Below are 57,671 nucleotides of genomic sequence, written 5' to 3'. Positions count from 1 at the left end.
TTGGCAACGTATCGTGCTGTGGCTTGGCAGCTTTTCGGGCGGTGGCACCATTTTTCTCGTCGGCCTTTTGCTTGAGCGAATGCTGTTTACCCCGCTGCGTCATTTGCAGGTGCAACTTGCACGCTTAGTATCCAACCCCGATGCCCGCGATGAGCATCCGCCCGAAGGCTGGTTAAAAGGCTTAGGCCCGGACCTTCGCCGCGTGCATGAAAGTTGGCGCGATGACCGCGCGCGGCTTGCCACCGCGCATGCAGAAGGTGCCCGCAGCGCGGCACGTATCCGCCAGGAGCTGGAAACCCTGCTGCAAGTGCTTGAAACGCCCCTGCTGCTATGCGACCACCACCGTCGCGTGATGCTCTTCAACCAAGCGGCAGAAGACTTTTTTTCCGGCCATGATGGCCTAGGCCTCGGCAAGCGCCTAGAAACGCTGCTACCCAGCCCCAGTTTGCAGCACGCTCTTTCGCAACTCCCCCACGATGGCACTCCCCGTGAGCTGCTCGCCCCGTGCGACGAACGCTGGCTAAAAGTCATCCTGCGCCGTGTACCGGGCAGCGACGGCGAAGCCTTGTTAACGTTTACCGATGCGACCGCCTCTTGGTCGAGTGAGATGGGCGTGCGCGCGGAACTTGCCGCCATGTTAACGCCACTGCGCCAGCACACGGCTAGCCTCACCAGCGCCGCCGATGCGCTCATTCAACTACGCCAGCGTGATGATGCGACCGACTCGCTACGCGAGCGTCTCGAACGGGTTATCGAAGAAGAAGGCGCCACCCTAGGTGACAGCGTTGCCCGCATTGGCACGCTTTTGGATGACATGCAGCACCAGGGCGAGCGCTTAACCCCGATGTGGTCAAACGATTTCTGGCAGGCGTTAGATGAGCGCCTAGACCCTGAACATCGCCTGATCACGCCGATTGGCATGCCCGCCTGGTTCAAAGGCGATGCACCGGCCCTGATCGCACTGTTGGCGTCGCTGGTTCAACACCTCAACGCTTACCTGCCGGATAACGGCTTCGAGGGTGAAGTCTGCCTAGGCAACAAGCGCGTTTATCTCGACTTCATCTGGCGCGGCCAGCCACTGCCAGAACGTGAACTGGCACAGTGGCAGCAAAAAACGCTAGAGAGCTTACCCCTTTCGCCGACCGTCGCCGACGTACTGCGCCAGCATGCCAGCGACATCTGGAGCCTGGCTGACGAAACCAGCGGCTATGCGCGAATCCGTTTGCCGCTGCCGGCCACCGAGCGCGTTGGCGCCCCCCGTGAAACGACCCCACCGCGCCCGGAGTTTCACGACTTCGGCATTGCCGACTTACCCCCGCCGGACGATGCGCTCGCGAATCGTTCCTTGCGAAGCCTTGAAGTCGTTGCCTTTGATACCGAAACCACCGGGTTGGAACTTCGCCGGGGGGATACCGTGATTAGCTTAGGCGCTTGCCGCGTGGTCAATGCACGCTTGTTGGCAAGCGAAGTCTTTGACCAAAAAGTCGACCCCAAGCGCCCGATTCCGCCGGCAAGCACGGCGATTCATGGGCTGACGGATGCCGACGTTGAAGGCGCCCCGCCGCTTGATATTGTGCTTACGCGCTTTCGCCAATACGTCAGCGACGCAGTGCTGCTCGCGCACAATGCCTCGTTTGATATGTTGGCCATTAGTCATCACGGCGTGGATTTCGATATCCCCGTGCTGGATACGCTGCTGATTTCCCGCGCGCTGGACGAAGCCATCGACGGCCACGATTTAGACAGCCTGGCTAAACGTTACGATCTTGCCTTCCCGCCTGGCACGCGGCATACCGCACTCGGCGATGCCCGAGTAACGGCGGAGCTTTGGCTTGCACTGCTCCCGCGGCTGGAAGCGCGGGGTATCGACACCTTGGAAAAGTTATTAGCCCTGCAGAACAATGCGTTTGACAAGGAGGACGCCAGCGCATGAGCTCTCATCACGACTTACCGCATGACTCACGCCAAGATCCACATCGCGACTCCCGTCAACATGCGCGCCTTATCGCGTTGATACTGCTCGCGGTGTTGCTGTTTTGCCCGCCGCTACTGGTGGTCATCGACGGCTTGCCCGGCATGGCAAGCTTGGCGCTGTATCTCTTTGGCGCCTGGGCGCTGGTGATTGGGCTAGGTGCTTGGTTAATGGAACGCTCCGCAACGCACTGAACCCCCAGGAGCACTGACCATATCGCCTAGGAGGAGTCGCGCCGATGCGCACAGACCCGATAATCCTCACCGCTGCCTTTGGCTATTTAGCCCTGCTTTTTTTGGTGGCGGCGTGGGGTGATCGACGCGCCGAAGCAGGGCGCACGGTTATCGGCTCGCCGACGGTCTATGCGCTATCGATTGCGGTTTATTGCACGGCGTGGACGTTTTACGGCAGCGTTGGGCGCGCGGCGGAACACGGGCCCAGCTTTCTGCTGATTTACCTCGGCCCAACACTGGCCATGCTCACTGCCCCCTTTCTACTGCGCAAAATGGTGCGCATCGCAGCGCGTGAGCGGATCACCTCTATCGCCGATTTCATTAGTGCGCGTTATGGCAAAAGCACAGGGCTTGGCGCACTTGTGGCATTAATGGCGCTCATCACCATCACGCCGTATATCGCCTTACAGTTAAAAGCGATTACTGTCAGCCACGCGATACTGATTAACTACCCCGATAGCGCTGACACCACCCTGACCAACGAAAGCTTCTGGATGGATAAATCCTTTTGGGTTGCGCTCGTGCTCGCGGTGTTCATTATTCTCTTTGGCACCCGCCACCTTGATGCCAGCGAGCGCCATGAGGGGATGGTCGCCGCAATCGCGTTGGAGTCCTTGGTCAAGCTCGCCGCGTTTTTGGCCGTGGGGCTTTTTGTCGTTTTCGGGCTATTCGCCGGGCCGGGTGACCTGTTTCGGCAAGTCGCCCTAACGCCCGAGCTTAGCGATTTAATGAGCCTCGAAAGCGTGCCAGGCGGTGTAACCGGCTGGGTGGGCATGTTGGTACTGGCATTTTTGGCCTTTATTACCCTGCCCCGCCAATTTCAGGTGTTAGTGGTTGAGAACGTCGATGAACGCCACCTCAAGCGCGCCAGCTGGCTTTTCCCGCTTTACATGCTGCTGATCAACCTCTTTGTCATCCCGATTGCGCTGGCGGGCTTATTACTCGGCGAGGCCGCCGGCAACCCGGACAGTTTTGTCCTCACGCTGCCTTTGCTTGCCGGAACCGAGGCACTGCCCGTCTTCGTCTTTATTGGCGGACTCTCAGCGGCCACCGGGATGGTGATCGTCGAAACCATCGCGCTTTCTACCATGGTGAGTAACCAGCTCGTCATGCCACTACTGCTCCGCCTCAAACATTTACATGTCAGTTACCAAGGGCGGTTGGCAGGATGGCTTCTGGGTATCCGCCGCATCTCTATCTTACTGATTTTGCTGTTGGGCTATCTCTACCACGCGCTAATCGGCGACTCTTATAGCCTTGTCACCATTGGGCTTGTCTCTTTTGCTGGCGCGGCACAGCTAGCCCCTGCCCTACTGCTGGGGCTGTATTGGCGCGGCGCTACCCGCCAAGGCGCAACGCTTGGGCTCATTGCTGGCTTTGCCGTCTGGGGTTACACCCTGCTACTTCCGGGGTTTGCCCAATCCGGTTGGTTAAGCGCCACTCTACTTAGCGACGGCCCTTGGGGCATTGGCTGGCTAACGCCCTATGCGCTATTTGGCTTAAACGGCTGGGATATTTACACGCATTCCCTGTTGTGGAGCATGCTGGCTAACGTGGGCTTGTTAGTGGGTGTCTCACTTTTCACCCGGCCAACACCGTTGGAGCAAACGCAAGCGGCACTTTTCACCCAAGCCTTGCACCCCAACCTGCAAACCACGTCTCTCTGGCGTGGCCAAACCACGCAAGGGGAACTGAGCGAGCTGCTCAAGCGCTACCTAGGGGCGGCTGCTACGAAGCGCGTTTTCGCTAACGCGCCTCACCACGATGATGCCACGGACGAGCCAGCGTCCACCGAGCTTATTACTCGAGCCGAACAAGCGCTTGCAGGCTCATTGGGTAGCGCGTCTGCGCGGGTGCTTATCAACTCGGTGGTTCGCGGTGAGGCGCTCGACCTTGAATCCATCTTGAGCATCCTCGACACCACCTCACAAACCCTTGAGTACAACCGAGAACTAGAACAGAAATCTCAGGAACTCGCCCGCATCGGCGAAGAGTTGCGCGCGGCCAATGAGCGCCTACGCGAACTCGACCGATTAAAAGATGAGTTTGTGGCCATGGTGAGCCACGAGCTGCGGACCCCGCTCACCTCCATCCGCGCATTCGCCGAAATTTTGCGCGATGGCAATGAGATGCCCGACGAGAAACGCCAGCATTTCTTGGGCGTTATTGTGCATGAAAGCCAACGCCTCTCGCGTTTAATCGAGGAGATTTTAGACCTGGCACGCTTGGAAAGTGGGCGTTTAACGCTCAACCCAGAAACGCTTGACCTCGCTGAGCTTGCCCGCCATAGCGTCGATGCGATCTCACGTTTGCAAGAAAACCGCGGCGTGGCGCTGGAAGTGACGCTAGACGCGGAACCCGCCATGATTGTGGGCGACAGCGACCGCTTAGAGCAGGTCATCATTAACCTGTTAGATAACGCGGGTAAATTTGCCGACCGAGACAACCCGCAGGTGTTGCTGCGCCTTTATAAGCACAAAAAACACTTCCGCCTTAGCGTGGAGGACAACGGGCCAGGGATTAGCGCGGAGGAGCGTGAGCGTGTGTTCGAGAAGTTTCACCAAATTGAGCAGTCTAGTGATAGCGCTACCCGCGGTCGCCCCAAAGGCAGCGGGCTTGGGCTACCCATTAGCCGCGGGATTGTCGCCCACTTAGGTGGGCGCTTATGGGCGGACGAAGGCACCACGCTCGGCGGTGCCTGCTTGATCATGGAGCTCCCGAACGCACCTGAGACTGAACGTGATTGACAAATTTACGAATCTGCTGGAGATCGTATTTGAGTATGTACGTTTGGTCATCGCGCAGCCTTGCACTATCCACCCAACCGTCGGCCACTTGGCCAAGCGACAGGTTATGGCGTTGCTGATCAAGCGTTAGCTGCTGTAAGCGCTCAAGCGTTGCCACTAGGCTCGTTGCCTGATCGCGTGCTACACCACTGGCGCTATGCTCCCCAAATGCGTGTAGCCGCTTGCGGGTACTTACCTCACGCAAACCGGCGTGAAGGCTTAAAAGTCGCGCCGCACTCACAAGCGGCATCAGTCCTTGGCGTTTAAGGTTGATGGCCTCAGAAAACGGCGCTTCCTTTATGCTACCTTTCAAACGGCCGAAGCGGTCTAACGCCACAGGCAACTCATCGAGTAGTGCCGCCATTTCATCCATAAACAGCGCACGCTTTGGCACGATATCCGCCACACTCTGTAAAAGTGCCCGAGCCAGGCGCGTCTCGCCTACGACAGGCGTGAAATCCAATAAAATATTGGTTTGCTGTACGCGCTTAACGCGTCGCTCTTGCGTCCACAGCTCCAGCTGGGTGCGCCACTCGCCGAGGCGTTTACGCCACATGGGCCAACGCGCCATCACATGCCCTTGGCAAAGCGGAATCCCCGCCTCGGCCAATCGCTCGGTAAAGCGCTCACCCAGCGCCTGAAAATAGCCGTCGATTTCCCGGTGGCGGCTGTCGGGGTAATCGTCAATAATCAGCGCATTATCTTGATCTGGCCCGAGCAGGCTTTCATCGCGAGCACCTGAGCCTAGGATAAGTACGCAATAATCCACCGGTGGCGCCCCCCAACCTTGGCTTTGCATTTCATCCAAGGAGAACATAATGGCTTGGCGGTAGAGCCAGGCGTTATGATCGCTAATCAATTGGCTAACACGCCAGGCCGGAACGTCGTAACGCACTAGCGTTTCCACCAAGTGCTGCTGCCATCGATAGGCGTTATGGAGGGGGCTTTCGTGTGGCGGTGCAGCGTCCAATACATCTTTTAATGGCGCGAAAAGTCCGCCTGGGGCACTAGGCTGCGCATGTTCAAACAGGCTACGCCATGGCGATGAACGATGAACCCAGTGCACGGTGATAGCCTACGCGCTGGATGAATCAGAATCAGTAGGCTTTTGACGTGGGTCGGGCTCAAACATCGCCTCGCCAACCTCGTCGATATAGCGCTTGGCTTTCGTCACCATCATCTCATCGCAGCCATCCCGGCTTGGCAGCATATCGGAGCGCTCAAAGCGGTGATCGCGCACGTCACCATCGTCTAAGCGCTGACGAATAATCCCGCTCACGCGGTATTGCCCACTTTGGTCATCCGGCTCGGAAATGATCACGTAGCCGTTATACTCGACGGCATCTGCCGCTTGAGGGCGGCTACCTTGCTGCGTTTTGTTGCCACCTAGCAGGCCGGTAATTAGCTTTTTCAGCATAAAGGCTCCTTATACGCAATGCGGCAGCCCTTAGGCTGCCGCGCGTCTTGCGAGTTAGCTTTGCTTGCGGCCTTTGCCTGCGGCAATACGCAAACGCAGCGCGTTGAGCTTAATAAAGCCTTCCGCGTCTTTCTGATCATAAGCACCGGCATCGTCTTCGAACGTGGCAATCGACTCGTCAAAGAGTGACGCATCTGATTTGCGCCCGACGACCGTTGCGCTGCCTTTATACAGTTTCATGCGCACCACGCCGCTGACGTTTTTCTGCGTTTCGTCGATGGCGGCTTGCAGCATGCGGCGCTCAGGACTCCACCAGTAGCCGTTGTAGATGACTTCAGCGTACTTCGGCATCAGCTCGTCTTTCAGGTGGGCTTCTTCGCGGTCAAGCGTCAACGACTCAATGGCACGATGGGCGCGCAGCATAATCGAGCCACCCGGTGTTTCGTAACAGCCGCGCGATTTCATGCCTACGTAGCGGTTTTCGACGATATCCAAACGACCGATGCCGTTGTCGCCGCCGAGCTTATTGAGCTTTTCCACCACTTCGTGGGGCTGCATCGCCTGACCATCGATAGCAGTGATGTCGCCCTGATCATAGGTCAGCTCAACGTAGGTCGGCTGATCCGGTGCGGCTTCAGGGGAGACGCTCCAACGCCACATATCTTCTTCGGCTTCGGCCCATGGATCTTCCAGAATGCCGCCCTCGTAGGAGATATGCAGCAGGTTGGCATCCATGGAGTACGGGGATTTTTTCTTCTTGCTGGAAAAATCCACCGGAATATCGTGCTGCTCGCAGTAAGCCATCAGCTTTTCGCGCGAGGTAAGGTCCCACTCACGCCACGGGGCGATCACTTTCACGCCGGGCTTAAGCGCATAGGCGCCAAGCTCAAAGCGTACTTGGTCGTTGCCCTTACCGGTGGCGCCGTGGGAAATAGCATCGGCACCGGTCTCGTTGGCGATCTCGATTAAGCGCTTGGCGATCAATGGGCGAGCAATGGAGGTACCCAGCAAATATTCGCCTTCATAAATCGTATTGGCACGAAACATCGGATAAACGTAATCGCGCGCAAACTCTTCGCGGAGGTCTTCAATGTAGATCTCTTTCACGCCTAACGTTTGTGCCTTAGTGCGTGCAGGCTCGACTTCTTCCCCTTGACCGATGTCGGCAGTAAACGTCACCACTTCGCAGTTGTAGGTCTCTTGCAACCACTTGACGATAACGGATGTATCCAGGCCACCGGAGTAGGCCAGCACAACCTTTTTAACATCGGACATTCTACGCTCCTCGTTGATCTCAAACGGCGCGACTTGCGTATGCGCCTAATAGTGAAACGTTGAGTATAGCGTTCTGACACGTCAACGAATACCTTCTACGGCGTGTCGACCCCAAAGCTGATAGAATGACTCGCTATTACCTGCGCGCTATTGACTATTTGCTTTAAGGAGAGCTGCATGAGCGAGGCAATTGCCCGCGATTTAATGGCCCAGCGGTTTCGCAGTTACCTTCCCGTCGTGGTGGACTTAGAGACAGGCGGTTTTAACGCGAAGGGGGATGCCCTGCTAGAAATCGCGGCCGTAACGCTCACCATGGACCCGGAAGGCAACCTGCTACCCGATGCCACTTACGCTTATCACCTGAAACCGTTCGAAGGCGCCAACATTGAGCAATCGGCGCTAGATTTTACCGGTATCAAGCTTGATGACCCATTGCGCCAGCAGGTCGCGGTGAGCGAAGCCGAAGCGCTGGGAGAGCTGTTTCGCCCCGTGCGTAAAGCGATCAAAGCCCACGGCTGCACCCGCGCGATTTTGGTGGGCCACAATGCCGCTTTCGATCATGGTTTTTTAAATGCTGCCGCCGAACGCTGCGGCATCAAGCGTAACCCTTTCCATCCCTTTTCCAGCTTTGATACAGCATCACTTGCCGGGTTGGTCTACGGCCAGACGGTGCTCGCGAGGGCTTGTCGCGCCGCAGGTATCGAGTTTGACAATAAGTCTGCCCACTCAGCGCGTTACGACACAGAACGCACCGCTGAGCTTTTTTGCGCCATGGTCAACCGCTACAAAGATTTGGGTGGCTGGCGTCTCGCCCAGCGCGAACAAGAAATGGATCGCGCCGACGATTAAGGCCGCAGATGCAGGGAAAACGCCTTTACGTTAACATGCATTTTTAAACCGATGCTTTCACACGCCCGCCCTTCTAATAAGCGCCAGCGCTTTCCGAGGGAGTAGGCTTCATCTTGTTAGCCCCGTTTCCAGGAGATAAAACGTTTCCATGGCTCAGCACAATGCCTTTTATGCCCAGTCCGGGGGCGTCACCGCCGTCATCAACGCCAGCGCCTGTGGCGTTATTGAAGCCTGCCGTGAAGCAACCGATCAGATAGGCCACGTATACGCCGGCCATAACGGCATTATTGGGGCGTTAACCGAAGACCTTATTGACGTTTCCCAAGAGAGCGACGAGTCGATTGCCGCGCTACGCCATACCCCCGGCGGTGCTTTTGGCTCTTGCCGCTACAAGCTCAAAGATATCGATACCCATCGCACCCAGTACGAGCGCTTGATTGAAGTATTCAAAGCGCACGACATTCGCTACTTTTTTTACAACGGTGGCGGTGACAGCGCGGATACGTGCCTGAAAGTCTCACAGCTTTCGGAAAAAATGGGGTACCCGTTGACCGCCATCCATGTGCCCAAAACCGTGGATAACGACCTGCCGGTGACCGACAACAGCCCCGGTTTTGGCAGCGTGGCCAAATACATCGCCACTTCGACCCAAGAAGCGTCGCTGGATATCGCTTCCATGTGTGCCACTTCCACCAAAGTGTTCGTACTGGAAGTCATGGGCCGCCACGCCGGTTGGATAGCCGCCTCGGGTGGCTTGGCCGGCGAAGGCGAAGGCGAGCCTCCGCATTTGATTATCTTCCCGGAAATTGCTTTCGACCGCGAAGCGGTCATGGCGCGGGTCGATAAATGCGTTAAAGAGTACGGCTACTGTGTGATCGTCGTTTCCGAAGGCGCACGTTATGGGGATGGTACTTTCTTAGCCGACGCGGGCAATACCGATGCGTTTGGCCATCGCCAGCTCGGCGGCGTCGCCCCCACACTCGCCGGCATGATCAAGCAGGATTTGGGGTATAAATACCACTGGGCCGTGGCTGACTATTTGCAGCGTGCCGCGCGCCATTTGGCCTCAAAAACCGATGTCGAGCACGCTTACGCCGTAGGCCGCGAAGCGGTTGCCCTGGCGCTGGCCGGCAAAAACGCGATGATGCCCGCCATTCGCCGTGTGTCTGAGGCGCCCTATCAGTGGGATGTCATCTCAGTGCCTTTGAAAGAAGTCGCCAACCAAGAAAAATTCATGCCGCGCGACTTCATCAGTGACGAAGGTTTCTCGATCACGCCAACATGTCGACGTTACCTATCGCCGCTGATTCAGGGAGAAGACTTTCCGCCGTTTGAAAACGGCCTACCCATGGTGGCTAAGCTGAAACTCGCCAAGGTGGAACAGCGCCTGCCACCTTTTACGCTTTAAGTTGACTTGTTAAGTACTAGCACGTTTTAACCCCAAGCTGCCTTCGTACTAACGCAAAAGCCAAGAAAGCACTAACAGCAGCAATAAGATTCCCGCCACCCCCTGCCAAAAACGGCGGGAATCGCTGCGCGCCTCTTGCCAATCTCGCTCACGCGGACGCCCTAGCGGCACGCGTAGTGCATGCAAAAACTCTGACATACGCCGAAAGCGTAGCCCTCGCTGCGGGTCTAACGCCCGACGCAAGGCGTCATCTAACGCAGGTGAAACTTCTGGGTTAGCGACCCGCGCGCTGCGGTAGCTCAACGCTTCCAGGTCAGTATGACCACGTAGCCGATCAGGTGTCAGTACATACGGCATTTGCCCGGTGATCAGCCAATAAGTGGTGGAGGCAAACGAATATTGATCGCTACGCCGACCAACGCTATCGCCTAGGGCATATTCCGGCGCGGTATGCTCACTTAAGCCCACTTGGCGCAGCAACTCACCCGAATGGCGGTGTCCATCCACTTCGCGCACGTGGCAGGCGCTAAAATCGGTGAGTACGAGCTTACCGTGGACATCTATCAGCACGTTATCCGGGGACACTTGTTGGTGAAGCACTTCACGGTGGTGGAGTGCTTGCACCGCTTTGCCCAGCTGGTTGGCGATTTCTAAGCGCTGGATCAGCGTTGCCTGAGGGTGGCGCGTCGCCCACTGGCGCAGCGTCTCGCCCTCCACGTTTTCCATCAGGTAATAAAGATAACGCCGCGGCCGTGACGGCTCTACCACGCGAACGACAAAGGGCGAGTTAACCCGTTCGACCACCCACTGTTGCATCAAGAAATGCTCTAAGTAGGCGTTGCGTAGCGACAGTTCCGGGCTTGGGGCTTTCATCACCATGGTACGCTGGGTGTGGGTATCGCGAACCCGGTACACCCGCGATTGCGCCGTGCGCGATAGCACCTGAATGACTTCAAAGCCGTCCAAACGCTCACCGGACGCCAGCTCTGGTGGGATAGGTAAATCGCCATACACCTGGCCGGGATGATCGCTCGCTTCTTCAGGTAGTTCGTCAATACGCACCAGCTGAAAGCAGAACTGATCGCCCCCGTAGCCACGTTCTTGGGCGCGGGTTTTCGCCTCATTTGCCAAACGCTCGCACGCGGCATCCAAGTCACTGGCATCTTGGCGGATCAATCGCACGTAGTCAGAAGGCAACAACGTGCCGCGCACGGCCTGGGTGGTGAAGAGAAAAATATCGCCTTGCTTGAGCGGTAGCTGGGTATAGTCAATATCGATGCTGCCATCTAACCCCAGGGCCCGAGAGGGGTAGCGATAACCGCCGATATCCGTCACGTGATCCCGCGACATTTGCTCAAACTCGGCACCCCGCAAGCGAAATACCAAGGTATCGCCCATGTGAAACAGGTGCGCTTGGCGGTGGCGAAATATCAATGCCGAGACCGAAGAAACAAAACTGCCCTCATGCACATTCTGGCTCTGGCTATAGCACCAGCTATTGAGCGCACTTAGCACACGGGTAGCCGAAGTTTTAACATCCCAATGATCCGGGGTGGAGAAATAGTCGGCCAAAAACCCCCTTACGCTGAGATCTCCCGCCTGCTTCGCCATGGTATTGCGTGTAACCGAATCGCTAATAACCGCGCAGCCACCTTTCGCCTGCAGCAGCGGCGCGTCGGGAATTTGCACTGACATCGAACTGCGGTGCTGGCGCCGTTCAGGCGCAACAAAGCCTTGACCATAACTGACAAGCAATTGGGCATGCGCCAAGTTTTCCTCCTGGGAAGCGTGAGAACCGAGAGCGAGGATCGAAAGTGACCCGTGCTCTGCCAATTCATGACGTGAGCGTTATGATACACATGCGACATAATAAACATAATGGCGGGCAAGTACCTACGAATCCGCCACCGACCTGAATCCGCCACCGACCTATGTTTTAGAAACGTAGGTCGCATTGGTAATTCACTTATCATGTTCGTATAATCCTTCGCCATAAATGTTGGCTTATTCCGTTCAGCCACTTGCACGCTTTTCAGTACGTTTTTTAAGTACGCTCAAGGAAATCACGATGAACTTTGACAACATCCCCGCCGGCAAAGATCTACCCAACGATATTTATGTGGTGATTGAGATCCCGGCTCACCATGCGCCGATCAAGTATGAAATTGACAAGGACATGGGTTCCTTGTTGGTTGATCGTTTCATGGCAACGCCGATGTTTTACCCAGCCAACTATGGCTTCATTCCACACACCCTGGCTGACGATGGCGACCCGCTTGACGCACTGGTGGTAACCCCCCATCCGGTTCAGCCGGGCTGCATTATCCGTGCCCGCCCGGTAGGTGTGCTCAACATGACCGATGAAGCCGGTGAAGACGCCAAACTGGTGTGTGTGCCCCACGCCAAGCTTTCCGCCCTTTACGACGACGTTCAAGAAGTTACCGATCTACCGGAACTGCTGCGTCAACAAATTGCTCACTTCTTCGAGAACTACAAAGATCTCGAAAAAGGCAAATGGGTAAAAGTGGAATCTTGGGAAGGCGCCGATGCCGCGCGCAAAGCCATTGAAAAATCGATTGCCGCGTACCAAAAAGCATAACTCGCTGACGCCTTATGCGTGATCAAACGGGCTGCCCTTGTATGGGCGGCCCGTTTACATTTAGTAGCAACATTAAGCCACCATGAAATCCTGCGTCATGTCAGCGCAGCTATCCGTGCGAGATTGCTGACTGAGTTACGCTATCACGCGCTTTTATGCTCACCTCATGGCGCAGTTGCGTATTTCATACTTCCTGACGCTGATGACTTAAGGAGATTCCGTGTTGCCGCTTCGACGTCCACTGCTCACGCTTGGCCTCTTATTGGCTTTATTGCTTACCCCGCTGCTTGCCAGTGCTCAGTGGTTCTCCTCGTCTGACGCACAAGGCGATTTCCTTCCTGTGATGGAAGCCTTTCAGCCTAGTGCTTGGCACGATGGCGAGACGCTTTTTATCGGCATGGAAGTCGCCGACGATTACTATCTCTACCGTCACCAGTTTGCCGTTGAAAGCCAAACCGAAAGCGTTAAGCTTCAAGCCCCCAACCTGCCAGAAGGCACTTTCACCACCGATGAGTTTCTTGGCGATGTGTACATATTTCGCCAACGCGTGGTATTCGAGGCGCCTTTCGAATCAGCGCATAGCGGGCCACTTCCCATTGAACTGACGTTCCAGGGTTGCGCGGATGCTGGGCTTTGTTACCCGCCCGAGCGCACAACCTTACAGGCAATGCAGTCCGAGGCGCCGCCCGCCTTTTCCGACTGGGAGAATAATGACACGGCGTCCGAACCCAGGGACACAAGCGATGCGGCAAACTCAAGCCCAATAGAAAACGGCGCAAGCAGCTTTGACGGCCCGCAAAGTGATGATCGCCGTTTTACCACGCTTTTAAACGAAGCGAGTCTCCCGCTGGCATTGGGGCTGTTTTTTATCGCCGGGCTCGGGCTCACTTTCACTCCGTGCGTGCTGCCGATGATCCCCATTTTGTCGTCGATTGTGGTGGGCCAAAACCCAACGAAGCCGCGCGCTTTTGCTCTCTCGGCGAGCTATGTTCTGGGGATGTCGGCGACGTACGCGCTTGTCGGCATTCTCATGGGGCTATTCGGTGCTGGTTTAAACTTGCAGGCACATTTACAGTCGGCCCCGGTACTGCTGGTATTCGCCCTGCTCTTTACCCTCTTTGCGCTGGCCATGTTTGGCGCTTTTGACATGCGCCTATCTCCTCGTCTTGCAGGCCGAGTGGACGCGTGGCAAGCGCGCGCACAGCACAGTGGCCCATTAGGTTTAGCGGTTGCCGGTGCGCTCTCGGTTCTGGTGGTATCGCCTTGCGTGACCGCACCACTCGCCGGGACACTCGTTTTCATCTCTTCCACGGGCGATGCCGCGTTAGGCGGGGCCGTACTCTTTGCATTAGGCCTTGGCATGGGCGTGCCACTGCTGCTCGTCGGCACCTTTGGGGCGACATTGCTGCCCCGTTCAGGCGGGTGGATGAACGGGGTTAAAATCACTTTTGGCATACTGCTATTAGGGGTCTCTATCTGGATGATTGAGCGCCTAGTCCCCGCCACGGTGGCGCTACTGCTGTGGGCGGCGCTGGCTATCGGCACTGCGCTAACACTCGGCGCCCTGCAGCTGAATCAGCCGCAAGGCTGGGCGCGCGCGCGCCAAACGCTAGGGATTTTGCTACTGGCGTGGGGGCTCGCTCTGGTCATTGGCGCGGCTCAAGGGGGCACCAACCCACTGCGCCCGCTACAGTTCACCTCATCGAATACCGGCACAGGCAACGAACAAACATTGGCGTTTCAGGAAGTCGACCGGCTGAGCGATTTGGATGCCGCCTTAAACGCCGCCGCCGACCAGGGCCAACCCGCTTTTGTTCACTTCACCGCCGACTGGTGTATCTCCTGCAAGCAAATGGAGCGGGAAGTCTACCCTAGCCCGGGGGTTGCCCGTGCGCTGAAGGAGTACACGCTAATCAAAGCTGACGTTACCCAAACGGATGAGCAAAGCCGCACCCTGCTCGAGCACTACGGTCTATTTGGTCCACCGAGTCTGCTCTTTTTCCACCAGGGAGAAGAGATTCTCGATGCCCGTATTCAAGGGGAAGTCAACGCGGCCGAGCTTGAGAAACATCTGCAAACGCTAAGTGGCTGGCTTACCGGCTGATGAAAGCGGGGTAAGGTGGGAGCCCACCTTAACCAACTACTCGCTTTATGCCGCGAACGTCGTCAAACATCTGTTTAAACATCCCTTCCGTGGCATGCTAAGTGCCATCACTGGACAAGCTCATCCTTTTTCGGCAAACTCGATCACATATTGGTCAAAATTTAGCACTTAAAATGGCTAGCAAAGGGGTATCGTTCACTAACGTGTCGCGTTCTCTTATATTTTGATCCAGGTTTACTGCGGCAGCAATATGCTTCATGTCCCTGTTATTTGCTGTCTTTTATCCACACATTTCTTGCTCTTTTATTTACCACTTTTCAACAAAGGCCACGTCATGGATATTCGCAAAGTCAAAAAACTTATTGAGCTGCTGGAAGAGTCAAACATCAGCGAAATCGAAATCCAAGAAGGCGAAGAATCCGTTCGCATCAGCCGCCATCCCAATGGTAGCGACCAGCCAACGCAAGCAATGCCGCAATATGCTCCACAAGCTGTCAGCGCCCCGCAACCCGCCACCGTACCGGTAGCCAGCGAAGAACCTGCAGACCCTGGTGTAAGCTACCGTGGTGAAGCCGTTAACTCACCCATGGTGGGTACCTTTTATCGTAGCCCGGCACCGGGGGCAAAATCCTTCATCGAAGTCGGCGACACTGTGAAGCAAGGTGACACTGTCTGCATCGTGGAAGCGATGAAGATGATGAACCAGATTGAAGCCGACTGCGACGGCGTTATTGAGGCGATCCTAGTTGAAGACGGCGAACCGGTCGAATTTGATCAACCCATGATCGTGATTGCTTGATCTTCTCTTTCTGACACGGGTGGACTCACCATGCTGGACAAGGTACTTATCGCCAACCGCGGCGAGATTGCCCTACGCATTCTGCGCGCTTGCAAAGAATTGGGCATTAAAACCGTGGCGGTACATTCCAAAGCCGACCGCGAACTCATGCACGTGCGCCTCGCAGATGAAGCCGTTTGCATAGGCCCGGCCTCTTCTGCGCAGTCATATCTTAATATTCCGGCGCTGATTAGTGCGGCCGAAGTCACCGACTCAAGCGCTATACATCCCGGTTACGGTTTTCTTTCCGAAAACGCCAATTTTGCCGAACAGGTAGAGCGCTCGGGCTTCACCTTCATCGGCCCGCGGGCTGACACCATTCGCCTGATGGGCGACAAAGTCAGCGCGATTGAAGCGATGAAAAAAGCCGGCGTTCCCACCGTTCCCGGCTCCGATGGCCCGCTGGGTGATGACGATGAGACTAACCTCGCCACGGCCCGTCGCGTTGGTTATCCCGTGATCATCAAAGCCGCTGCTGGCGGTGGTGGACGTGGCATGCGCGTGGTTCACACCGAAGGCCACCTGCTCTCGGCGATCAACGTCACGCGCACCGAAGCGCACTCGTCGTTTGGCGATGGCACGGTATACATGGAAAAATTCCTCGAAAAGCCGCGCCACGTGGAAGTTCAAGTACTGGCCGACGGCCAGGGCAACGCGATTCACCTGTATGACCGCGACTGCTCGCTGCAACGTCGCCACCAAAAAGTGCTCGAAGAAGCCCCAGCGCCGGGCATTGACCCGGCTGCTCGGGCCAAAGTATTAGATGCGTGCCGAGAGGCTTGCCTCGAAATCAACTACCGTGGTGCCGGCACCTTCGAATTCCTTTACGAAGACGGTGATTTCTTCTTTATTGAAATGAACACCCGCGTGCAGGTGGAACACCCGGTAACCGAAATGGTGACCGGCGTAGATATCGTCAAAGAGCAGCTGCGCATTGCCTCCGGGATCCCCATGTCCATCTCGCAAGATGACGTAAAGATACGGGGACACGCGTTTGAGTGCCGTATTAATGCCGAAGATTCGCGTACTTTCATGCCCTCACCCGGTAAAGTCTCGCTTTACCACGCTCCCGGTGGCCTGGGCGTAAGGATGGATTCGCATCTGTATACCGGCTATACCGTACCGCCGTATTACGACTCCCTCATTGGTAAGTTGATTACGTGGGGAGAGGATCGTGATATTGCGCTCACGCGTATGCGCAACGCGCTTGATGAGCTACTCGTGGAAGGCATCAAAACCAATATTGATCTGCAAAAAGATCTGGTGCGGGATAGCTACTTCCGTCAAGGCGGCGTCAATATCCACTATCTGGAAAAGAAACTCGGCTAATCACTTGGCGTAAACGCTCAATAAAACGGGGTGGCCATGCCGCCCCGTTCTTGTTTAATGCCGATACTCGCCTTTATTACCCACTTTGTTATTCTTCCCCGCCTTGTGGAGACCGCATCATGCCTTGGCTACAACTCAAAGCCCACGTAGCCCCCGAGCAAGCAGAGCTACTTGAAGAGCTATTACTAAACGAAGGAGCCACCGCGATTGGCTTGCAGGATGCCCACGATGACCCGGTGTTTGAGCCGGAACGTGGTACAACGCCGTTATGGCAAGACACGATCTTAACCGGCCTTTACGACGACCTCGAAGAGATCGATACCATGCTCGGCCGCATCCACGCCGCCTGGGCAGAGCAAATACCCGGCGAGCCATGCCCCGAGATCGAATACGAGCTACTTGCCGACCGCGATTGGGAACGCGAATGGATGGACGATTTCACGCCGCTGCAGATGGGGGAACGCCTCTGGATTGTGCCGAGCTGGCACACGCCACCGGAGCCGGGCGCGGTGAACCTCATTTTAGACCCAGGCCTTGCCTTTGGTACCGGTACCCACCCCACGACCGCGCTTTGCCTTGAGTGGCTAGATGACTTGGCCGTCAATGGCGAGCTAGCCGACAAAAAAGTACTTGATGTTGGCTGCGGCTCGGGGATTCTCGCCATTGCCGCACTAAAACTGGGCGCGGTAAGCGCTGACGCCACCGATATCGACCCCCAAGCGCTTCAAGCCAGCCGCGAAAACGCCGAACGCAACGCGATTGAAACGCAGCAGCTATCGCTTTACTACCCCGAACAGTTACCTGCCGGCACATACCCCGTGGTAACGGCCAACATTCTTGCTGGCCCTCTGGTGCAACTGGCCGCAACCATTGCGGGTTATGTTGCCCCAGGTGGGCGCCTAGCGCTCTCGGGTATTTTGGCCAACCAGGCCGATGAAGTGCTGGAGGCTTACCAAACACAAGGGCTTGTGATGCAAGCGCCCGTACAGCGCGAAGGCTGGGTGAGATTGACCGGTACACGAGCGAGATAACGTGCTGTCACTAACGCCGGCCTTCACCCTAGCGGTGAGTCGGCGTATCATATATCCCCTTCTCGCCACTGACTCGTTGCCACGACCTGAAAGTTATGACACGCAATGCCATAAATTCATGTTCATCACTGCCTTCTATTGGCAACCACACGTTGATTAATCGCGCTATTTTGGCGCCTATGGCAGGGGTAACCGACCGACCATTCCGTCAGCTGTGTCGGCGTTTGGGTGCCGGTTGGGTGGTTGGCGAAATGGTCACCTCAGATCCCAGCCTCTGGCATACGCGTAAATCCCAACAGCGCATGAACCACAGCGGCGAACCTTCGCCTCGCGTGGTGCAAATTGCCGGTGGCGACGCGCACATGCTTGCCGAAGCCGCCCGCCTCAACGCCAACCTTGGTGCCGAGGTCATCGACATCAATATGGGGTGTCCGGCGAAGAAAGTCTGCAACAAAGCCGCTGGCTCGGCGCTTTTGCGTGATGAAGCCCTCGTGGCGTCGATTGTTAACGCCGTTGTTGCCGCGGTCGATATCCCGGTTACGCTGAAGATCCGCACCGGCTGGTGCGCCGAGAGCAATAACGCTGTGCGCATCGCAAAGCTTGCCGAAGATGCCGGCATCCAAGCGCTTGCAGTGCATGGTCGCCACCGTCAGCAGCGCTACAACGGTTACGCGGAATACGACACCATTGCTGAGGTCAAGTCGAGCGTTAATATCCCCGTCTTTGCCAACGGCGATATCACCAGTGCAGCAAAAGCGGCCGATGTGCTTCATTACACCCAAGCCGATGCCGTCATGGTAGGGCGTGGCGCCCAAGGGAATCCGTGGATTTTTCAGCAAATCACCCACTTTCTGGCGCATGGCCAACACTTGCCTGCGCCAGCGCTTAGCGAGCGACGAGCGGTTCTGAGCGAGCATTTATCGGCACTTCACGCCTTTTACGGTCACGTCATGGGGCCAAAAATCGCTCGCAAACACATCGGCTGGTACATCAGTGCAGATACTCGCTTTAACGACGTCGAGCAGCGCGCGCTGAAACGCCAATTTAATACATTAGAGTCACCCGAGTCCCAAATTGAATGGATCAACGACGCTATGGCTTGCGATGCCAGCGCGCGTCTTTTTTCTAAAGGAAGCCATGCCGCATGAGTGAACGCAATCTTTTATCCCAATACCCGGAAAGTCACTCAACCTTATCGGCTTCTGAACCCACAGACGATGCGCCTACGTCAGCGCCACAACCGCTGCGCGAAGCCGTTGAAGTCTCTATGCAGCGCTACTTTGAACATCTTGACGGCGGCGACACCACCGACCTCTATGCCATGGTGATGGCAGAGGTCGAAGCGCCGCTTCTGGCTTCGGTGATGGCGTATGCCGAAGGCAACCAGACGCGCGCAGCCACTTTGCTCGGCCTAAACCGCGGCACCCTGCGCAAAAAACTGAAATGCTATGGCCTGCTTGAGAAAGACTCAGGCCTTCTTGAAGGCGACGCCCCTTAATCGGGGCGTTGCTGTTTTTATTGACCGATCCCCAACGTGAGCATACCCATGGCTGATAGCACTGCAACCCCCGTTCGCCGCGCTTTATTAAGCGTGTCTGATAAAACCGGCATTGTCGACTTCGCGCGTGGCTTAAGCGACCAAGGCGTTGAGCTACTCTCGACCGGGGGGACCTTCCGCCTGCTGCAAGAGAATGGAATTGCGGTTACAGAAGTCTCTGAGCATACCGGTTTTCCTGAAATCATGGATGGCCGCGTCAAAACGCTGCACCCGAAAATTCATGGCGGCATTTTGGGGCGTCGCGGGCAGGACGATGAGGTCATGGCAGAAAATGATATAGCCCCCATCGATATGGTGGTGGTCAATCTTTACCCTTTTGCGGCCACCGTGAGTAAAGCAGACTGCACGTTAGAAGACGCCATCGAAAATATTGATATCGGCGGCCCAACCATGGTCCGTGCCTGCGCTAAAAACCACGCCCACACAACCATTGTGGTCAATACGGATGACTACGCACGCGTACTCGGTGAGTTAGCGGCGCATGGTGGACACGTCAGTCAAGCCACTCGCTTTGACCTAGCCGTTAAAGCCTTTGAACATACCGCCGGCTACGACGGCGCGATTGCCGATTATCTTGGCCGTCAGGTCAGCGACGCCGATTCGCAGTTCCCGCGCACGTTCAACCTACAGCTGCAGAAAAAGCAAGACATGCGCTACGGTGAGAACCCACACCAAAACGCGGCGTTTTACGTCGAGCCGGATACCCAAGAGCCTAGTGTGGCCACCGCCCGCATCCTGCAAGGCAAACCGCTTTCATTCAACAACGTTGCTGACACTGACGCTGCCTTTGAGTGTGTCAAAGCCTTTGGCGATACCGCCTGCGTTATCGTCAAACACGCCAACCCCTGCGGCGTTGCCGTCGGCCAAACCACGCTTGAAGCGTATGACAAGGCCTTTGCAACCGACCCCACCAGTGCTTTCGGTGGCATCATTGCCTTCAACACGCCCCTTGATACCGACACTGCACAAGCGATTATTGAGCGCCAGTTTGTGGAAGTGATTATCGCCCCTGGGGTTAGCGATGAGGCGGCAACCATTGTGGCCAAAAAGAAGAACGTGCGCCTGCTCGACGTTAGCGCCCATTGGCCGGGTAAGACTCAGCCAGCACTCGACTTCAAACGTGTCAACGGCGGTTTGCTGGTACAAGAGCGCGATCATGGCATGGTCGGCCGCGAGGAACTCACCGTCGTTAGTGAACGCGAGCCCAGCGAGCAAGAGTTGCGCGACCTTGCCTTTGCTTGGCGGGTAGCGAAGTTTGTCAAATCCAACGCCATTGTCTATGCCAAAGAGGGCCAAACCATTGGTGTCGGCGCGGGGCAAATGAGCCGCGTCTACTCCGCCAAAATTGCCGGCATCAAAGCCGCGGATGAAGGCCTCTCTGTGCCGGGATCCGTCATGGCGTCGGATGCGTTCTTCCCTTTCCGCGACGGCATTGATGCCGCCGCCGCCGCCGGGATCACTGCAGTGATCCAGCCAGGCGGTTCAATGCGCGATCAAGACGTCATCGATGCGGCCAATGAAGCGGGAATTGCCATGGTATTCACCGGCATGCGCCACTTCCGCCACTAACGATTTGTCTGGCTAACGTCACCTGCCAATAAAAACCAGCGGCACTTGGCCGCTGGTTTTTCGTGCACTATTTGCCTATCTGCCCATCACGCTTCAGCAGGGTGAGTGCAGGTCATCCCAGATCGATACACACATATTTGGTTTCCAGGAATTCATCTAACCCCTGATGCCCGCCTTCACGGCCTAACCCAGAGGCTTTAACACCGCCAAAGGGTGCCGCTGCATTCGAGATCAAACCGGTGTTGACGCCGACCATGCCGTATTCCAACGCCTCAGAGACACGCCACACACGCGCTAAATCGCGTGAATAGAAATAAGAGGCTAAGCCATATTCGGTATCATTCGCCATGGTGATAGCGGTTTCTTCATCATCGAAGGGAAACACGGCCGCCAGCGGGCCAAAGGTTTCTTCCTTAGCGACTTTCATTTCACGGGTCGCAAAACTAATTAATGTTGGCGAGAAGAAATTACCGCCTAGTGAGTGCGGGTGGCCGCCCAACAGTAGCTCCGCGCCGCGATCTACCGCGTCTTGAACGTGCTCACTCACTTTTTTGACAGCGTTATGATCAATCAGCGGCCCGATATTGATATTGGGCTGACTGCCATCCCCCACGTGTAGTTCACTGTTCATGGCAACCGCCAGTTTCTCACAGAAGGCATTAACGACGCTTGATTGGACCAAAAAGCGATTAGTGCACACACACGTTTGCCCGGCATTACGAAACTTAGCCGCCATCGCACCTTCGACCGCAGCATCCAAATCCGCGTCTTCAAACACGACAAAAGGTGCGTTGCCACCCAGCTCCAGGGAGATTTTCTGTATGTGCTCGGCCGCTTGCGCCATCAGCTTGCGCCCGACATCGGTAGAGCCGGTGAAGGTAATTTTACGCACTTTCGAGGATGTCGTTAGCGCCTCGGCGATTTCAGACGCTTGACCGGGTACTACGTTAAACACACCGCGTGGAATCCCGGCGCGCTCAGCCAGAAGCGCTAACGCGGTGGCCGAAAACGGTGTTTGGCTCGCGGGCTTTACAACAATCGTACAGCCAGCCGCCAGTGCAGCCCCGGCTTTGCGGGTGATCATTGCCGCGGGGAAGTTCCACGGTGTAATCGCCCCCACGACGCCAACCGGCTGCTTGGTCACCACGATGCGCTGGCTGGCTTTTGCCGCTGGAATCGTTTCGCCATAGACACGACGCGCTTCCTCAGCAAACCAGCGCAAAAAACTGGCCGCGTACGCAATCTCGCCTTCTGCCTCTTTCAACGGCTTACCCTGCTCACAAGTCATCAGCATGGCTAGATCTTGCTGATGCTCCAGCATTAAATCGTGCCACTTCAACAACAGATCCGCTCGCTCTTGCGCCGTCAGTGAGCGCCAAGCAGGCAGAGCGGCATCGGCAGCGTCCACCGCCCGGAGTGTTTCCGCTTTGCCTAAGCGCGGCATATCGCCGACTAGCTCTTGGGTTGCAGGGTTATACACATTGATCTGCTCACCGCTATCAGCAGCTACCCAGCTACCGTCGATATAAGCAAATGGGCAGTAAAGATGGGTTTCTTTTAGCGCTTCCATGTCAAACTCCTGACCAAACGATGGCCCCACGAATAAAGGATGAGAATCATGCTAAGACGAAACGCCTCGTTTGACCAACTAGAAGAGACAATTTTGCGCGCTAAAATGCCGATGTCACCGCTTATCTAGCTTACAAGCGTAAGAAACTCTTGGCGCGTGGCCTGATTCTCACGGAAATCACCTAGCATCACCGACGACGTCATGCTGGAATTCTGTTTTTCAACGCCTCGCATCATCATGCAAAGATGCCTAGCTTCCACCACCACTGCCACACCGCGCGCCTGGGTCACTTGTTGAACCGCTTCCGCAATCTGGCGCGTCAAGTTCTCCTGAATCTGCATCCGACGGGCAAACATGTCGACGATTCGGGCAAACTTCGAAAGCCCCAATACTTTGCCGCTAGGGAGGTAGGCAATATGACATTTACCGATAAAAGGCAGTAAGTGATGCTCACACATCGAATAGAGCTCTATATCCTTCACTAACACCATTTCGTCGGTTTGCGATTCAAACACCGCCCCGTTAACAATACCTTCCAGCGACTGTTGGTAACCCGCATTGAGAAACTGCATGGCCTTGGCAGCACGCTTGGGTGTGTCGCGCAGCCCTTCGCGGTCGGGGTTTTCGCCTAACTGTTGAATGATTTGGCGGTAATGATGGGCGATATCATCGGTCATGTTCAGCCTCATGTGTAAATACGGTTAGCTCTGACAACAGTCGCGCCTGAGGCGCTGAGACCACATTGCCATCAAGTCGCTATCAGCCACTCGCTAATAGCAAAATTCAATACAAAATGTATACGCTTAACAATTTTTGTACAACAAAAATCAGATTAGACCTATTCTATCTCACCCAAGCCCCCCCTGTGGCAGAGTGCCACGCTGGCGCATCACGAGTGATTGACGCTATGTTATAGTGCTGTTAACGAGTCATTCGTTGCTGATGGCGTTTGTGCCACAATTTATCAGCAATACCTTATTCATTCAGCGAGAACCCGTTATGTCGTTTAGATCGTCTTTAAGGTTGACAACCACCTGGTTCACCGTACTGGCCGCACCCATTTTAGCAATGCCGCTCTATGCCGCCGAAGAAACCCTTTCGTTGCCCAATAACGCCACTATCGGGGTAGAGTTCGTTGAAGCTATCGCATTTAGCGAAGGGGAAACGCGCAAAGAAAGCATTCTGCTACGGCCAAGCCAATACAGCGAAGCGTCTCACTCACTACCTGAGTATTGCGTCTTGATCGGCGATGCCCAGCTTTCAGATGACCGTTTACGCATTACCGCGCATGATGTCACTTGCATTGAGACAGATAACGCCGATAGCGCCATTTTCTCGGGCGCCATCAGCGCCAGTGCGTATAACAGCGACGGTGAATATGGCCTTGCTTGCAATGACAACCCCTGCAGCACGCCCTCAGGACGAGGCTTCTTGCTCACGCTAAGCGAGGCTCTTGAAATCGAAGCGCAGGACAACCCTTCTGCGGAAATTAACGAGCAGCGTCGTCAAGCTAATGGCGATGGAGTCGCCAACCCCATTCCGTCTGAGCGCCCGAATCCAGAGGACCAGTAGCCACACCGCTACGCCCCCACGCAAACTGTCATACTGTCATGCCAGCCACTTGGGGGACGCCAGCTGGAGCCTTTGCTGCTCTAGCTGGCGAATATGCTGATCCCAATAGCCGCTACCCGCCACCCAGGGAAATGCCTGCGGGAAGGCAGGGTCATTCCAGCGGTCCACCAGCCAAGCAGTGTGACGCACCAAGCGATAGCTTCGTAATGGCTCAATCAGGGCCAGCTGATCATGCGGAAACGCCCTTTCTTCCTCATATCCTTCTGAAATCTCGCTCAGCTGCGACCGCCACGTTTGGGGGCCATCTATCGCAAGCAGCATCCAAATATCTTGTATGGCCGGCGCCATCAGGCAGTCGTCAAAATCGACGAGGGTAAAGTCTTCGTCTCGACCCAAAATATTGCCCAGATGACAGTCTCCATGACAGCGGATCGTTGACAGCCCCTTTGCCTGGTAAGGGGCTGTTTGCTCCTGCAACCGTGTTGTCACACGCTCGTAGGCACGACGTTGATGCGCTGTCAACCAGTCACTCGCCAAAACACGTTCACGCGCCTGAATAATGCCTACTGGCATATCGAGTGTATCCCGATGGGCAAACGCCTTTTCCTCACCAACCCGGTGTAATTTCGCTAGCAAGCCGCCTAAAGCAAAAAGGTGAGCGGGATTATCCAGTTCAGGGGCTTGCCCAACACATTGAGGAAATAGCGCAAAATCGTACCCTGCATAATGGTGAAGCGAACATCCTTCGCTATCACGCCAAGGAGCAATTACCGGTACCTGGGCGACGTTGAGCTCGTGTAAAAAATCATGCTCTTCTTGGATAGTAGCCTGCGACCAGCGCTCTGGGCGATAAAACTTCACCACCCAACTGCGACGTTCATCGTCACGAAACATCAGCACGCGATTTTCATAGCTATTGAGCGCAAAGGGCTCACCGGAGGGCCAAAACCCGATGGACTCTATCGCCGACATCACAACATCCGGGGATAGCGCACGATAAGGGTGCGACATGCAGACCTCCTTTCTATTGGAAGCGACATTCTATCAGCTCGGCTGCCTGACTCGGCTAATAACCGCTTTGCGTCTATTTTTTTAGCGCCGCGGCGTACGCGCGAGGGCATAGACATCAACCTGCTCTACGCCCGCCTCTTTTGCCGCCAATGCCAGCGCATGAGCCGTGGCCCCGGTTGTCAGTACATCATCAATAATCGCCACGCGTTTTGGTAGCCGGGTGCTCATTACAAATACCCCTTCCAAATTTCGTCGCCGCGCCATACGGCCGAAGAGACGCTGACTAGGTGTATCAACCTTGCGCACCGCGTTTATTATTGGAATATCCCAGGTTTTGTGCAGCTCTTTCGCCAGCCACTGCGATTGGTTAAAACCACGCTCGCGTGAGCGCTTACGATGCAGCGGCACAGGGATCAGCGCCTCCGCATGGCATTGAGCTAGCGTTTCTTTGAACAACGCCATTAGCAGCACGCCCGCCCGAGGCGAAGCATGAAATTTGAATTCGCGCATGAGTTGTCGAACCTGCCCCTGATACAAAAGCGGAACATGCGCCCGTGTAAAGGCAGGTGGTGAATCCACACATTCACGACACGGCATTGCCGACGCAAAAGAAAGCGGTTCACCGCAGCACCGGCACGCTTGTTGATTCCAAGGAAGCGAGGCAAAGCAAGGGGCACACCAAGCCTGGCCAGGCGGCACCTCCCCTAAGCAGAAAGCGCAGTAGCCCGGTAGCGCCAAACGCAGCTGCCGCTCTATCCATTGAATAAGGCTACGTCCACGCGGCTGCGTTTGCATTTTTTGCTCCTTACCACTAATTCACATCGATGATTGACTTTCAAAAATTAACTGCTAGTATATGCGCCAGTTCTGCGGATGTGGTGGAATTGGTAGACACGCTAGATTTAGGTTCTAGTGCCGTAAGGCGTGGGAGTTCAAGTCTCCCCATCCGCACCAACTTGATTATAAAGACCTTTCCCTGCTTCACCTCCCTTCTAAGATAAGTAACTCATAGCCTAGCTTAACAAAGCTGAAGTTGATTTATTTATAAGTTTAACATTGCCTAGTTAATTTACTTCCCCCTCTGATCGATTCGCTTATCTAAAGCTGTTAATGTTTTTCTTTTGCAAAGCATCGCCATCCATGCATATTGATGCTGAAATGACATTAGATATGGTTTTTTAAGAAGAGGCCTTGCCTGTGAAACAAATTGTGATGCTAGGCTGGCTAAGCGTGTTATGCAGCAGCGCGATTATGAATGTGGCGATGGCTAATGAGAGCGATAGCGACCTACCTCAGTGGGCAAGTGACCGCATTGAGCCTACGCGAGAACGTGTCGGCGCCTGGGTCGACAGCACCTCACGCAATATCGACAACTTCTTCGGCACCCGTGAAAGTATGAGCGTCGAAAACAAATCATATCTTCGCCTTGGCCAAGAGTTAGACTTTATGGAAGGTGATGGCGTCGACGCTGAAACAACGCTTCGCTATCGAATTGATCTACCGACCGCTGAAGAGCGTTTGCGCTTGATTATCGAAAGCGACCCCGAAGAGTCCCAAGGTACGTTAGAAGAACAAGGCTCTGGGCGACTGGCTAACGATCAACGCAACAGACGCTCCTCAGTCTTGGGTTTAACCTGGTTAGAAGACCGCGATAAACGCGAACACTGGAGCAACGATGTCAGTGCCGGGGTACGTTTACGTCTGCCGCTAGACCCCTTTGTGCGCTTTACTAGCGAGCGACTTTGGCATTTAGGCGAGAGCCCCTGGCAGCTTGAATCCAACAACCGAATTTCCTGGTTTAATAATGACGGTTACTCCGCACGCACACGCTGGGACATAGGGAAGCCGCTGAGTGACGCACAGCACCTGCGTTTTATTACCAACTTGCAGTGGCGCGAAGAAGAAGACACGCTGGAATTTAGCGAAGTCGCGGAACTCAACCATAGGCTCAATGACCGCAGTGCCTTACGCTATTCAGCCATTGCCATTGGCGAGAGCGCCTCTCACCCGCGTATGACGAATTACTATCTGCAAACGCGCTACCGCCGCGATGTGCATAAAGGGGTACTGTTTGCTGACGTCATTCCTGAATTGCACTTCCCGCGTGAATCAAGCTATGACCCGCGCTGGGCCATGACGTTACGTCTTGAGATGTATTTTCAGCGCCGCATCCAACGCAACTATTTTTAGCCCTCAATTAGCTACGTATCATTTTCACAACGCAGACAGTGGCCAAACGTGTCGCGCAAATTTAGTAGCTCCTCCCCCTTCGATGACAGGCGTAAAGGCTTGCCATCACCCCAGAGGAGCCCTTTGATTTTTATCTCCTGCCTGAATATTGATGACGCGTAGTTTATAAACGCAGGCCGCCATCGCACTCAATAATACGACCGGTGAAGTAGTCATTAGTTAAAACAAACTCAATGCTTTGCGCGATGTTATCGGCTTCGCCGAGTCGCTTTAGCGGCACCCCTGACGCAATACGCTCGAGCATATCGGGGCGCATCGCGGCGGTCATTTCGGTATTGATAAAGCCGGGAGCCACGGTGCCGGTACGAATCCCATAGCGTGATAGCTCATTTGCCCAGGTAACCGTGAGCGCATGAATCCCCGCTTTGGCCGCTGAGTAGTTACTCTGCCCCATATTGCCCGCACGAGAAATGCTGGAAATATTAACAATAACGCCCTCTTTACCCGCTTCAATCATTTGGGTAGCGGCTTCGCGCCCACATAAGAAAACGCCGGTAAGGTTCACATTGATGACACTTTGCCAGGCATCAAGTGACATGCGCTTTTGTACTTCGCCATCTTTGGCTTTTACCAGCAACGCATCTTTCGTAATCCCCGCGTTATTCACCAAGCCGCTGAGTGCTCCCATCTGCTGGGCGATATCGGCAAATGCCTGAGTCACTGAGGCCTCCTCTGCCACGTTGACGACAAACGCTTGGGCATCAATACCCTCACTTGCCAGTTTGGATACGGCACTATCTAACGCTTCTGCGTTCATATCCAACAAGGCAACTTTCGCTCCTTGCTGGCCCAGACGCTTAGCCGTAGCAAACCCGAGTCCACGAGCGCCGCCTGTAATCGCGATAATTTGGTTATTTAACTCCATTCGTCACCACCTTCAATCAATGTATTGGGGATACAACAGCACCGACCGTGGGCGATGCATTAAACCGAGTACTAGAATCAGCACTAGGCATGGTACTCAGTTCCGCACTAAACATAGCACCAATGATGCGGTGCAGCATAGTAAAGCCCATAAGAAAATAAAAGCGCGCCTAAAAGGCCATACCACTCAACATTGACACGGATAACTCTCATTCCCATACCAGCAAACGCTTGCTTTAGCGCCTAAGCGTCTCCATATTCTCAGCTGCACATTGTTGGAGCGAACCATGCCTGTATTACTTTTTATCTCTCTTTTTACGCTGCTCGATTTTGTGGTCCTTTTCTCCATAGGCGGCCAAATAGGCCTTCTCGCCACCTTGTTATTGATTTTGATCACTGGCATTGGTGGGCTTCATCTCATCCGCCGCGAAGGCGCATCCACGTTAGCGCGCGCGAAGGAGAAAATGAACGCCGGGGAGATTCCTTCGACTGAGCTATTGACCGGCGCTGCGCTCATTTTTGGCGGGGCACTGTTAATGGCACCAGGCTTTTTATCTGACGCCCTTGGATTAGCTTGCTTACTCCCTAATGCTCGCCGCTTGATGCTCAAGCTACTGACATGGTTCGGACTCAAAGCCAGCGTGAGCACACAACACCAAGCGGGTGGGCAGCAGAACAGCAACACTTATACCGACACTCACTCAGATTCGTCGTCTAACGCCCATCAAGATGGCCCGCTAGAAGGTGACTTTATTAGCCGCGATGAACCACGCCCACGCCGCTGAACTGATAAGAGCACGGCGATAGAAAAAAAAGCCATTTTTTTCGCCTTTACCCCTTGAAAGGCTAACGCCAGCCCCCACTTTTGAGGCAGCACACAAGTTCGGCGAAGGCACATGCCATTCGCCATTAACAATGAAGGTCATACTACCTTCTCTTCTTGTTGGCACAGCTTTTTAAGCACGCCATGAGAAGCGTCATTTGGAAACCGCCCATTAGGGCTCAAAACGATACTCAGGAGAACGTGAGCATGAATATCCGTCCTTTGCACGATCGCGTCGTAATTCGTCGCGTAGAAGAAGAGCAAACCACTGCTGGTGGCATCGTGCTTCCGGGCAGCGCCCAGGAAAAGCCCACACGCGGCGAAGTATTAGCCGTGGGTAATGGCCGGATTTTGGAAAACGGTGATGTCCGCGCACTGGATGTCAAAGTGGGCGATAGCGTGATTTTCAAAGACGGCTTTGGCGTCGAGAAGCAGAAAATCGATGGCGAAGAAGTCTTGATCATGAGCGAAGCCGATATCCTGGCCGTCGTCGAAGGCTAAATAGGCGAAGGCAGCTATCCCCTTCTGGCTATTTGCTAACCCGTTTCATCGTTCATTTATATTTAACCGTTAGGAAGTTACGAACATGGCAGCTAAACAAGTTAAGTTCTCCGATGATGCACGCAAGCGCATGGCGCGCGGCGTAGACGTTCTCGCCAACGCAGTAAAAGCGACTCTCGGCCCGAAAGGCCGCAACGTCGTGCTAGAAAAGTCTTTCGGCGCACCGACCGTTACTAAAGACGGTGTTTCTGTCGCCAAAGAAATCGAGCTAAAAGACAAGTTCGAAAACATGGGCGCGCAAATGGTGAAAGAGGTTGCTTCGCAAACCTCTGACGCCGCAGGTGACGGCACCACCACCGCTACCGTACTGGCCCAGGCGATTGTGACGGAAGGCCTTAAGGGTGTGACCGCAGGCATGAACCCGATGGATCTTAAGCGCGGTATTGACCAAGCCGTCAATGCTTCTGTGAAAGAGATCCAGGCGCTATCTGTGCCTTGCACAGACTCAAAAGCGATTGCCCAGGTCGGCACCATCTCCGCTAACGGCGATGCACGTATCGGTGAAATCATTGCCGAAGCAATGCAGAAAGTCGGTAAAGAAGGCGTTATTACCGTCGACGAAGGCCGTGGCTTCGAAGACGAGCTGGAAGTCGTTGAAGGCATGCAGTTCGACCGTGGCTACCTTTCGCCCTACTTCGTGACCAACCAAGACACCATGGCGGTTGAGTTGGAAGATCCGTTCATCCTGATGGTGGACAAGAAGATCTCCAACATTCGCGAATTGCTGCCGACGCTAGAAGCCGTCGCAAAAGCTGGCAAGCCGCTGGTTATCATCGCCGAAGATATTGAAGGCGAAGCACTGGCGACACTGGTCGTCAATAACATGCGCGGCATTGTGAAAGTGGCTGCCGCGAAGGCACCGGGCTTTGGTGATCGTCGTAAAGCCATGCTGCAGGACATCGCGATCCTGACCAACGGCACCGTGATCTCTGAAGAAGTGGGCCTTACGCTTGAGCAAGCGACCCTGGATCACCTGGGTACCGCCAAGCGCGTCACCATGTCCAAAGAGAACACCACCATCATCGATGGCGCCGGTGCTGAAGGCGATATCGAAGCGCGCGTTGGCCAAATCCGCGCGCAAATCGAAGAGACTTCCTCTGATTACGATAAAGAGAAGCTCCAAGAGCGTGTCGCTAAGCTTGCTGGCGGCGTTGCCGTTATCCGCGTCGGTGCGGCTACCGAAGTGGAAATGAAAGAGAAGAAAGCTCGCGTTGAAGACGCGCTGCACTCGACTCGCGCTGCGGTGGAAGAAGGTGTTGTACCTGGTGGTGGTACCGCACTGATCCGTGTACTTACCAAAGTACAGGGCCTCACTGGTGACAACGAAGACCAAAACCACGGCATCAACATGGCACTACGAGCCATGGAAGCGCCGATGCGCCACATTGTCACCAACGCCGGCGTTGAAGCCGCTGTTGTGATCAACCGTGTGAAAGATGGCGAAGGCAACTTCGGCTACAACGCACAGACCGGCGAGTTTGGCGACCTGTTCGAAATGGGCGTCCTTGACCCGGCGAAAGTCACGCGTACTGCCCTGCAGTCTGCGGGCTCCGTCGCTGGTCTGATGATCACCACCGAGTGCATGATCGCCGACGATCCGGACGAGAAAGATGCCGCGCCGGATATGGGCGGCATGGGTGGAATGGGCGGTATGGGCGGCATGATGTAATGCACCCTTGAGCCAACCGCTCATTTGACGCTAAAACGTCAGCAAGAACCCCGCTCCGGCGGGGTTCTTGCGTTATGGGCGTGTTAATATTGCGACTTGCTCACTGTCTTACTTCCTCATATACCAACCACCGCCTGTTTAAGGTTTGAATTTCGTGCTTTCCAACATCCGCATTATCCTGGTTCAGACGTTTCACCCCGGTAATATCGGCGCCACCGCCCGCGCCATGAAGACGATGGGTCTCGAGCACCTCACCCTGGTCAACCCACGGGCATTTCCCGATGACGAAGCAACGCGACTCGCCGCCGGCGCCACTGACGTGCTGGAAAACGCGCGCGTTGTTGGCTCGCTTGATGAAGCGGTGAGTGACTGTGTGCAGGTCGTCGGGGCCAGCGCGCGACTTCGCAACATGCCTTTACCGCATTTTGACGAACCGGATAATATGGCCGAAAGCGTGGTGGAAAACGCCACGGCGGCGCCTGTCGCGCTAGTATTTGGAAGGGAGCGTTCGGGGTTAACCAACGATGAAATCCGTGCCTGTACCCATCAGGTCAGCATCCCGGCGAACCCGGAATACGGCATCCTCAACCTGTCTCAAGCAGTGCAAATTCTCGCTTACGAGGTTCATCGCTGCTTTCGAAAACGCCCTGGCAGCGGCTTTACCTACCAAACACCGACGCAGGCCACGCCGCCCAGTCGCGAGCAGTTTGGCTATTTTCAAGATCACTTACGCCAGGTGATGCACAAAAGTGGCTTTATCACTCAACCCCACGCACGAACCGAAGAACAGCTGCAGGCCCTATTCGCCCGCGCAGAGCCCTCGCGGCGCGAACTGTCGCTGCTGCGAGGGCTACTCAGTGCCGTTGAATCGCACTTACCGCCCCAGCCGAAAGAGTAGCAAGGGGCGGCAAGGCGCGTTACAGCATCATGGCGGCGAGCCAGCCAAAGCCGATCAGCGGTAGATTATAGTGAATAAACGTGGGTACAACGCTATCCCAGATATGGTCGTGCTGGCGGTCGACGTTAAGCCCGGAGGTAGGGCCGAGCGTGGAGTCGGAGGCGGGCGAGCCGGCATCACCAAGCGCCGCAGCCGTCCCCACCAGCACCACGGTTGCCATGGGGGAAAAGCCAAACTGAACCGCCAATGGCACAAAAATCGCCGCGATAATCGGGATGGTAGAAAACGACGAACCAATCCCTAGCGTGATAAACAAGCCCACCAGCAACATGACCAAGGCGGCCAAGCCGCGGTTATCCCCAAACAGGGCAAACGCCCCTTCCACCAGCGCATCAATGTCTCCGGTGGTTTTCATCACCTCGGCAAACCCGGCAGCGGAAATCATAATGAAGCCGATCAACGCCATCATGCGCATACCGCTGGTGAAAAGACCATCCGCCTCGCGCCACTTAAAAATACCGCCTAGCGACAAAAGCGCTACACCGACCAAGCCGCCTAAAATCATCGAGCCGCTATAAAGCTGCAGACCCAGCGCCGCGGCAATCGCTACGCCCGACATGACAAGCCCCAAAGTGTGCGGCTCCTGAGGGGCCGAATGCCCTTCATGGGCGTTGGCACTGACAACATCGGCACTGTCGTAATGACGCGGCTTGCGATAGCTGAAGAAAATCGCCACAGCTAACCCCAACGCCATACCACCCACGGGAACCGCCATCGCCATCGGCACCATGGCACGGGTAATCTCAAGCCCTAACGGTTCGCCAGCGCTATTCAAATTGGCAAGCAAAATATCGTTTAGGAAGATAGCGCCAAACCCAACGGGTAGCAGCATGTAAGGCGCCGTCAACCCAAACGTCAGCGCGCAGGCCACCGCGCGGCGGTCAAGGTTGAGCTGGTTCATGACCTTTAAGAGCGGCGGAATCAAAATCGGAATAAAAGCGATATGGACCGGAATCAGGTTTTGCGATGAAACCGCCATCAGCAGCACGGCGGTAAGCAGTAGTGTTTTCACACGCGATTGATGCGCGGCGCTGGTTTCCTGCCCAAGCAAGACAATCAACCGTTTGGCGAGCAAATCCGGCAGGCCTGAGCGAGAAATCGCCACCGCAAACGCCCCAAGCGTCGCGTACGCCAATGCTACCTGCGCACCACCACCCACGCCTTGGTGAAAAGCATCCAGCGTTTGCTCAAGCGTTAAGCCTCCTACTAGGCCGCCCACAAGCGCGCCAACCACCAGCGCAAACACCACGGAGACCCGCGCCAGCGATAACGCTACCATCACCAATACGGCAAGAATTACTGCATTCATGAAATTTCCTAGCAAGAGTCAGTGAATGTATAAGTAAGCAAGTACTGAAAAGCGGCGGATTTTAGCAGATAGCGCCGAGTTAAAAAGCTGTTGCTAGTAAATAAACCTTAATCTGCGATCAAGATCATTACGTTTATCTCTAACGCTTGCTGCTATTGCCTTCGTTACTTACTCACTACCCTACTCTTCACTACCTACTCATCGCCTGTTTGATGGACGTCACTCAGCCCGTTTGCCAGCCTTTAAAACACCAATGGTGCCCATGCTAGGCACGTGCAAAGCATGGGCGCGCATGCCATAGTGAATGCGTTATAAGCCTGCAAACAAAAATGCCATGACTACTACGCCTTCAGCGAAAGCTACTGCCGCTTCTGCTCTCCCATCACGCCATGCGGCGCTGCTCTTGATCGTGCTCGGCAGCTTGGTGATTTCCACCGCTATGGGACTTCGCCACGGCTTCGGGCTCTTTATGGAGCCCATGAGCAGCGACTTCGGCTGGGGGCGTGGGGTGTTCGCCTTTGCCCTGGCGTTGCAAAACCTAGTGTGGGGGCTATCGCAGCCCTTTACCGGCGCGCTGGCTGACCGCTTCGGTGCCGCGCGGGTCATCGTCATTAGCGGGGCGCTTTACGCCGTTGGCCTTTTAATGATGGGGCTGGCCAACTCGGCGCTGGGTATGACATTAAGCGCCGGGATTTTGATTGGCCTGGGCCTCTCCGGCACCACATTTTCGGTAATCCTTGGTGCAGTGGGGCGCGCAGTCTCACCTGAGAAACGCAGCATGGCGATGGGGATTGTCAGCGCAGCGGGTTCGTTTGGGCAGTTTGCCATGCTGCCGGGCACACTCGGGCTTTTAGAATGGCTTGGTTGGTCGGCGGCGCTGCTGGCGATGGGCGCAATTGCTGCGCTGATGATCCCGTTTGGGGCGTTTTTGCGCGATACGCCTTCCCCACGCGGCGCGACGGATCTCACCTTAAAAGACGCGCTAAACGAAGCCGCCGGGCAAAAAGGCTTTTGGATGTTGTGCCTGGGCTTTTTTGTCTGTGGCTTTCAGGTGGTGTTTATTGCCGTGCATTTGCCGGGTTATCTGTTCGACAACGGCTTGCCTGTCGAGGTGGGCAGCACCGTACTGGCCCTGGTGGGGCTTTTTAATATCTTCGGAACGTATCTCGCTGGCTGGCTAGGCGGGTTTATTTCCAAGCCGCGGCTTTTAAGCTGGCTTTACATCATTCGCGGTGCGGTGATTGCGGCCTTTGTGTTCATGCCGCTAAGCACGTTCAGCACCTATCTTTTCGGTATCGCGATTGGGCTTTTGTGGCTTTCTACCGTACCGCTAACCAACGGCATCGTGGCGTCTGTCTTTGGTGTGCGCCATCTATCAATGCTCGGCGGCATCGTATTTCTTTTCCACCAGCTCGGCTCGTTTATGGGCGTATGGCTCGGCGGCTACCTGTACGACCTGACCGGTCACTACAACACCGTATGGCAAATAGCGATTTTGCTGTCAGTGGTGGCGGCGGCGCTGCACTGGTTTATCAGCGAAGCGCCGCTTGAGCGTCAAACTCGCTTAATCGGCATCAAGTAGCGTTAAACAGTCGCTGGCGATCACACGCTCTTCATCGGTCGGGATCACCCACACCCCCACGCGGCTATCCAAGCTAGCAATCCACGTTTTGTCTCGCACATTAGCGTCGCTATCGAGCTGTACACCCAGCCACTCGCACTGCGCGGCGACTTTCTCGCGAACGCGGGCAGCATGCTCGCCAATACCGGCGGTAAACACCAATTGATCTAGCCCGCCTAACGCAGCGGCCAAACTGCCAATTTCCCGGGCAATACGATAGCAGTAGAGATCAATAGCTTCTTGTGCCTCGGGCGCGTCGCTTGTCAAAAGCTCACGCATATCGCTGCTAATACCGGAGACGCCCAAAAGCCCCGACTGCTTATACAAAAGCGTGGAGACTTCCTGTGCTGACATGCCCTCTTGCTCGATCAAATGCAGCACTAGACCGGGGTCGAGCGAGCCTGAGCGAGTGCCCATCGCCAGCCCTTCCAATGCGGTAAAGCCCATGGTGGAAGCAACACTCTTGCCGTTATGTATTGCGCAGAGACTGGCGCCGTTGCCCAGGTGCGCCACAATCACGCGCTCGCTAGCGGCGTCACTAGGAAGTACATCGGGCAGCGTGCGGTTGATGTAATCATACGAAAGCCCGTGAAAACCATAGCGGATCAACCCTTTGGCCGTCAGCTCCCGGGGCAGTGCGAACTGTTTAGCCACCCAAGGCTGATCAGCGTGGAAGGCGGTATCGAAGCTTGCTACCTGAGGCACTTCGGGGTAGCGCGCCATCAAGAGCTTAATCGGCGCCAAGCAGTGCGGTTGATGTAGCGGCGCCAGGCTTGAGAGGGTCTCCAGCTCGTCAACGTCGTCCGCACTCAATACCACTGCTTCACGGTAACGCTGCCCGCCGTGAACCACACGATGGCCGATCCCACCAAGCGTCCCGCCCCCTTCGCGGTTGGCAAGCCACGCCATCAATAGGGTGATGGCATCTTCATGGTTATCGGCCGCGTGTAATTCGTCGAGTGCGTACTCCTCCCCGCTCTCGGCTACCAGCTTGAGGGTAACGGCGGCGCCCCTCGTGCCCAATCCGGAAAAATGCCCTCTGTAGTGCAACGCAAGCGCCTTCAATGCGGATTCACTGTTTCCTTCTGGCGTCTTTGCGGCGGCATAGAGCGCAAACTTCAAGCTGGAGGAACCGCTATTGAATACCAAAATCTCGTTCATCATCACTATCCTTTCAACGCCGCAGAGGCAAGTGCGCGCTGCTGCTGATCAGCTAGCAAAAGTGCCAACGCGCAGGAGGCCATACGCGTCAAGGCATCATCGGCGCGACTGGTGAGGATAATCGGCACGCGGGCACCTACGACCAAGCCAGCGCCGGTGGCATCGGCTAGGTGGCTTAGCTGCTTCATTAGCATGTTGGCCGCCTCTAAATCGGGCGCCAGCAGAATATCCGCGCGCCCCGCAACCGGCGAAACAATCCCTTTGGTCTTGGCGGCGGCTTCCGAAACAGCATTATCAAACGCCAAGGGGCCATCCAAGGTACCGCCGGTGATTTGACCACGATCCGCCATTTTGCATAGCGCGGCGGCATCCAGTGTTGAGGCAATTCTGGGGTTGATGGTTTCAACGGCGGAGAGAATGGCCACTTTCGGGTCGTGATTGCCCAGCGCATGGGCAAGCTCAATGGCGTTTTGCACGATGTCGCGCTTCTGATCCAACTTCGGGTAGATATTGATCGCCGCATCGGTGATCAACAACGGGCGTGGATAGGTTGGCACATCGAAGGCCATTACATGGCTTAGGCAGCGCTCAGTGCGCAGGCCGCTTTCCCGATTAACCACTTCGTGCAGCAGTTCATCGGTATGCAATGCCCCTTTCATCAATGCATCCACGCTACCTTTCCGGGCGAGCGCAACGGCTTTCTCCGCTGCGTCGTGGCTATGCTGCGTATTGACCAGCTCAAAGTCGCTGATATCTACCTCAGCACTGTCGGCAGCCGCACGGATTTTTCCTTCAGGCCCCACCAGCACCGGGATAATCAGCCGCTGTGCGGCGGATTCCACCGCGCCACGAATGGAGCTTTCATCCACGGGGTGAACCACGGCAGTGCGCATAGGGTCAGGGTGATCGGCCGCGGTTAAAATTTCGTGCAGACGACCGCGTTCGGTTAAACGCACTTTGGGCATGACGGTGCGCGGGCGGCGGATTTTTTTGGTCGGGGCGAGCACCCGCGCCTCGCCTTCTATCACCGTGTCACCGCGCTGATTTTGGCAATGGCAGGCGAAAGTAATCTGATGGTGGCCCTGATCTTTCTCCAACACCTTAACCGACACTTTTAGCACGTCGCCTAGCCGCACCGGGGCCTTAAAGCGCAGCGTTTGCCCCAAATAGACCGTTCCCGGCCCGGGTAACTGCGTGCCAAGTACGGTGGAAATCAGCGCTCCGCCCCACATGCCGTGGGCGATCACTTCTTGGAAGCGACTGCTTTTGGCGAAATCATCATCCACATGTGCCGGATTAACATCGCCGGACATGATGGCAAAAAGTTTGATGTCTTCCATCGTCAGGCGCTTTTCTAAGTGCGCCTCATCGCCCACACAAATTTCATCGAAGGTACGATTCTCGATCACATCATCCAAATCGCTCATTCTGTTCTCCCTTTAATAAAGCACAGCGGTTAAAAGCGGATATGCTGGCACGTCTCATGCAGTGGCTAAGCATCACCAAAAGCAATACTGCCTTCATTAGCAAGACCCGCTACAATGCCCACCTTTCCACGCATCGAAAACACCTGAGTCACGAAAACCTCTTTAAGCTGAATATAACCATAGCACCCGCATTGCGCTGCAACATTGATAATGAGCAAGATCAAAGCGGCAAAGCTTTACATTAGATATGATTAGCGCTAAATCGTGACAACTTAACGAACGACTCACTTAAACTTTTGCGGACACCCGATGGATTTTTTAATTTCACTCTCTCGACAACTGAAAGATAGCCTGCGCGACCTAGCACCGGTCGTGCTGGTGATTGGCTTTTTTCAACTTGTCGTCATTCGTCAACCTTTACCTGACTCGCTAGCCTTGATCGATCTTGCCTTGGGATTGGTGTTTGTAGTGGTGGGCTTAACCTTGTTTATCAAAGGGTTGGAGCTAGGGCTCTTCCCTATTGGCGAAAACCTAGCCCGCGCCTTTGTTCAAAAGGGCTCGGTTACCTGGTTGCTCCTCTTTGCGTTCGCTTTAGGTCTTGGCTCCACGGTGGCAGAACCTGCACTTATTGCCGTTGCGGCAAGGGCGAGTGAAGTTGTTTCTGAAGGTGGGTTGATTGCCAGTAGCGAATCGGCACAACAGTCGTTTGCGTTTATATTACGCATGGTGGTGGCCATTTCCGTCGGCACGGCCGTGGTTGTTGGCGTATTGCGTATTCTGAAAGGTTGGCCGCTGCACCTGATGATTATCGGGGGCTATGTCGTGGTCCTACTGCTTACACTAATCGCCCCGAGTGAAATTATCGGCATCGCTTACGACTCCGGCGGAGTCACCACATCCACGATTACCGTACCTCTCGTAACGGCACTGGGGGTAGGGCTAGCTACCGCCATTAAAGGACGCAACCCCATGCTGGATGGTTTCGGCTTAATTGCGTTTGCATCGGTCATGCCGATTATTTTCGTACTGCTTTTCGGGATTTTTGGCCTTAACCTTATTGCAGGGAGCACCTAATGACGTTAATTGCCATTTTCTGGGATACATTGCTCGATATTTTACCTATTGCCGCCATTATCTTTGGTTTTCAATACATTGTAATCCGCAAACGTATCAAGCATCTCTCTCAGGTATTGATCGGCTTCTTCATGGTATGGGTGGGGCTTTCGTTCTTTTTAGTCGGACTAGAACAAGCGCTTTTCCCCATGGGAGAATTAATGGCCACCCAGCTCACCGATACGACGTTTTTGCCTGAGCTGGCCGCTGGCGCTGAGCGCCACTGGAGCGACTATTATTGGGTTTACCTGTTCGCATTTACCATTGGCGCCAGCACCACCATTGCCGAGCCTTCCCTTATTGCCGTTTCGCTTAAAGCCGGTGAAATTTCCGGCGGTACCATTAATCCGCTAATGCTGCGAATTTCGGTGGCACTGGGGATGGCGTTTGGGATTACGCTAGGCACTTGGCGGATCGTGATGGGTTGGCCACTACAGTGGTTTGTGTTGGTGGCTTACATTCTCGTGATTATCCAGACATTCCGCTCGCCTCGGAGCATTATTCCGCTAGCATTCGACTCAGGCGGTGTCACTACTTCCACCATCACCGTGCCGATTATTGCCGCATTAGGGTTAGGACTTGCTACCGCAATTCCCGGCCGCAGCCCCATTATGGATGGCTTTGGCATGATTGCACTCGCTTGCCTATTCCCCATCATTACCGTGATGGGCTATGCCCAAGTCGCTGAATGGCTAGAAAGAAGCAGACCATCATCAGACATCACCCACACCCACTCAGACCACACGACATAACACTTGCACGCCTAAATGTATCTGGCGTTATAAGGAGAATGGAATGCGTTTTAAGCTAATTGTGGCGCTCGTCGAAGATGAGCGAACCGACGCGATTCTTAAAGCGGCCCGTGATGCAGGAGCAACGGGGTCGACAGTTATTAACAACGCGCGCGGGGAAGGCTTAAAAAAAGCCCGCGGTATTTTCGGGATGCAAATTAATGCACAGCGTGATGTATTGCTATTTCTCGTCGAGGAGCATATCAGCCGCACTATTCTTGAGGCGATTGCAGAGGTGGGCGAGTTTGATGAAACACCGGGCACAGGCATCGCATTTCAAGTCGATGTTGAAGACGCTATCGGCGTAAATCACCAAATCAAATCGCTGTCCGATACTGTCAATAAAGTCATATAAGGAAAGAACACCATGTCGACTCAAGAAACCGCTATTACCACGCGGGATATCATGCATCAACGCTACCTTCTCGTTGATGGTTTTGTCACCGTGGCGGACGGTATCAAGCTATTGTGTGAGCATAACGCGAGCGCCTTGGTGATCAAAAAACGCAATGAAAACGATGAGTATGGCATTGTGCTGCCGTCGGACATTGCGAAAAAAGTGCTCGCGCCTAATCGTGCGGCAGAGCGCATCAATTTGTATGAGATCATGAGCAAGCCGATTATCGGCGTTCGGCCCGAGATGAATGTCCGCTACTGCGCACGCTTGTTTGATCAGTTCGGCTTGGCTCTCGCCCCCGTGATTGATCACCAGCACCAAGTAATGGGCATTGTTGACTACTCAACCTTAGTACTTCACGGTCTTGCGCCACAACACGGTATTTGCGTTTAACGCCGCGCTGATCCCTATCCCTAAGAGATCATGCGCCAGCGCCGCCACTGGCGCATGATCACACCGTGCTTGGGCGAAAACAGCAGGGCTAAGAAAAATAAGCCGGTCGCGACCAGTACAATGGAACCGCCGGAAGCCACATCCAGCACAAACGAAAACCACAGCCCTAGCACCGCCGAACTCACCCCAACCATCACCGAAAGCCACAGCATAGTGGCAAAGCGATCCGTTAGCAGATGCGCCGTCGCACCGGGGGTAATCAGCATCGCCACCACCAAGATAATCCCAACCGTCTCAAGACTTGCCACGATGGTCAGCGTCAGCAGCAAAATCAGCCCGTAATGAATCACGCTGGTGTGAAACCCCAGCGCTTGGGCCTGTTGCGGGTCAAATGCGTAGAGCATCAAAGGCCGGTAAGCGAGCCACACCACCAGCAGCGTGATCACGCTGGCCACAAGCGTCAGCAGTAGCGCCGAAGGCTGAACCCCCAACACGTTGCCGAAGAGAATATGCAACAGATGGGTGCTTGAGGCGATCTTGCTCACGATCACAATGCCAACGGCAAAGGCGCCGGTGAACATTAGCCCCATCGCCGCGTCGGATTTGATCCGCGTGTGACGCTCAATCGCGCCAATGCCTAACGACGTCAGCGCACCAGTGATGAAGGCGCCGATAAAAAAAGGCCAACCTAAAAGGTAGGCGACAGCGACCCCGGGAAGCACCGCATGAGAAATCGCATCTCCCAGCAGCGACCAGCGCTTTAACACCACAAAGCAAGAGAGCAGCCCGCAAATCGCTCCTACGAGCATTGAGGTCAAAAGCGCGCGCTGCATAAAGGCGTACTGAAATGCCTCGGAGACAGTTTCGGGCAGTAAGTTCACCACTGCCATTAAGCCCGTCGTTAATATAGCGATTAGCGAGTCAGTGAGCGCTGGCAACGGCTAGCTCCTTGGTGCAAAGATAGATTGGTGCAAAGATAGGGCACAAAAATGCGCTAACAAGTTGATTAATTTCATTCGGATGACATCCCCACCGCTAGCTCGGCCAGTTTGGCATCGCTAAGCATTTCAGCAGGGCTTCCCGCACCGCGTACCGTGCGGTTAATAAGCACCACATGATCCACAAAACGACGTGCTCCAGGCATATCGTGGGTGACCATGATCACCGTTCTCCCCGCCTGGCGCTGTTTGGCCAACACATCCAAAATCAGCTGTTCGCTGGGTGGGTCAACGCCAGCAAGCGGCTCGTCAAGCAGAAGGGTATCGGCTTGCTGAGCCAGCGCCCGGGCAAGCAGAACGCGTTTTTTTTGCCCACCGGAAAGCGCACCAATCGGCCGCTTGGCCAATGCCGACATATCCACGGCATCAAGCGCTTCGCTAACCGCTTGGTGGTGGCGCGGGTGAGCAAAGCGCATGGGCAAAAGACGTCGCCACAGCGCATCTTGGCGTATATGGCCAAAGCGCCCGGTCATGACGGTTTCCCACACCGAGATAGGGAAATCCCACTCAATGGCATCGCGTTGTGCCATGTAGGCAATTCGACCGGCGCGGCGGTGCTCGGCAATCGGCTCGCCGAAAGCCGTCACCTCGCCTTTGAGTGCTTTCATACTGCCGGTTAGCACGTGAAAAAGCGTCGACTTCCCGGCGCCATTGGGCCCCACAATCGCCGTCCACTCTCCCCTGGGAAAGCAAACGCTGATATCGCTTAACACCGGGTGACGCTGATAAGCCGCATAAAGGCCATTCACTGCAATCGCCCCGGTATCGGAAGGCTTATTCGCCATGGTCTGCTTCCGTAACAAGGTGGCGACGCAGCAATTCGGCGTTATAACGCATCATGTCTTGGTACGTGCTTGCCGGGCCACCTGGCTCGCTGAGTGAGTCCACATAGAGTGGGCCCGCAGCAGGAACGCCGGTATCGCGGGCAATACTGGTGACATGACGATCAGAGATCGTGCTTTCCCAAAAAATAGCCCCCGGTTGGCGCTCGTTGATTTTGTCTACGACCTGCATCATCTGCCGTGGCGAGCCTTCCGATTCGGCGTTATTGCCCCAGATGCCAGTATGCTCAAACTCAAAGGCGTTGGAAAAATAGGTAAAGGCCGCTTCGCTAGTGAGCAAAAAACGCTGCTCTGGCGCTATGGGCGCAAGCGTTGCGGTCATGTCGTCATAAAGCGTATCAAGCGATGCTTGGAAGGCCTCGGCGCGCTGCTCAAACCCTTGCGCGTGGTTTGGGGCCGCGTCGGCGAGCGCGTCCGCGATCACCTCGGCGTAGGCGGCCACAGCACGTGGGTCCATCCACAAATGCGGGTCAATATCGCCGGAAAGCTCACCGGTCACAATCGGCTCAGTGGGGTAGCCCGAAGATTCAGCCACAGCCACCATCGGTACCCCATCACGTATGGTCGCCTCCACTTGGCCCATCCACTGCTCCAACTGGTAACCATTGTAGAAGACGATATCGGCACGCTCTAAATGCGCGAAGTTGCTTGGCACGAGCTCCCACTCGTGCACTTCGGCATTCACCGGTGTGAGCACCGCCACCTCGGCCGCGTTACCCGCCACCTGCTTTACAACATCGCCCAGCACGGAAAACGTTACCGCGATTTGCAGCGGTGACTGAGCGTGAGCGCCGAATGAAACGGTCGACAATGTAAACGGCAAGCAAATCCACAACCAATAACGGCGCTGGGGCATGATGATTCTCCGCTGTGTTAAGCTCTAAAGAAGCACTGTAGCTTACTAAAAAAGCAAGGTGCAAATAGTTTAGCCTTGGCTAACTATGATGCACTAAGATATAGGATCACCGCTAATGAGCTTTTTCATTCACTTTGATACGTTTGCCTAATGAGTAACGACCCGCATTTTTCACAACGGCCGTCAAAAACATCTTTACAAAGTGGTGATGCGTTACCGCCCATAGAGCAGCACGCACGCCAATATGAAGCCGTCCGCAGCGCTCATGAAACCGAGTTGATTGAGGATTACGTCGAGTTGATTGGCGATTTGCTACTACATCGAGAAGAAGCGCGCGCGGCGGATATCGCTAGTCGCATGGGAGTAAGCCAAGCGACGGTTTCGAAAATGATTCGCCGTTTAAACGAGCTAGGCTTAGTGACAAACAAGCCCTACCGCTCGCTTTTTCTCACCCAGCAAGGGCAGGCTATGGCCGACGCGTCGCGTCAGCGTCACCATATCGTGCTGCATTTTTTACGCGCTCTTGGCGTCAGTGATACCACCGCGCGCATCGATGCCGAAGGGATGGAGCACCACGTGAGCGACGAAACGCTCGCCATTATGCAGCGCTATACCGAAACACAAGAAAACCGTTAGTTAGAAAATTGTCCATCGGCCAGGCTTGCTATCCCAACCGAGGCTGACACGTAGAGGGGCTTTTCTTCCACATAGATCACTGGTTCAGTGTTTAAGCGCTGCAAGAAGCGCTCGACCATTACAAGAGCACCGCTGACTATTTCATCCGGCAGAATAATCAAAAACTCCTCGCCTCCGTAGCGACCTGCCAAATCCCCCTCGCGTATTGAGGCTTTAAGCACCGCGCCGAACCGCTCCAGCACTTTATCCCCCACCTGAACGGCTCAGGCAACGCAAGCAGCAATGTCGGTTCAGATATTTCGGGCGGAAAGTTTACATTGGGCATGCCCGCTCACCTATCGTAATCGCTATTGGGCACGAAAACCGCTGACATTATGACGAAACAGAATTAGACCACTACAACCGCAGCGAAAGTTGTATCAAAATTCCACCTATAAATCGCTTCACGTGCTTCGAGTCAATTTATTGTTGAGCCTAAAAGAGCAGAGCATCTGTTGTTTTTCTGACCACGGTACGCCAGCGCACATACTCGTCTCACTTCCATGGCGCATCCTTAATCACACGCAAACTTCAGCTACGCCATGCCGATCCCGCCGTCCCGGCATGGCGTACAAGACCCGGCAGGAGACTGCTAATGGAAACCCTAGGGCAGAAAAATGACCTCACCAGCGAACCGCGCGCCCTCATGCGTGCCCTGGGAGACTACCGCACGCCACGCATCGCCCGCAGCGTCATCGAACTGTTGGTCACGCTAATTCCCTTCGCTTTTTTCTGGGCCCTCTCATGGGTGGTACTGAGCGCCGGCCACTGGCTCGGCCTAGTGCTAACCATACCCGCCGCAGGCTTTCTCGTGCGCCTATTCATGATCCAGCATGACTGCAGCCATGGCGCTTTCTTCCCCTCAAAGCACGCCAATGACTGGGTCGGGCGGGTGATCGGTGTGCTGACCCTAACCCCCTTTGACTTCTGGCGTCATACCCACAGGCACCATCATGCCCATTCCGGCAATCTCGATCGCCCGCGTATCGGTGGCATCGACACCTTGACAGTCGAGGAGTTTAGCGCCCTGCCTCGCGACGAGAGACTGCGTTACCGCTTCTATCGTCATCCCCTCGTCCTCTTCGCTCTCGGCCCTGCTTACCTATTCTTGCTCGACAATCGATTGCCGGTAGGCTTCATGCGCGCAGGCTGGATGCCCTGGCTGAGCACTATGGCGACCAATGCGGCAATTTTGGTACTCATTGCCACCATGATGTGGCTGGTGGGCATCGGCCCCTTCCTGCTCGTGCAGCTGCCGATCACGCTGCTCGCCGGAACGGTCGGTGTCTGGCTCTTTTATATCCAGCACCAGTTCGAGGACACCTTCTGGGAGCACGACCCCAACTGGACCTTCCAGGAGGCGGCGCTGCACGGCAGCTCACACTACGACCTGCCCGGCGTCTTGCGTTGGTTCACCGCTAACATCGGGGTGCATCATGTCCATCACCTTTGCAGCCGTATTCCCTTCTACCGCCTGCCCGATGTGCTGCGCGATTACCCAGAACTGCGTGGTATCGGCCGCCTCACCCTATGGCAGAGCTTCGCCTCTGTACGCCTGGTCCTGTGGGACGAGGACAAGCACCGCTTGGTGAGCTTCAGGGAGGCAAATGTCTGATCTGTCGGGAGCTCGTCACGCCCTGGCAGCATAAATTAAACGGCCGTTCTAAAGAATGACAAAAAACGGCCCGAGTCAGCGACTAATCAGGTAATCAAACACACGAGTTCCGACACCTAGATGCACAAGGTGAGAATTTGGGTATCGTTTTTGAGGCAGGAATAGCTAAGCTTACGGCAATACATGAAGACAACGCTTTTGTAAGCGTTACTAAAAAAGAGACTACGCCACGCTGAAAGGCAATTTATGCCAAGGTGGGTGTAATTGATGCCAAATCAGAAATGAAACGATACAAATGGAGGCGGCCCCAAAAGCCACATCCCGGCACACACATCCACCACTACCGTTGCTCCCTTCCGGGCCTGGCGGGGTTCGCGGTTTAGCGTTGCGGGAGGACCTAAGGGGCCACCATAATCGCGCGTACTAGCAACTATCTACACTTTACGTCACTTCGTACAATCTTGCTCTCGCTGTGGTGGCTACGCCCTGATTTGAACAGGGGACCCCATCATTATGAGTGATGTGCTCTAACCAGCTGAGCTACGTAGCCTTTCCTTCACAGCGGGTGCAGATTATGCCTATCTTGTTAGGTAAAGGCAAGCCGGATTACGGCTTGCCTTTTTGCGTTACTTAGTACGCGCGATAAACCGTTATTTAAGCGCCGCACGCACAGCAGGCTCGCCCGGCTCACCATCGAGGGTAGTGACGCCGTCAAGCCACTCTGCCAACAGCTCATCGTCAGCCTGCTGGAGGTAGTCACGCGCCGCTTCGCGCGGGTCTTCGCCCTCATCCATGATCTCGCCCATCAGCTGGTTTTCCATCTCCAGTGTGAACGTCATGTTATTAAGCAGCGTACCCACATTCTCGCACTCTTGCGCGTAGCCACCACGAGTATTGGTATACACCGTTGCGCCGCCCAAATCCGGGCCAAAGTAGTCGTCAGCGCCGGAGAGATAAGCCATATCGAAGTTGGTGTTCATCGGGTGCGGCTCCCAACCCAAGAACACCATCCATTTTTCATTGGGTACCCGCGCGCTAAGCTCCGCAAGCATACCCGCTTCACTGGAATCAACCAGGCTCCAATCGCCTAACCCGAAGGCGTCGTCGTCAATCATTTGCTGAATCAGCTCGTTACCGTCATTGCCGGCTTCAATGCCGTGCAAATCGCTATCAAACTTCTCAGCGTTTTCTGCCAGGTCCGTAACTGAAGTAACGCCAGCATCGTAAACATACTGTGGTACGGCCAGCGTGTACTTAGCCCCTTCCAAGTTGGCAGATAAACGATCAACGGTACCGTCTTCTACATAGGGATCGCTGATAGAGGCCATTGACGGCATCCAGTTACCCAAGAAGACATCGAAATCGCCATTTTTCATGCCCGAATAGGCAATTGGGACGGAAACCGTATCGATGCGTGTGTCGTATCCCAGTGCTTCTAGCACCTCGGTGGCAAGCGCGGTGGTCGCGGTGATATCGGTCCAGCCGACTTCAGCAAAACGCACTTCTTCGCATTGATTGGCTTGCGCCGTGATTGGTAGGCCCGCGGCGATAAGCAGCGTACCTGCCAAACGATAACGTGAAGATAATAATGACATAGCCGTCTCCTTAATTAAGGTTCTTACTCAACACAGATTGGATCACTGCGTCGTTAAACACCAAAATCTTTTTATTGATTGAACGTTCAATAAAAAGATGTCACACTACACAGGTAATCACGCTTGAAGGTTAGATTCAAGTCCGTGTGGCGCCGCGTTAAACGCTTATAAGCTAATGCCGCCAAGCATGTGACGACGGCTGCCGAACGTTGATAAGGAGGACACTGTGCCCAAAGTCGGAATGGAACCCATACGCCGCCAGCAACTGATTCACGCGACCATGACAGCCATTGATGATGTCGGGCTGGCTGAAGCCACTGTGCTGCGCATTGCGCGCCATGCGGGTGTATCGGCAGGTATTATCAGCCACTACTTCGGCGGCAAAGATGGCCTTTTAGAAGCCACTATGCGGCAGATATTGACCGACCTTAGCGATGCTGTTGCGGCACGTCGGCACATACTGACCGACGACTCTCCGCGAGCGCATATCGGCGCCATCATTGAAGGTAACTTTGACCGCACCCAGGTCACCGGGCCTGCGGCTAAAACATGGCTCGCCTTTTGGGCCAGCAGCATGCACAAGCCGATGTTGCAGCGGCTGCAAAACGTCAACGACCGACGCCTTTACACCAATCTTTGTCATCAATTTCGACGCGTAATGCCGCGCCCTCAAGCGCGTAACGCGGCCCGCGGCTTAGCCGCGATGATTGATGGCTTATGGTTACGTGGCGCGCTAACCCCGGAAGGCTTAGATGCTGACCGAGCGCGAGCGTTAGCCCACGCGTATCTCGATCAACTACTTGCTCAACCAACGGATTGAAAGCGTTTGATGCTTTCCCGTATTAGCGCATTTTTCTCTGTTTCTGATTGTCTTAGGCTTTGCTCGACTTAGACTTTGGTCGACTTAAGTTCTGAGCAACAAATTTTTGCTATCTCCACTTTTGCGATGAATGAAAAGGAGCAACCCATGGCTCAACAAGACACTCTTCCGCTTTACATCGAAGGCCGCCGTGTACAGGCCACTTCCGGCGAGACGTTCAGCATTACCAACCCGTTTGACGGCAGCCCGCTGGCAACGGTTGGCCAAGCGAGCCAAGCGGACGTCGACAGCGCCGTTGAAGCGGCTCAGCACGGTCAACGCGAATGGGCCGCGATGACCGGCATGGAACGCGCGCGCATCCTGCTACGTGCCGTCGCCCTGCTGCGCGAACGCAACGACGAGTTGGCCGAGCTGGAAACCCGCAATACCGGTAAGCCGATTAGCGAAACCGCGAGCGTGGATATCGTGACCGGGGCTGATGCCCTGGAGTATTACGCTGGCCTTGCTCCGGCCATTGAGGGTAGCCAAATTCCGCTGCGCGATAGCTCGTTTATTTACACCCGCCGCGAGCCGCTCGGTGTCATTGGCGCTATCGGCGCCTGGAACTACCCGATTCAAATCGCCTGCTGGAAAGCCGCCCCTGCGCTAGCCGCTGGCAATGCCATCGTGTTCAAGCCCAGCGAAGTCACCCCGCTCACCACCATGAAGCTGGCCGAAATCTTCACCGAAGCAGGCCTACCCGACGGCGTGTTCAACGTGGTGCAAGGCGATGGCCGCGTCGGTGCTATGCTCACCACGCATGAAGGTATCGACAAAGTGTCGTTCACCGGTGAAGCCGGTACCGGCAAGAAGGTCATGTCGGCAGCCGCAGAATCGACGCTTAAAGACGTCACCATGGAGCTAGGCGGCAAATCACCGCTCATCGTGTTTGCTGATGCGGATCTCGACCGCGCTGCGGACGCTGCCATGATGGCGAATTTCTACTCCAGCGGCCAAATCTGCACCAACGGCACCCGTGTCTTTGTCGAAGCAAGCATCAAGGATGCGTTTGAAGCCAAGCTGGTCGAGCGCGTTAAGCGCATCAACGCCGGTGACCCGATGGACCCCGCCGTTAACTTCGGCCCGCTGGTCAGCTTTGAGCATCAGGAAAAAGTGCTCTCCTACATTGCGCTGGGTAAAGAACAAGGCGCGCGCGTTTTGGTCGGTGGCGACGCCTGGAACAACGACGCCTTTGCCAACGGTGCCTGGGCCGCCCCGACGGTCTTTACCGACTGCACCGACGATATGCGCATCGTGCGCGAAGAGATCTTCGGCCCAGTGATGTCAGTGCTCGCGTTTGACGATGAAGACGAAGTCATTCGCCGCGCCAACGATACGAAATACGGCCTCGCCGCCGGTATCTTTAGCGAAAGCTTGAACCGCGCCCACCGCGTCATTCACCAGCTGGAAGCCGGTATTTGCTGGATCAATACCTGGGGCGAATCGCCTTCAGAGATGCCGGTCGGCGGTTACAAAGAGTCCGGCATTGGGCGCGAAAACGGTGTCGAGACGCTCGCCCACTATACCCAGACCAAATCCGTGCAGATCGAAATGGGTCCGTTTGAGTCAGTATTTTAAGGAGTTTTTATGTCGCAAACACGCGAATTTGATTACATCATTATTGGCGCGGGCTCAGCGGGTAACGTGCTGGCCACGCGCCTCACCGAAGACAGCAACGTTAGCGTATTGCTGCTGGAAGCCGGTGGCCCGGATTATCGCTTTGATTTCCGCACTCAAATGCCCGCCGCTCTTGCCTACCCACTACAAGGCAAGCGCTACAACTGGGCATTTGAAACCGACCCGGAACCGTTTATGGACGGTCGCCGCATGGAGTGTGGCCGTGGCAAAGGCCTGGGCGGCTCCTCGCTGATTAATGGCATGTGCTATATCCGCGGCAACGCCCTGGATTACGACAACTGGGCGAGCCAGCCCGGCCTTGAAGACTGGGATTACTTGAGCTGCCTGCCCTACTTCAAAAAGTGCGAAAGCCGCGATATCGGCCCGAACGATTATCACGGCGGTGACGGCCCGGTAAGCGTGACTACACCAAAGGCAGACAACAATCCGCTTTACCACACCTTTATCGAGGCCGGTAAGCAGGCGGGCTACCCGGAAACTGAGGACGTCAACGGCTACCAGCAAGAAGGCTTTGGCCCCATGGACCGTTTCGTCACGCGCAACGGGCGCCGCGCCTCTACCGCCCGTGGTTATCTGGATACCGCCAAGCAGCGCGACAACCTCACCATCGAAACCCACGCGGTTACCGATGTGATCGAGTTTGACGGCAACCGCGCTGCCGGCGTGCGCTATGAGCGCAAGGGCCAAGTTCAAAAAGCTCGTGCCCGGAATGAAGTACTGCTGTGCGGTGGCGCTATTGCCTCACCGCAGATTCTGCAGCGCTCGGGCATCGGCAACCGCGAACTGCTCAAATCGCTGGATATTCCCGTTGTGCACGAGCTGCCCGGCGTGGGTGAAAACCTTCAGGACCACCTGGAAATGTACATCCAGTATGAGTGCAAAGAACCAATTTCGCTCTACCCGGCGCTGAAATGGTACAACCAGCCGAAAATCGGCGCGGAATGGCTGTTTAAAGGCACCGGCATCGGCGCAAGCAACCAGTTTGAATCCTGCGGGTTTATCCGCAGCCACGATGAAGAAGCGTGGCCGAATCTGCAGTATCACTTTCTGCCCATTGCCATCAGCTACAACGGCAAGAGTGCGGTGCAGGCTCACGGGTTCCAGGCCCACGTTGGCTCTATGCGTTCAGAAAGTCGCGGGCGTATTCAGCTGACCTCGAACGACCCTCACGCGGCGCCCAGCATTCTCTTTAACTACATGTCCAAAGAGAAAGATTGGCAAGAGTTTCGTGATGCCATTCGCATTACCCGCGAGATCATCGCCCAACCGGCGTTTGAGCCATACCGCGGCCGCGAGATCGCGCCTGGCCCGGATGTGCAAAGCGATGAAGAACTAGACAGCTTTGTTAAGCAGCACGCTGAAACGGCCTATCACCCCTGCGGCAGCTGCCGAATGGGTGAGGACAACATGGCCGTCACCGATGGTGAGGGCCGAGTGCACGGTATTGAAGGGCTGCGAGTCGTCGATGCCTCGCTCTTTCCCCTCATTCCCACCGGCAACCTTAATGCACCGACGATTATGCTGGCGGAAAAAATCGCTGACCGCATTCGTGGCCGCGAACCGCTTCCCCGCGCTAACGTCGATTATTATGTCGCTGATGGCGTCCCCGCCAAACGACACTGAACCAAGCCTCCACGGCTCAACTCTAAAACGTCGCGGCCAATGCTGCGGCGTTTTTTTATGCCCGTTAAAAATGCCGAAACACTTGCACTGAATGGCGCAGGTCTGCCAGTATTCAAACATCTGTTTAAATACGTGTACTACCTATACCGCTATACCCACACACTTGGAGTGATTCTATGCTCACCCTACTACTGATTGTGCTCGCCGTTGTTGGCCTGCTCGTGGTGATGCGCCGCGAGGCCGGGGCAACACCCGCGCTTGCGGTACTTGCCGTGCTTGGCGTTATCGGGCTGGTCGTCGATGCCACAACTATCGGCGTACTACTCTTACTCGGCGCTGCCGCTATCGCCATTGCCGGTTTACCCGCCCTGCGCCGCCAGTGGCTCACTCCGCGCCTTTTTACGATGTTCAAAAAAGTCGCGCCCAAAGTCTCCGACACCGAGCGCACCGCGCTGGAAGCGGGTACTGTCTCGTGGGACGGCGAGCTATTCTCCGGCAAACCCCAATGGAACAAGCTGCTCGACTTTAAAGACGACGGCCTGCGTGACGATGAGCAAGCCTTCCTCGATAATCAGTGTGCCAAGGCTGCCGGCATGTGCAACGCCTGGGACATTGCCCAAGAGCGTGCCGATTTGCCGCAAAAGCTTTGGGACTACCTGAAAAAAGAAGGCTTCTTCGGCATGATTATTCCGAAGGAGTACGGCGGGTTAGGCTTCTCTGCCAAAGCGCAATCCATGGTGCTGCAAAAGATCTCGGCCAACGAAACCTTGATGGTAACGGTGGGTGTGCCTAACTCGCTCGGCCCAGGCGAGCTTTTGCTCAAATACGGCACGCAAACGCAAAAAGATCATTACCTGCCGCGGCTGGCCGATGGTCGCGAAATCCCTTGTTTTGGTTTGACTGGCCCTCGCGCCGGTTCGGACGCCACGTCGCTGCCGGATACCGGTATTGTGTGTAAGCAGACGATCGACGGAAAAGACGTGATCGGCGTGCGGCTGAACTTTGAAAAGCGCTGGATTACGCTCGCCCCGATTGCCACCGTTGTCGGCCTAGCCTTCCGCCTGTTTGACCCCGAAAAGCTATTGGGCGACGAAGAAGATCGCGGCATTACCCTGGCGCTGATTCCCCGCGATACCGATGGCATGGAAATTGGCCGCCGCCACCACCCGATTGGCAGCCCGTTTATGAACGGCCCGATTAAAGGTAACGACGTATTCGTGCCGCTAGAGACCATCATCGGTGGTGAGAAGATGATCGGCGAAGGCTGGCGAATGCTGGTCGAGTGCCTGTCTATCGGCCGCTGCATCACCCTACCCTCGGGCGCCACCGGTACCGCCCGCTATGCACTGGGCTGGAGCGGTGGATTCACCCGCGTGCGCCGCCAGTTCAACGTTCCCGTGGCGGAAATGGAAGGCGTACAGGAACCGCTGGCGCGCATGGCATCACTCGGCTACATCTCGCAGGCAACGGTGTATCAAACCGCCAATCTGATCGACCACGGCGAGAAGCCCGCCGTCCCCTCGGCGATTCTGAAAAGTCAGCTGACCGAATTCCAGCGCGATATTCTGGCCGATGCGATGGACGTACACGGCGGCAAGGCGGTAACCCTTGGCCCGCGTAACTACTTAGGTATTGGCTACAGCGCCAACCCGGTGGCGATCACCGTGGAAGGCGCAAACATTATGACGCGTAACCTGATGATCTTCGGTCAGGGCGCGATTCGCTGCCACCCGTACGTACTAGACGAGCTCGCCGCGAAAGACGCCAACGACATCAAAGGCTTTGATAAAGCGTTCTTCGGCCACACCGGGCTGATTTTCGGCAATGCCGCGCGCGCCTTTACCTTAGGTTTCGGCATTGGCAAACCCAGCGTGCCATTCGACGGCCCTGCAACCGCCTATGCGCAAGACATCGCCCGTCTTTCGGCTGGCTTTGGTTTGTGCGCCGACGCCGCCATGGCAAGCCTCGGCTCGGCTCTAAAAAAACGCGAAATGCTCTCCGCACGCTTGGGCGATGTGCTTTCGAACCTTTACCTAGCGTCCATGGTACTCAAGCAGTGGCAAGCCGGTGACAAGGTAGAAGGCGAAGAGGCGCTTCTGCACTACAGCTGCCGCTTTTTGCTCCAGCGCGCCGAGCAGGCGTTTGTGGAGATTTTCGATAACTTCCCCAACCGAGTGCTGGGCAAAACGTTGAAAGTGATCGTGATGCCGACTGGTCGCCGCTGGAATCGGCCACAAGATGACTTGGCGCGCGATATTGCCAAGCGCGTCTCCACCCACTCGGCGCTGCGCACCAAATTATTAAGTAACACCTGGGACAAAGACGACGGCGATGAACGCAATCCACTGGCCCGCTACAACGCGCTGCTGCTCGATTATGACCGCGCCGAAACGCTCTACCGTACGCTCAACAAAGCCTATGCCAAGGGCGAGTTGCCGCAGACAGCGCTTCACCCCGAGCAACGTGTCGAGGCCGGGCTGGAAAAAGGCCTGATTAGCGAAGAAGACGCGACGTTCATGCGCGAGTTTGAAGCACAAGTATTGGAAATGCTCACCGTTGACGACTTTGCCTACGACGCATTTGCGAGCGATAAATCGACGCTGATCAACCACAACCCGGAGCCTAGCACGACGATTCCGGCTGCCGCGGCAGAAGCCAACGTCAAATAAAGTTTATGTAAAAGACAATTTGCGTTGGCGCACAACGAGCCGGCCCTTCGAGGTCGGCTTTTTTTGCTTCGCAGTTAAAGTGGCCACACCCACAAAATCATGGGAATCGCGACCACCATCACTACCATGGACAGCGGCAACCCCAGTTTCCAGAAATCACCAAAACGGTAGCCGCCAGGGCCCAACACCAATGTGTTTGATTGGTGGCCAATTGGTGTCAAAAACGCACACGACGCGCTCACCGCCACCACCATCAAAAAAGGGTCTAAAGAGGCATCAAAGCCTTCGGCTAAGCTCGCGGCAATCGGCGCCATAAGGACGGCAGCGGCGGCATTGTTCACCACGTTGGAGAGCACCATCGAGAGGATAAAAAGCCCCGTTAGCGTCATCACGATGGGCCACTTGCTGCCAAAGTGCAGCAGCGTATCGGCGATCAGCGCCGCACCACCGCTGGTTTCCAGCGCCTGCCCCACCGGAATCATCGTCCCTAACAGCACGATTACGGGCCCATCAATCGCCTGATACGCCTCACGCAGGGGCAAAACCCCCACCAGCAATGACACCAATGCGGCTGTGCTCAGCGCCACCGCGGTGGGCAATATATCCAGCAACATGGCGATAATGGCTAAGGCAAAAATCGCCATCGAGAAGAATAGTTTACGCGGCTGCCCGAGGTTGAGTTCACGTTTGGCAAGCGGTAGGCACCCGAGTGTGGCCAGGCTTTCACTGATTTCGTTTTCACCACCCTGGAATAACAGTACATCGCCTCCTTGAAAGCGAATATCGCGCAGGCGCTGCTTTAGCCGCGCCCCATCCCGCGCTACTGCGACCAGATGCAGCCCAAACTGGTGATGTAAACGCAGCTGACGGACGCTGCGATTGACCATCATCGAGTCAGTGCGCACAACGGCTTCTACCAGCTGAAGCCCCTCTGTATCGACTTGACGCGCTGGGGAGTCGTCATCGTCTTTATTGTTTCCGTCTTTTTTATGTTCCGGTTGTTTTTCTATCGTGCTGCTGTCGTCATCCTCTTCGGGCGTCACTACCACGCTCAAACCGACTTTATCTTCCAAGACTTTAAGTTCGTCGGGGCCAGCTTCGAGCAGCAAAATATCTCCTTCCTGCAGAGCATCGTAGAACGCATAACCCGCGCTGCGCTTGTCATCGCGCACCACGGCCAAAACGGGAATTGTCTCATCCAACTCGTCTTGTAGCTGCTGTAGGGTCAAACCTTTCGCTTTGGCCTCTTCGTCGACACGGAGCTCCACGAGATAATTAGCGGTATCAAACATGTCTTCGGCGGTTGCCTGCCCTGCTCGATGCGGGGTTAAGCGCCAGCCTACCAGCACAATAAATAAAAGCCCGGCAAGCGCCACGCTCGCGCCTACCGGAAAAAAACTAAACATGCTGAAATTTTCCCCCACTACATCGCCGCGGTAGCTGGAAATAATAATATTGGGGGGAGTGCCAATCAGCGTGGTCAAACCACCCAGCAGCGAGCCAAATGCAAGCGGCATTAATAACAGCGATGGCGAGGTATTGTGTTCACGCGAGAGCCGCATCGCCACGGGCAGAAGCAAGGCCAATGCGCCAACGTTATTCATCACCCCTGAAAGCACCACGACAGTGCCTACCAGCACCGTCAGCTGAAGCAGCAACCGCTCCCCCACTTTCAACACCTGATCGGCGATAAGGTCCACGACGCCCGCACGCTCAAAGCCACGGCTTAACACGAGAACCGCCACAACGGTGATCACCGCCGGATGCCCAAAGCCGTTAAACGCCGCTTCAGCCGGTACTAACCCGAGCATTACCGAGCCCAGCAGTGCGGCAAGTGCGACTAAGTCATAGCGAAAGCGTCCCCACATAAACGCAAGAAGCGTAAGCCCCAACACGACAAACACCAGCGTACTCTGCGCCATCCCTAAAGCATCAAGTTTCATAGTGACCTCTTGTGGGTGGATAAAAGCGACAGACAAGCACTAAACAAAACGGGCACCTGTTTTCACAGGTGCCCGTTGCGCTCGCCTGTGCATCAATGCGGCGAGTGTAGCGCTTTTATCAGCAATGAATCATGTGCCAAGCGGCGTCTTAATTGGTCTTCTCGCTGCTTTCATCGTTCTCGTCGCTTTCGGTGCCTTCATTGGTTTCGTTGCTTTCACTGCCTTGACTGCTTCCACTGCCTTGGCTGCTTTCGTTGCTCTGGCTGCTTTCGCCGCTATTGGTGCCATCTTTAGCATCCACGCGATCTTCTAAAGCAGCTAGCTCTTCACGCCAATCTTCCAGCTGAGCGTTTAACCGCTCAAGCTGAGTCTCACGCTCGTCAATCTTCGTGTTGATGCTTGCTTGCTCTTCGCGGCCGATATCGAGCGCGACCATTAGGTCATCCAACTCACTGCGCGTATCCGCAAGGCTTTGCTGCTCCTCTTCGTGCAACGCTTGCAGTGACTCGACTTCCTCTTGCAGCTCATCACGCTCGGCGGCAAGCGCATCGCGTTCTTCGACTAGTGCGTCACGCTCTTGTTGCAGAGCGCTTACTTCTTCGTTGAGAGACGTAAGCTGTGTATTAGCCTCTTCAATGTCTGCGTTCAGCGCTTCGAGGTCTGTCTCGGCCTGCTCGCGTGCTGCTACTGTTTCAGCACGCACCTGCTCGGCTTGGTCACGAGCTTCAATCGCTTGCTGGCGCGCTTCTTCCGCCTCTTGACGCGTCTGTTCGGCGGCGTCGCGTGCGGCCTCAGCTTCTTCCTTCTCGGCTTCTACTTGCGAGTACGTCTCACGCAGCTCATCAAGGCGGCTTTGCGTCTCTTCTATTTGCTGGTTGAGCGTGTCTAGCTCTTCTTGGCGGGTTTCGCGCTCAGACGACAACGCGGCCAGCTCTTCTTCAGCACTCGTAATATCGCCACGTGTCGACTCTAGCGTCGACTGCGCTTCAGTCTTCTCTTCTTCTATCGCTTGCATTTCCTGTTGCAACGATGCCAGGTCCATCTCCGCTTGCTGAACGTCTGTTAGCTCTGAGTTCAGCGCTTGGCGCTCGCTTTCGACTTCCGCAAGTTCCTCTTCCAGCACTTCAACACGGTCAAGCCGTGACCCCGCGTTGGATTGCGCGACAATCGCCCAGATCACGGCAATGGCCGCAATGCCAGCAATCGCTCTGACGCGGTTATCTGCGAGTAGTGTTTTGGTGGTGGGTTTGTTGGCTTCTGTCATTGGTGCGTCCCTCTTTGGCTAGCGCTACCGCGAGCGGCAGCGAACGGGTGTATGCATGACGATTTAAATAGCTCACCTTGTACAGCATACACAGACATACGTTTCTAGCCAGTCGCACTTTGCCGCAAAGCGTTAAAACGCCTTACGTTTCGTTGCCTAATGATCAGTTGACGCACTGCAAAAGGGGTGGATGGTTTTTGCCCAGAAAACCGCTTGACTGGCCAGCGCCTTCCAGGCTCACGCTGCCGAATGGTTACCTCTATTTGGCATCTCGGCATTAGCCTCCTACTCTGAGGGGTGAAAACCCCAGGCAATAGCCAACCGAAGGAGACACAACATGACAAACCTAGCAAAACAGCCATGTGAACCTTGCAGCGGTAATGCCACGCCAATGTCCGAAAAAGAAGCGCAAGACGCGGTTAACGCGCTTCCACAGTGGAAGATTAGCGATGGCGATGGCATGATGAAGCTTACGCGAAGCTATCATTTTGATGACTTTGCCGGCGCTCTGGCATTTACCCAGCGCGTTGGCGATATCGCCGAGCAGGCCGGTCACCATCCCATGATCACCACCGAGTATGGAAAAACCACGGTGACATGGTGGTCCCATGAAATTGGCGGCCTGCACCAAAATGA

At 55.4% G+C, this 57,671-nt stretch carries 50 protein-coding genes, 2 tRNA genes and 1 other RNA gene (2 of these 53 only partly in view); 32 read left to right on the top strand and 21 right to left on the bottom strand.

The features are described from left to right. The 3 genes in view from HZS81_RS11300 to HZS81_RS11290 are tightly spaced (at most 44 nt apart) and all read left to right on the top strand, a layout consistent with a single transcriptional unit that may run on beyond the window. Positions 1-1,933: the 3' portion of a 3'-5' exonuclease gene (locus HZS81_RS11300; protein ID WP_179930664.1), read on the top strand. It extends 125 nt beyond the left edge of the window; only the last 1,933 of its 2,058 coding nucleotides appear in the window; the start codon falls outside the window, past its left edge; the stop codon is at positions 1,931-1,933. Then, positions 1,930-2,166, top strand: coding sequence for a hypothetical protein (locus HZS81_RS11295; RefSeq protein WP_179930663.1), 237 nt, complete (start codon positions 1,930-1,932; stop codon positions 2,164-2,166). The genes HZS81_RS11300 and HZS81_RS11295 overlap by 4 nt, the downstream gene beginning before the upstream one ends. Positions 2,167-2,210: 44 nt before the next feature. Beyond that, positions 2,211-4,952 (top strand): sensor histidine kinase, encoded by a 2,742-nt coding sequence (locus HZS81_RS11290; protein WP_179930662.1) that lies wholly within the window; start codon positions 2,211-2,213, stop codon positions 4,950-4,952. Here HZS81_RS11290 and HZS81_RS11285 read toward each other — a convergent pair. From HZS81_RS11285 to HZS81_RS11275, 3 genes are read right to left on the bottom strand one after another with little or no spacing between them, the layout of a single operon-like run. Continuing rightward, entirely contained in the window at positions 4,912-6,057 is a 1,146-nt protein-coding gene (locus HZS81_RS11285; RefSeq protein ID WP_179930661.1) for a DUF294 nucleotidyltransferase-like domain-containing protein, read from the bottom strand. The genes HZS81_RS11290 and HZS81_RS11285 overlap by 41 nt on opposite strands. A 9-nt stretch (positions 6,058-6,066) precedes the next feature. Beyond that, positions 6,067-6,408, bottom strand: a complete 342-nt coding sequence (locus HZS81_RS11280; RefSeq protein ID WP_179930660.1) for an HlyU family transcriptional regulator — start codon at positions 6,406-6,408, stop codon at positions 6,067-6,069. Positions 6,409-6,462: 54 nt separating this feature from the next. Then, positions 6,463-7,683, bottom strand: a complete 1,221-nt coding sequence (locus HZS81_RS11275; protein ID WP_179930659.1) for an argininosuccinate synthase — start codon at positions 7,681-7,683, stop codon at positions 6,463-6,465. 177 nt (positions 7,684-7,860) lie between these two features. Here HZS81_RS11275 and rnt point away from each other — a divergent pair, with 177 nt between their 5' ends. Further along, positions 7,861-8,532: a ribonuclease T gene (rnt, locus tag HZS81_RS11270; protein ID WP_179930658.1), complete on the top strand. Its 672-nt coding sequence runs from the start codon at positions 7,861-7,863 to the stop codon at positions 8,530-8,532. Between the two features lie 148 nt (positions 8,533-8,680). Continuing rightward, the gene (locus tag HZS81_RS11265; RefSeq protein WP_179930657.1) at positions 8,681-9,940 is read left to right on the top strand and encodes a 6-phosphofructokinase; all 1,260 of its coding nucleotides are present in this window, start codon (positions 8,681-8,683) and stop codon (positions 9,938-9,940) included. A 48-nt stretch (positions 9,941-9,988) separates the two neighbouring features. On the opposite strand, the gene HZS81_RS11260 is transcribed toward HZS81_RS11265, so the two are convergent. Then, on the bottom strand, positions 9,989-11,710 hold the full coding sequence (locus HZS81_RS11260; protein ID WP_179930656.1) for a bifunctional protein-serine/threonine kinase/phosphatase: 1,722 nt from the start codon (positions 11,708-11,710) through the stop codon (positions 9,989-9,991). 298 nt (positions 11,711-12,008) lie between these two features. Here HZS81_RS11260 and ppa point away from each other — a divergent pair, with 298 nt between their 5' ends. The 8 genes from ppa to purH all read left to right on the top strand — a co-directional run bounded on the left by ppa (position 12,009) and on the right by purH (position 20,968). Beyond that, positions 12,009-12,539 carry an inorganic diphosphatase gene (ppa, locus tag HZS81_RS11255; protein ID WP_179930655.1) on the top strand — a complete coding sequence of 177 codons (531 nt, stop codon included), beginning with the start codon at positions 12,009-12,011 and terminating at the stop codon, positions 12,537-12,539. Positions 12,540-12,759: 220 nt separating this feature from the next. Next, positions 12,760-14,643 carry a protein-disulfide reductase DsbD gene (dsbD, locus tag HZS81_RS11250; RefSeq protein ID WP_179930654.1) on the top strand — a complete coding sequence of 628 codons (1,884 nt, stop codon included), beginning with the start codon at positions 12,760-12,762 and terminating at the stop codon, positions 14,641-14,643. A gap of 334 nt (positions 14,644-14,977) precedes the next feature. Then, positions 14,978-15,442 carry an acetyl-CoA carboxylase biotin carboxyl carrier protein gene (gene accB, locus HZS81_RS11245; protein WP_179930653.1) on the top strand — a complete coding sequence of 155 codons (465 nt, stop codon included), beginning with the start codon at positions 14,978-14,980 and terminating at the stop codon, positions 15,440-15,442. A gap of 30 nt (positions 15,443-15,472) precedes the next feature. Continuing rightward, positions 15,473-16,810, top strand: coding sequence for an acetyl-CoA carboxylase biotin carboxylase subunit (gene accC / locus HZS81_RS11240; protein WP_179930652.1), 1,338 nt, complete (start codon positions 15,473-15,475; stop codon positions 16,808-16,810). A 119-nt stretch (positions 16,811-16,929) separates the two neighbouring features. Continuing rightward, positions 16,930-17,841: a 50S ribosomal protein L11 methyltransferase gene (gene prmA, locus HZS81_RS11235; protein ID WP_179930651.1), complete on the top strand. Its 912-nt coding sequence runs from the start codon at positions 16,930-16,932 to the stop codon at positions 17,839-17,841. Between the two features lie 95 nt (positions 17,842-17,936). After that, a complete protein-coding gene (gene dusB / locus HZS81_RS11230; RefSeq protein ID WP_179930650.1) occupies positions 17,937-18,989 on the top strand; it encodes a tRNA dihydrouridine synthase DusB in 1,053 nt (350 codons plus the stop codon). After that, positions 18,986-19,339 (top strand): DNA-binding transcriptional regulator Fis, encoded by a 354-nt coding sequence (gene fis, locus HZS81_RS11225; RefSeq protein ID WP_179930649.1) that lies wholly within the window; start codon positions 18,986-18,988, stop codon positions 19,337-19,339. Before dusB ends, fis begins: the two co-directional genes overlap by 4 nt. A 48-nt stretch (positions 19,340-19,387) precedes the next feature. Further along, complete coding sequence (purH, locus tag HZS81_RS11220) at positions 19,388-20,968, top strand: bifunctional phosphoribosylaminoimidazolecarboxamide formyltransferase/IMP cyclohydrolase (protein ID WP_179930648.1); 1,581 nt, start codon at positions 19,388-19,390, stop codon at positions 20,966-20,968. Between the two features lie 112 nt (positions 20,969-21,080). On the opposite strand, the gene HZS81_RS11215 is transcribed toward purH, so the two are convergent. Further along, complete coding sequence (locus HZS81_RS11215) at positions 21,081-22,538, bottom strand: NAD-dependent succinate-semialdehyde dehydrogenase (RefSeq protein ID WP_179930647.1); 1,458 nt, start codon at positions 22,536-22,538, stop codon at positions 21,081-21,083. Between the two features lie 125 nt (positions 22,539-22,663). Next, positions 22,664-23,215, bottom strand: coding sequence for a GTP cyclohydrolase I FolE (gene folE, locus HZS81_RS11210; RefSeq protein ID WP_179930646.1), 552 nt, complete (start codon positions 23,213-23,215; stop codon positions 22,664-22,666). 346 nt (positions 23,216-23,561) lie between these two features. On the opposite strand from folE, the gene HZS81_RS11205 reads away from it, so the two are divergent. Then, complete coding sequence (locus HZS81_RS11205; RefSeq protein WP_241697472.1) at positions 23,562-24,110, top strand: hypothetical protein; 549 nt, start codon at positions 23,562-23,564, stop codon at positions 24,108-24,110. A 36-nt stretch (positions 24,111-24,146) separates the two neighbouring features. Here the strand turns inward: HZS81_RS11205 and HZS81_RS11200 are convergent, their stop codons facing one another. Then, positions 24,147-25,121 carry a serine/threonine protein kinase gene (locus tag HZS81_RS11200; protein WP_179930644.1) on the bottom strand — a complete coding sequence of 325 codons (975 nt, stop codon included), beginning with the start codon at positions 25,119-25,121 and terminating at the stop codon, positions 24,147-24,149. An 81-nt stretch (positions 25,122-25,202) separates the two neighbouring features. Further along, the gene (locus HZS81_RS11195) at positions 25,203-25,916 is read right to left on the bottom strand and encodes a ComF family protein (RefSeq protein ID WP_179930643.1); all 714 of its coding nucleotides are present in this window, start codon (positions 25,914-25,916) and stop codon (positions 25,203-25,205) included. Positions 25,917-25,990: 74 nt separating this feature from the next. Here HZS81_RS11195 and HZS81_RS11190 point away from each other — a divergent pair. Both HZS81_RS11190 and HZS81_RS11185 read left to right on the top strand, forming a co-directional pair. Beyond that, positions 25,991-26,075 (top strand) — tRNA-Leu (locus tag HZS81_RS11190). Between the two features lie 258 nt (positions 26,076-26,333). Next, on the top strand, positions 26,334-27,311 hold the full coding sequence (locus HZS81_RS11185; RefSeq protein ID WP_179930726.1) for a hypothetical protein: 978 nt from the start codon (positions 26,334-26,336) through the stop codon (positions 27,309-27,311). A 163-nt stretch (positions 27,312-27,474) separates the two neighbouring features. Here the strand turns inward: HZS81_RS11185 and HZS81_RS11180 are convergent, their stop codons facing one another. Next, entirely contained in the window at positions 27,475-28,236 is a 762-nt protein-coding gene (locus HZS81_RS11180) for an SDR family oxidoreductase (protein WP_179930642.1), read from the bottom strand. A gap of 286 nt (positions 28,237-28,522) precedes the next feature. Here HZS81_RS11180 and HZS81_RS11175 point away from each other — a divergent pair, with 286 nt between their 5' ends. The 4 genes from HZS81_RS11175 to HZS81_RS11160 all read left to right on the top strand — a co-directional run bounded on the left by HZS81_RS11175 (position 28,523) and on the right by HZS81_RS11160 (position 32,186). Then, on the top strand, positions 28,523-29,020 hold the full coding sequence (locus HZS81_RS11175) for an FxsA family protein (protein WP_179930641.1): 498 nt from the start codon (positions 28,523-28,525) through the stop codon (positions 29,018-29,020). 245 nt (positions 29,021-29,265) lie between these two features. After that, the gene (locus tag HZS81_RS11170) at positions 29,266-29,559 is read left to right on the top strand and encodes a co-chaperone GroES (RefSeq protein ID WP_179930640.1); all 294 of its coding nucleotides are present in this window, start codon (positions 29,266-29,268) and stop codon (positions 29,557-29,559) included. 85 nt (positions 29,560-29,644) lie between these two features. Beyond that, a complete protein-coding gene (gene groL / locus HZS81_RS11165) occupies positions 29,645-31,288 on the top strand; it encodes a chaperonin GroEL (RefSeq protein ID WP_179930639.1) in 1,644 nt (547 codons plus the stop codon). Positions 31,289-31,442: 154 nt separating this feature from the next. Further along, positions 31,443-32,186, top strand: coding sequence for a TrmJ/YjtD family RNA methyltransferase (locus HZS81_RS11160; RefSeq protein ID WP_179930638.1), 744 nt, complete (start codon positions 31,443-31,445; stop codon positions 32,184-32,186). Between the two features lie 19 nt (positions 32,187-32,205). Here the strand turns inward: HZS81_RS11160 and HZS81_RS11155 are convergent, their stop codons facing one another. Beyond that, entirely contained in the window at positions 32,206-33,555 is a 1,350-nt protein-coding gene (locus HZS81_RS11155) for a Na+/H+ antiporter family protein (RefSeq protein WP_179930637.1), read from the bottom strand. Positions 33,556-33,889: 334 nt separating this feature from the next. Between HZS81_RS11155 and HZS81_RS11150 the strand changes: the two genes are divergently transcribed. Continuing rightward, positions 33,890-35,137, top strand: a complete 1,248-nt coding sequence (locus HZS81_RS11150; RefSeq protein WP_179930636.1) for an MFS transporter — start codon at positions 33,890-33,892, stop codon at positions 35,135-35,137. Here the strand turns inward: HZS81_RS11150 and HZS81_RS11145 are convergent. Beyond that, on the bottom strand, positions 35,120-36,340 hold the full coding sequence (locus HZS81_RS11145; protein WP_241697471.1) for an acetate/propionate family kinase: 1,221 nt from the start codon (positions 36,338-36,340) through the stop codon (positions 35,120-35,122). The genes HZS81_RS11150 and HZS81_RS11145 overlap by 18 nt on opposite strands. A gap of 2 nt (positions 36,341-36,342) precedes the next feature. Next, on the bottom strand, positions 36,343-37,764 hold the full coding sequence (locus HZS81_RS11140; protein WP_179930635.1) for a bifunctional enoyl-CoA hydratase/phosphate acetyltransferase: 1,422 nt from the start codon (positions 37,762-37,764) through the stop codon (positions 36,343-36,345). A gap of 309 nt (positions 37,765-38,073) precedes the next feature. Between HZS81_RS11140 and HZS81_RS11135 the strand changes: the two genes are divergently transcribed. Genes HZS81_RS11135 through HZS81_RS11120 form a run of 4 tightly spaced genes read left to right on the top strand, consistent with a single transcriptional unit; the run spans position 38,074 to position 40,458 of the window. Then, positions 38,074-38,838 (top strand): DUF1538 domain-containing protein, encoded by a 765-nt coding sequence (locus tag HZS81_RS11135; protein WP_179930634.1) that lies wholly within the window; start codon positions 38,074-38,076, stop codon positions 38,836-38,838. After that, positions 38,838-39,629 carry a Na,Li,K/H(+) antiporter subunit UmpB gene (gene umpB / locus HZS81_RS11130; protein ID WP_179930633.1) on the top strand — a complete coding sequence of 264 codons (792 nt, stop codon included), beginning with the start codon at positions 38,838-38,840 and terminating at the stop codon, positions 39,627-39,629. Before HZS81_RS11135 ends, umpB begins: the two co-directional genes overlap by 1 nt. 43 nt (positions 39,630-39,672) lie before the next feature. Continuing rightward, a complete protein-coding gene (locus HZS81_RS11125; RefSeq protein WP_179930632.1) occupies positions 39,673-40,023 on the top strand; it encodes a P-II family nitrogen regulator in 351 nt (116 codons plus the stop codon). A gap of 12 nt (positions 40,024-40,035) precedes the next feature. Beyond that, complete coding sequence (locus HZS81_RS11120) at positions 40,036-40,458, top strand: CBS domain-containing protein (protein WP_179930631.1); 423 nt, start codon at positions 40,036-40,038, stop codon at positions 40,456-40,458. A gap of 20 nt (positions 40,459-40,478) precedes the next feature. On the opposite strand, the gene HZS81_RS11115 is transcribed toward HZS81_RS11120, so the two are convergent. The 3 genes from HZS81_RS11115 to HZS81_RS11105 all read right to left on the bottom strand — a co-directional run bounded on the left by HZS81_RS11115 (position 40,479) and on the right by HZS81_RS11105 (position 43,154). Next, entirely contained in the window at positions 40,479-41,348 is an 870-nt protein-coding gene (locus tag HZS81_RS11115; protein ID WP_179930724.1) for a metal ABC transporter permease, read from the bottom strand. 122 nt (positions 41,349-41,470) lie between these two features. Next, positions 41,471-42,241: a metal ABC transporter ATP-binding protein gene (locus tag HZS81_RS11110; protein ID WP_179930630.1), complete on the bottom strand. Its 771-nt coding sequence runs from the start codon at positions 42,239-42,241 to the stop codon at positions 41,471-41,473. Continuing rightward, a complete protein-coding gene (locus HZS81_RS11105; protein WP_179930629.1) occupies positions 42,231-43,154 on the bottom strand; it encodes a metal ABC transporter solute-binding protein, Zn/Mn family in 924 nt (307 codons plus the stop codon). The genes HZS81_RS11110 and HZS81_RS11105 overlap by 11 nt, the downstream gene beginning before the upstream one ends. A gap of 150 nt (positions 43,155-43,304) precedes the next feature. Here HZS81_RS11105 and mntR point away from each other — a divergent pair, with 150 nt between their 5' ends. Continuing rightward, the gene (mntR, locus tag HZS81_RS11100; protein ID WP_179930628.1) at positions 43,305-43,790 is read left to right on the top strand and encodes a manganese-binding transcriptional regulator MntR; all 486 of its coding nucleotides are present in this window, start codon (positions 43,305-43,307) and stop codon (positions 43,788-43,790) included. Here the strand turns inward: mntR and HZS81_RS11095 are convergent. After that, complete coding sequence (locus HZS81_RS11095) at positions 43,787-44,044, bottom strand: GGDEF domain-containing protein (protein WP_338401850.1); 258 nt, start codon at positions 44,042-44,044, stop codon at positions 43,787-43,789. The two genes, mntR and HZS81_RS11095, sit on opposite strands and share 4 nt — an antisense overlap. A 380-nt stretch (positions 44,045-44,424) precedes the next feature. On the opposite strand from HZS81_RS11095, the gene HZS81_RS11090 reads away from it, so the two are divergent. Continuing rightward, positions 44,425-45,444: a fatty acid desaturase gene (locus HZS81_RS11090; protein WP_179930626.1), complete on the top strand. Its 1,020-nt coding sequence runs from the start codon at positions 44,425-44,427 to the stop codon at positions 45,442-45,444. A 305-nt stretch (positions 45,445-45,749) separates the two neighbouring features. Here the strand turns inward: HZS81_RS11090 and ffs are convergent. The 3 genes from ffs to HZS81_RS11075 form a co-directional block, all read right to left on the bottom strand. Continuing rightward, positions 45,750-45,846: signal recognition particle sRNA small type (gene ffs / locus HZS81_RS11085), an RNA gene on the bottom strand. Between the two features lie 71 nt (positions 45,847-45,917). Continuing rightward, a tRNA-Met gene (locus HZS81_RS11080) sits at positions 45,918-45,994 on the bottom strand. A 100-nt stretch (positions 45,995-46,094) separates the two neighbouring features. Further along, positions 46,095-47,039: a choline ABC transporter substrate-binding protein gene (locus HZS81_RS11075; protein ID WP_179930625.1), complete on the bottom strand. Its 945-nt coding sequence runs from the start codon at positions 47,037-47,039 to the stop codon at positions 46,095-46,097. Positions 47,040-47,265: 226 nt separating this feature from the next. Here HZS81_RS11075 and betI point away from each other — a divergent pair, with 226 nt between their 5' ends. The 4 genes from betI (at position 47,266) to HZS81_RS11055 (ending at position 53,828) form a co-directional block, all read left to right on the top strand. Next, positions 47,266-47,859 carry a transcriptional regulator BetI gene (gene betI / locus HZS81_RS11070; RefSeq protein ID WP_179930624.1) on the top strand — a complete coding sequence of 198 codons (594 nt, stop codon included), beginning with the start codon at positions 47,266-47,268 and terminating at the stop codon, positions 47,857-47,859. Between the two features lie 147 nt (positions 47,860-48,006). Beyond that, a complete protein-coding gene (gene betB, locus HZS81_RS11065) occupies positions 48,007-49,476 on the top strand; it encodes a betaine-aldehyde dehydrogenase (protein ID WP_179930623.1) in 1,470 nt (489 codons plus the stop codon). Positions 49,477-49,485: 9 nt separating this feature from the next. Next, positions 49,486-51,159, top strand: coding sequence for a choline dehydrogenase (gene betA, locus HZS81_RS11060; protein ID WP_179930622.1), 1,674 nt, complete (start codon positions 49,486-49,488; stop codon positions 51,157-51,159). 176 nt (positions 51,160-51,335) lie between these two features. Then, positions 51,336-53,828 (top strand): acyl-CoA dehydrogenase, encoded by a 2,493-nt coding sequence (locus HZS81_RS11055; RefSeq protein WP_179930621.1) that lies wholly within the window; start codon positions 51,336-51,338, stop codon positions 53,826-53,828. Between the two features lie 74 nt (positions 53,829-53,902). Here the strand turns inward: HZS81_RS11055 and HZS81_RS11050 are convergent, their stop codons facing one another. Next, a complete protein-coding gene (locus HZS81_RS11050) occupies positions 53,903-55,771 on the bottom strand; it encodes an SLC13 family permease (RefSeq protein ID WP_179930620.1) in 1,869 nt (622 codons plus the stop codon). 148 nt (positions 55,772-55,919) lie between these two features. Next, positions 55,920-57,035: a coiled-coil domain-containing protein gene (locus HZS81_RS11045; RefSeq protein ID WP_179930619.1), complete on the bottom strand. Its 1,116-nt coding sequence runs from the start codon at positions 57,033-57,035 to the stop codon at positions 55,920-55,922. A gap of 337 nt (positions 57,036-57,372) precedes the next feature. Here HZS81_RS11045 and HZS81_RS11040 point away from each other — a divergent pair, with 337 nt between their 5' ends. Further along, positions 57,373-57,671, top strand: the 5' portion of a protein-coding gene (locus HZS81_RS11040; RefSeq protein ID WP_179930618.1) for a 4a-hydroxytetrahydrobiopterin dehydratase. Its footprint extends 40 nt past the window's final position; the window shows 299 of its 339 coding nt (coding positions 1-299); it begins with the start codon at positions 57,373-57,375; its stop codon lies off the right edge, out of view.

Source organism: Vreelandella salicampi (assembly GCF_013415105.1).
In the GTDB taxonomy this organism is placed as follows: Bacteria; Pseudomonadota; Gammaproteobacteria; order Pseudomonadales; family Halomonadaceae; genus Vreelandella; species Vreelandella salicampi.
This window is presented reverse-complemented; position numbering and strand designations above follow the sequence as displayed.

What these genes read in the sequence shown, in the direction of transcription:
- HZS81_RS11295 (WP_179930663.1), top strand. Translation starts at nt 1,930, where the DNA reads ATGAGCTCTCATCACGACTTACCGCATGACTCACGCCAAGATCCACAT.
- HZS81_RS11290 (WP_179930662.1), top strand. Translation starts at nt 2,211, where the DNA reads ATGCGCACAGACCCGATAATCCTCACCGCTGCCTTTGGCTATTTAGCC.
- HZS81_RS11280 (WP_179930660.1), bottom strand. Translation starts at nt 6,408, where the DNA reads ATGCTGAAAAAGCTAATTACCGGCCTGCTAGGTGGCAACAAAACGCAG.
- HZS81_RS11275 (WP_179930659.1), bottom strand. Translation starts at nt 7,683, where the DNA reads ATGTCCGATGTTAAAAAGGTTGTGCTGGCCTACTCCGGTGGCCTGGAT.
- rnt (WP_179930658.1), top strand. Translation starts at nt 7,861, where the DNA reads ATGAGCGAGGCAATTGCCCGCGATTTAATGGCCCAGCGGTTTCGCAGT.
- HZS81_RS11265 (WP_179930657.1), top strand. Translation starts at nt 8,681, where the DNA reads ATGGCTCAGCACAATGCCTTTTATGCCCAGTCCGGGGGCGTCACCGCC.
- ppa (WP_179930655.1), top strand. Translation starts at nt 12,009, where the DNA reads ATGAACTTTGACAACATCCCCGCCGGCAAAGATCTACCCAACGATATT.
- accB (WP_179930653.1), top strand. Translation starts at nt 14,978, where the DNA reads ATGGATATTCGCAAAGTCAAAAAACTTATTGAGCTGCTGGAAGAGTCA.
- accC (WP_179930652.1), top strand. Translation starts at nt 15,473, where the DNA reads ATGCTGGACAAGGTACTTATCGCCAACCGCGGCGAGATTGCCCTACGC.
- prmA (WP_179930651.1), top strand. Translation starts at nt 16,930, where the DNA reads ATGCCTTGGCTACAACTCAAAGCCCACGTAGCCCCCGAGCAAGCAGAG.
- dusB (WP_179930650.1), top strand. Translation starts at nt 17,937, where the DNA reads ATGACACGCAATGCCATAAATTCATGTTCATCACTGCCTTCTATTGGC.
- fis (WP_179930649.1), top strand. Translation starts at nt 18,986, where the DNA reads ATGAGTGAACGCAATCTTTTATCCCAATACCCGGAAAGTCACTCAACC.
- purH (WP_179930648.1), top strand. Translation starts at nt 19,388, where the DNA reads ATGGCTGATAGCACTGCAACCCCCGTTCGCCGCGCTTTATTAAGCGTG.
- HZS81_RS11215 (WP_179930647.1), bottom strand. Translation starts at nt 22,538, where the DNA reads ATGGAAGCGCTAAAAGAAACCCATCTTTACTGCCCATTTGCTTATATC.
- folE (WP_179930646.1), bottom strand. Translation starts at nt 23,215, where the DNA reads ATGACCGATGATATCGCCCATCATTACCGCCAAATCATTCAACAGTTA.
- HZS81_RS11200 (WP_179930644.1), bottom strand. Translation starts at nt 25,121, where the DNA reads ATGTCGCACCCTTATCGTGCGCTATCCCCGGATGTTGTGATGTCGGCG.
- HZS81_RS11195 (WP_179930643.1), bottom strand. Translation starts at nt 25,916, where the DNA reads ATGCAAACGCAGCCGCGTGGACGTAGCCTTATTCAATGGATAGAGCGG.
- HZS81_RS11185 (WP_179930726.1), top strand. Translation starts at nt 26,334, where the DNA reads ATGCTAGGCTGGCTAAGCGTGTTATGCAGCAGCGCGATTATGAATGTG.
- HZS81_RS11180 (WP_179930642.1), bottom strand. Translation starts at nt 28,236, where the DNA reads ATGGAGTTAAATAACCAAATTATCGCGATTACAGGCGGCGCTCGTGGA.
- HZS81_RS11175 (WP_179930641.1), top strand. Translation starts at nt 28,523, where the DNA reads ATGCCTGTATTACTTTTTATCTCTCTTTTTACGCTGCTCGATTTTGTG.
- HZS81_RS11170 (WP_179930640.1), top strand. Translation starts at nt 29,266, where the DNA reads ATGAATATCCGTCCTTTGCACGATCGCGTCGTAATTCGTCGCGTAGAA.
- groL (WP_179930639.1), top strand. Translation starts at nt 29,645, where the DNA reads ATGGCAGCTAAACAAGTTAAGTTCTCCGATGATGCACGCAAGCGCATG.
- HZS81_RS11155 (WP_179930637.1), bottom strand. Translation starts at nt 33,555, where the DNA reads ATGAATGCAGTAATTCTTGCCGTATTGGTGATGGTAGCGTTATCGCTG.
- HZS81_RS11150 (WP_179930636.1), top strand. Translation starts at nt 33,890, where the DNA reads ATGACTACTACGCCTTCAGCGAAAGCTACTGCCGCTTCTGCTCTCCCA.
- HZS81_RS11145 (WP_241697471.1), bottom strand. Translation starts at nt 36,340, where the DNA reads ATGATGAACGAGATTTTGGTATTCAATAGCGGTTCCTCCAGCTTGAAG.
- HZS81_RS11140 (WP_179930635.1), bottom strand. Translation starts at nt 37,764, where the DNA reads ATGAGCGATTTGGATGATGTGATCGAGAATCGTACCTTCGATGAAATT.
- HZS81_RS11135 (WP_179930634.1), top strand. Translation starts at nt 38,074, where the DNA reads ATGGATTTTTTAATTTCACTCTCTCGACAACTGAAAGATAGCCTGCGC.
- umpB (WP_179930633.1), top strand. Translation starts at nt 38,838, where the DNA reads ATGACGTTAATTGCCATTTTCTGGGATACATTGCTCGATATTTTACCT.
- HZS81_RS11125 (WP_179930632.1), top strand. Translation starts at nt 39,673, where the DNA reads ATGCGTTTTAAGCTAATTGTGGCGCTCGTCGAAGATGAGCGAACCGAC.
- HZS81_RS11120 (WP_179930631.1), top strand. Translation starts at nt 40,036, where the DNA reads ATGTCGACTCAAGAAACCGCTATTACCACGCGGGATATCATGCATCAA.
- HZS81_RS11115 (WP_179930724.1), bottom strand. Translation starts at nt 41,348, where the DNA reads ATGGCAGTGGTGAACTTACTGCCCGAAACTGTCTCCGAGGCATTTCAG.
- HZS81_RS11110 (WP_179930630.1), bottom strand. Translation starts at nt 42,241, where the DNA reads ATGGCGAATAAGCCTTCCGATACCGGGGCGATTGCAGTGAATGGCCTT.
- HZS81_RS11105 (WP_179930629.1), bottom strand. Translation starts at nt 43,154, where the DNA reads ATGCCCCAGCGCCGTTATTGGTTGTGGATTTGCTTGCCGTTTACATTG.
- mntR (WP_179930628.1), top strand. Translation starts at nt 43,305, where the DNA reads ATGAGTAACGACCCGCATTTTTCACAACGGCCGTCAAAAACATCTTTA.
- HZS81_RS11090 (WP_179930626.1), top strand. Translation starts at nt 44,425, where the DNA reads ATGGAAACCCTAGGGCAGAAAAATGACCTCACCAGCGAACCGCGCGCC.
- HZS81_RS11075 (WP_179930625.1), bottom strand. Translation starts at nt 47,039, where the DNA reads ATGTCATTATTATCTTCACGTTATCGTTTGGCAGGTACGCTGCTTATC.
- betB (WP_179930623.1), top strand. Translation starts at nt 48,007, where the DNA reads ATGGCTCAACAAGACACTCTTCCGCTTTACATCGAAGGCCGCCGTGTA.
- betA (WP_179930622.1), top strand. Translation starts at nt 49,486, where the DNA reads ATGTCGCAAACACGCGAATTTGATTACATCATTATTGGCGCGGGCTCA.
- HZS81_RS11055 (WP_179930621.1), top strand. Translation starts at nt 51,336, where the DNA reads ATGCTCACCCTACTACTGATTGTGCTCGCCGTTGTTGGCCTGCTCGTG.
- HZS81_RS11050 (WP_179930620.1), bottom strand. Translation starts at nt 55,771, where the DNA reads ATGAAACTTGATGCTTTAGGGATGGCGCAGAGTACGCTGGTGTTTGTC.
- HZS81_RS11045 (WP_179930619.1), bottom strand. Translation starts at nt 57,035, where the DNA reads ATGACAGAAGCCAACAAACCCACCACCAAAACACTACTCGCAGATAAC.